The organism is Streptomyces sp. NPDC025721 (assembly GCF_055558595.1).
In genome coordinates this window covers 1-54,721 of sequence record NZ_JBVHMF010000007.1, presented here as the reverse complement: position 1 = coordinate 54,721, position 54,721 = coordinate 1, and the positions used below count along the sequence as shown (strand labels likewise).

Sequence of the window (54,721 nt, the reverse complement as noted above, 5' to 3'; positions counted from 1 at the left end):
GCGCTGCCACCTCTACCGCCTCGCCGTCCACCCGGACGCCCGGCGTCAGGGCGTAGCGACCGCGCTGCTCGACGCCGCCGAACGCCGCTTCACCGCGCTCGGCGGCAGGCGCGGCGACGCGATGGTGCTCGAACGCAACGAGCGGGCGCAGCACGCCTGGAGAGCGGCCGGGTACACCCGCGAGTCCCGCTGGCGCCGGTGGACCAAGCCGCTCACCTCATGACGGTTCACCGAGCGACGACCGGGCCGGCCCCGGACCGCCGATACCGAGCGGTCGGCCCGGTCGTGGCCGATCATGGGACCGAGGTGACCGGATGACTGAAACACTTCTGCTGTTGGTGGCCGTACTGCTCACCCTCGCCTGCGGCGTCTTCGTCGCGGCCGAATTCTCCCTGACCACGATCGAGCGCGGTGAGCTGGAGCGCGCGGCGCGGGACGGCGAGCGCGGCGCCGCGGCGGCGCTGGCGGCCGTCCGCACACTGACCGTGCAGCTCTCCGGCGCGCAGCTCGGCATCACCGTGACGGGGCTGGTCATCGGCATGCTCGCCAAGAGCTCGATCGCGGAGCTGCTGCGCGGGCCGCTGCGGGCTGCGGGGCTGCCGGACTCGGCGTCGTCCTCCGTCGCCCTGGTGCTGGGCACCGCCCTGTCCACGGTGGCGCTGATGGTGGTCGGCGAGCTGGTGCCGAAGAACTGGGCGATCTCCACTCCGCTGCCGGTCGCCAAGGCCGTGGCGGCGCCGCAGCGCGCCTTCACCGCCGCCTTCCACCCGCTGATCCACCACCTCAACAACACCGCGAACCGGGTGCTGCGCGCGATGGGCCTCGAACCCGCGGAGGAGCTGGCGTCGGCGCGCGGCCCGCAGGAGCTGGCCGCGCTGGCCCGGCACTCGGCCAAGGAGGGTGTGCTGGAGGCGGACACCGCGGAGCTGTTCGTCCGTACCCTCAACCTCGCCGAGCTCACCGCGGAGAACGTGATGACGCCGCGCGTCCAGGTCACCGCGCTCGAAGCACAGGCCACCGCCGAGGACGTGGCGAACGCGACCCGCGCGACCGGCCTGTCCCGCTTCCCCGTCTACCGCGGCAGCCTGGACTCGGTGATCGGCACCGCCCACATCAAGGACGTCCTCGCGGTCCCCGCCGACCGGCGCCCGCGCGTGCCGGTCACCGAGCTGCTGCGCGAACCGCTGCTGGTCCCGGAGACGCTGACGGTCGACCGGCTGCTCGACCGGCTGGGCGGACGGCGCTCGATGGCCGTGGTGATCGACGAGTACGGGGGCACGGCGGGCGTGGTGACCATGGAGGACATCGTGGAGGAGGTCGTGGGCGAGGTCCGCGACGAGCACGACCCGCACGAGCTTCCCGACCTGCTCTTCCTGCGGGAGGCGCCGGACGGGCGGCGGATCTACGACGCGGACGGCGCGACCCGTACCGAGGACCAGTTGGAGCGGATCGGGCTGCACGCCCCCGACGGGCCGTACGAGACGCTGGCCGGTCTCGTGGCCCAGCGCCTCGGCCGTATCCCGGCGCGCGGCGACGCCTTCGAGCTGGACGGCTGGCGGATCGAGGTCACCGACGCGAGCGGGCACCGGGCGTCGCGGGCCCGGCTGATCTCCCCCGCGCGGGCGGCCCGGCCCCCCGCCGCCGCGGACAGGGCGGCGGGCGGCACGCCCGGCGCCACGGCGGGCACCACGCCCGGCAACACCGCGGGCACGGCCGAGCGGAGACGTGACCGATGACCGTCGTCCAGTTGCTCATCGGCGCGCTCACCCTCGTGGTGAACGCGTTCTTCGTCGGCGCCGAATTCGCCATGATCTCGGTACGCCGCGGCCAGGTGGAAACCCTCGCCGAGAGCGGCGACCGCCGCGCCCGCAGCGTGGTGTGGGGTCTGGAACACCTCTCGCCGCTGCTGGCCGCGGCGCAGCTCGGCATCACCGTGTGCACGCTGGTGCTCGGTATCGTCGCCGAGCCCGCCATCGCGCACCTGCTGGAGCCGGTGTTCCACGCCGTGCACGTGCCGGAGGGCGCGATCCACGTCATCGCGTTCGTGATCGCGCTGGCCGTGGCCACGTATCTGCACATGCTGTTCGGCGAGATGGTGCCGAAGAACATCGCGCTGGCCGATCCGGTGCGGTCCGCGCTGGTCCTCGGCCCCCCGCTGGTGGGGCTGACCAGGGCGCTGCGGCCGGTGATCTTCGCGATCAACGCGTTCGCCAACACGCTGCTGCGGCTGCTGCGGGTGGAGCCGCGCTCCGAGGTGGCGGCCGTCTTCTCCGACGACGAGCTGTCCCGGATGGTGGTGGACGCCGGGGCGGCGGGGCTGCTCGACGAGCGGGCCGCCGAGCGGCTGCGGGACGCCCTGGAGCTGGGCAGGCGGCCGATCGGCGAGATCGTGGTGCCGCCCGAGCGGGTGGTACGCGCGCCGCTGGGCATCACGCCCGAGGGCCTGGAAGCGCTCGCCGCCGACTCCGGTTACTCCCGATTCCCGGTCGCCGACCCCGACGGCCGGGTCCTGGGCTACCTGCACGTCAAGGACGCGCTGGACGCCGATCCGCGGGACGCGCCCTTCCGGCGCACCGCCCTGCGGCACATCACCCGCGTCGGCGCCGCCACCCCGCTGGACGACGTCCTCACCGCGATGCGGGCGGGCAGCGCCCACCTGGCGGCGGTCGTGGACGACGCGGGGCGCGGCATCGGGCTGGTGACGATGGAGGACGTGCTCAAGGAGCTGGTCGGTCCCGGACGCCCCTGAACGGCCGGGGCGACCGGTACGGGTCCCGACCTCGTTGCCGGTGCTCCTGAGCGGTCGCATAGGATCTCCGGCGCCATGCAGAATGACGCACAGACAGACACACAGGCGGGCGCGGAGGCGGGCGCGCGGACGCCGGCCGCGTACAGCAGCTTCGTCGCGGTCGGCGACTCCTTCACCGAGGGCATGTCCGACCTGCTGCCCGACGGGTCCTACCGGGGCTGGGCGGACCTGCTCGCCGCCCGCCTCGCCGCCGCTTCCCGCACTGCGACCGGGGGCGGGGGCGGGGACGGGGACGGGGACGGGATCGTGGACCGGACCGCGACCGGGACCGGTCAGCAGCCGGAGCCGGGGGACGGTCCGGGCTTCCGGTACGCGAATCTCGCCGTGCGCGGCAAGCTGATCCGGCAGATCTCCGAGGACCAGGTCGACGTGGCCGCCGCGATGGGCGCCGACCTGATCACCCTGGTCGGCGGCCTCAACGACGTGCTGCGGCCCAAGTGCGACGTGGACGAGGTCTGCGCGGTCCTGGAGAGCTGTGTCGAACGGCTCGCGCCGGCCTGCGGCCAGCTCGTCCTGATGCGCAGCCCCGCCCGGCGCGGGCCGGTCGCCGCCCGCTTCCTGCCCCGGATGGAACAGCTCTTCGCCTTCCTCGACGACCTCGCGGCCCGCCACGGCGCACTGGTCGTCGACCTCTACGGCGCCGAGGTCCTGGGCGACCAGCGCATGTGGGCCGACGACCGGCTCCACCTCACGGCGGACGGCCACCGGCGCGTCGCCGAGGCCGTCTGGCAGACCCTCGGCCATCCCGCCGAGTCCGACTGGACGGTCGGTCTCCCCCCGGCGGTCCGCCCCGGCTGGACCGCCCGCCGCACGGCCGACCTGCGCTTCACCCGCCGGCACCTCGTCCCGTGGATCGGCCGCCGCCTCACCGGCCGCTCCTCCGGCGACGGCCGCCCCGCCAAGCGCCCCGACCTGCTGCCGTGGGCGGCCGGTCCGTCGTACGACGACTGATCCGCCGTACGACGGGTCGCCCGTCAGCCCAGCGGCAGGTCCAGGTGGGACTCCTCTCCCGGCGGGGAGCTGACGGTGGTCGTGCTGCCCTCGACGTCGGCGTCGGAGTAGAGCTTGTCCTTGCTGTTGACGACCAGGGCCAGCCGGTGGCCGACGGGCACGTCGTAGGCGGCGGCCTGGAGCTGCCAGGTGACGGTGGTGTCCTGGCCGGGCACGAGGTCGGACAGGGTGTACGGCTCGTGCGTGACGATCCGCGCCGTCCGGTCCTCGGCGATGTCGAAGAGGTACGCGACCAGGGTCGTGGACGCGGCGGAGCTGCGCACGGTCAGCCGGACCTCGGGGATGCCGCGAATCCGGCGCGCCACGTGCCGATCCGCGCCCGCGGGCAGCGGATCGGTGGCCCACAGCGCCAGGTGCTGCCGGTCGAACTTCTCCGTCTCGTAGGTCTTCGGATTGCCGTTCCACTCGGCCTTGCCGGTCGCCACGATCCCGTCCACCGCCGTGGCCTCGGTCAGGTGCCCGGCGATGAACCCGCGCGACCAGCCGGGCGCGGGCTCCTCGGTCAGTGACCCGTCCCGGCGCCCGGCCCCGGTGTTGGCCAGATACCAGCGTTCGGTGGAGACGGTGACGTCGCCCCAGGTCTGCCGGAGTTCGCGCCGCGCCGGGGTGACGACGGTGTCGTCTCCGGTGCCGGAGCCCGGCCGGGTCTCGTAGGTGAACATGATCTGGTTGTTGACCTGGGGCCAGTCGGGCACGTCGTTCGCCTCGCCCCGCAGGTGGTGGTCGAGCCAGGCGTACGCCTCGGCCATCGCGAGGTTGGGGCCGGTCGGCCCGGCCAGCGGTCCGGTCAGTCCGGGACCCTCCGGCACCGCGTGGTCACCGATCCACATGTTCAGCCGCTTGGGGACGGTGAGGCGGTTGAAGGTGGCCAGCACCTGGTTGACCGGGAACAGGCCCTCGTGCCAGGTGTTGGAGATGAAGGTCGGCACACCGCGGTCGTTGGTGGCGTCGGTGTACGCCTCCGGCGCGCGCTCCGTGCCCCACGCCACGACCGCGTCCATGTTCTGATTCGCGTGGAAGTCCGCCAGGATCTGCTGGGTGCCCTCGTCGAATTTGCGCTCCACGGGTCCGCCGGTCAGGGCGAGCAGGACGGCCACGGCCTGGAGGTGCCGGGTGTCGTGGTGGTAGAGGCTGGTGGCCAGATTGCCCCAGGTGCTCAGCGCCACGACCGCGTCCACCCGGTCGTCGTTCGCCGCGACGAGCTGGCTGATCCCGGACCCGTAGGACTCGCCCAGGAATCCGATCCTGCTCGGTGCGAAGTGCTCCTGCGCGTAGTCGATCACCGAGGACCCGTCGGCCCAGTCGTTGGGTCCGCCGACGTCGATGAAGCCGCCCGAGGTGAACGGGCCGTCCACGTACCCGTGGCCGGGGATGTTCACGGTCAGGCCGATCCCGCGCGGGGTGTACGCCAGCACGTGGTAGCCCTTGAGGGCCAGGGTCAGGTGCGCGTACTCGAACAGCGGCCAGCCGACCGGGGTCCAGCCTGCGGGGAGGATGACCAGCGGGCGCGGTTCCGCGGAGTTGTGCCTGATGGTGTGCGCCGCCAGCCGGGTCCCGTCCTGGGCCCGGATCCACGGGAAGCCGACGGTGGCGACCCGCAGCACGTCGTCGGTGACCCGGCGCAGGTCGCGCGGCAGCAGGTTCTGGGTGGTGTTGCCCTGCAACGCGGCGACCAGCGCCTCGCCCAGGTTGGCCGCGTCGGGATTGACGCTCGCGCCCGTGCCCCAGATGCCGTTGTCGGCGACCTGGGTCAGTTGGGCGGTGGTGACCGCGCGGACCTCGTCCTGCGGAGGTCCGTCCCCTGATGACGTGCTCATGAGCGTGTTCCTTCCGTCTCGGTCCCGGACAGCCGGGTGACCGGGTAGCAGAACATGTGGCAGAAATCGTGCGAATCGCCACACCTCGATCGTGGGACCTCGCCGATCACCGGGGACAGGGCGCGAACCGACGCGCGGAAGCGTCCGGGCGGCCGCGTACGCCCGGCGCAGACCTACGACAGACCCGGGTCGACTCGGCAGTGGTACGGCGCCGGGGGCACCTGCGGCGCGCGGCGGTCACGGCCCCGTTCCCGGACCGCTGACCAGGGCTCCGGCGGGTGTGACCGGCGGAATCCGGCCGCCCGGATACCCGGTAAACTCTCCGCACGTGACTGCTAAGCCGCGCATCCCCAATGTCCTCGCCGGCCGCTACGCCTCGGCGGAGCTGGCCACCTTGTGGTCTCCCGAGCAGAAGGTGGTGCTGGAGCGCAGGCTGTGGCTGGCCGTGCTGCGGGCGCAGAAGGACCTGGGGATCGAGGTGCCGGAGCAGGCCATCGCGGATTACGAGCGGGTGGTCGAGCAGGTCGACCTCGGCTCGATCGCGGAGCGCGAGAAGGTCACCCGGCACGATGTGAAGGCGCGCATCGAGGAGTTCAACGCGCTGGCCGGGCACGAGCAGGTCCACAAGGGCATGACGTCACGGGACCTGACGGAGAATGTGGAGCAGCTTCAGATCCGGCTGTCGCTGGAGCACGTCAGGGACCGTACGGTCGCGGTGCTCGCGCGGCTGGGGCAGCTCGCGGGTGAGTACGCGGAGCTGGTGATGGCGGGCCGCTCGCACAATGTGGCGGCGCAGGCGACGACGTTGGGCAAGCGCTTCGCGACGACCGCGGACGAGCTGCTGGTGGCCTTCGAGCGGGTCGAGGACCTGATCGGCCGCTATCCGCTGCGCGGCATCAAGGGTCCGGTCGGCACCGCGCAGGACATGCTGGACCTGCTGGGCGGCGACAGCGCGAAGCTGGCGGATCTGGAGCAGCGGATCGCCGACCACCTCGGCTTCTCGCGGGCCTTCACCTCGGTCGGCCAGGTGTACCCGCGGTCGCTGGACTACGACGCGGTGACGGCGCTGGTGCAGCTCGCCGCCGGTCCCTCGTCGCTGGCCAAGACGATCCGGCTGATGGCCGGGCACGAGCTGGTCACCGAGGGCTTCAAGCCGGGCCAGGTCGGCTCGTCGGCGATGCCGCACAAGATGAACACCCGTTCCTGCGAGCGCGTCAACGGCCTGATGGTGATCCTGCGCGGTTACGCGTCGATGACCGGCGAGCTGGCGGGCGACCAGTGGAACGAGGGCGATGTGTCGTGCTCGGTGGTGCGCCGGGTCGCGCTGCCCGACGCCTTCTTCGCCTTCGACGGGCTGCTGGAGACGTTCCTGACGGTGCTGGACGAATTCGGCGCCTTCCCGGCCGTCGTCGCCCGCGAACTGGACCGCTACCTGCCGTTCCTGGCCACCACGAAGGTGCTGATGGGCGCGGTGCGCGCGGGCGTCGGCCGCGAGGTCGCGCACGAGGCGATCAAGGAGAACGCGGTGGCGTCCGCGCTGGCCATGCGCGAGCAGGGCACCGAGCGCAACGAACTGCTCGACCGGCTCGCCGCCGACGCGCGGATCCCGCTGGACCGGGCGGGGCTCGACGCGCTGATGGCCGACCGGCTGTCGTTCACGGGCGCGGCGGCCGGACAGGTCGCCGAGGTCGTCCGGCGGATCGAGGACGTCACCAAGGCGCACCCGCGGGCCGCCGCGTACCGCCCCGGCGCGATCCTCTGACCACCGGGACGAGCAGGACGAGCAGGCGGCAGCCCGTATGACTCCGGAACAGCTCACGGCGGCCCGCGACCGCACCCTGGACGATGTCATCGGGGGCGGTCTGCGGGTGCTGTTCTGCGGGATCAATCCGGGGCTGATGTCCGCGCATCTCGGGCAGCACTTCGCCCGGCCGGGCAACCGCTTCTGGCCCGCGCTGCACGCCTCCGGTTTCACCCCGCGCCGGTTCGCCCCGGCCGAGCAGGAGGACATGCTCGCGCTCGGCCTCGGGATCACCAACGTGGCCGGGCGGGCGACCGCGCGGGCCGACGAGCTGACGGCGCGGGAGCTGGTCGAGGGCGGGAAGCTGCTGACCGCGAAGGTCGAGGAGTACCGGCCCGGCTGGCTCGCCGTGCTGGGCGTCACCGCCTACCGGGTGGCCTTCGCGGACAAGCACGCCCAGGTCGGCCCGCAGGAGCGGACGATCGGCGCGACCCGGATCTGGGCGCTGCCGAGCCCCAGCGGCCTCAACGCGCACTGGTCGCCGGCCGCTCTCGCGGAGGAGTTCGCCCGGCTGCGCGTCGCCGCGGGTCACGAGCCGAAGCCGTAGCCCCCCGCCCTGCCGTTCCGCCTGGGCCGGCGGGACGGCCGCGCGCGGCACCGGCACTCCACCGGTCCCGCGCACCGTCCCCGTAGGACATTTGGCGTCCCGTCAGCGCTTACGGGACGCCACGCGTCTTGGCGGGTACGGGCGACCACTCGCCGCGACGGCCCGCGCCCGGTACGATCCGCCACACACAGGTACAGGCTGGGAGGACATACGTTGGGGCGGCTCACCGGCGGGGACCCATCCCTGCTCCGGCGGATCAATTCCGCGGTCGTCCTCCATGCGCTGCGCGGGGCGCAGGCCCCGACGCTGACCGAGCTGGTGCACAGCACGGGACTGTCGCGGCCCACCGTCGAGGGCGTCATCGAGGGCCTGGCCGAGTCGGACCTGGTGGTCGAGGTGGCCCCCGAGGGCGCCGACGCGCGCAAACAGGGCCGTCCCGCCCGCAGGTTCCGTTTCCACGCCGAGGCCGGGCATCTGCTGGGCATCGAGATCGGCGCGCACCAGGTACGGGTGGTGCTGTCGGACCTCAGCGGCCAGGTGCTGGGCTCGCACGGCCGCGAGGTCGACGAGGCCGCGTCCGCCGACGACCGGCTGGAGCGGGTCCGCGGCACGGTCGCCGAGCTGCTGCGCAAGGCCGGGGTGGCCCGCAGCACCCTGTGGGCGGTCGGCGTGGGCAGCCCCGGCATCGTGGAGGCGCACGGCGAGGTCCGGCTGAGCACGGCGCTGCCCGGCTGGACGGGGCTGCCGCTGGGCGAGCGGTTGCAGCGCTCCTTCCGCTGTCCGGTGCTGGTGGAGAACGACGCGAATGTCGCGGCGGTCGCCGAGCACTGGAAGGGTGTCGCGGTCGACACCGACGACGTGGTCTTCGTCCTGGCCGGACTGAGCCCCGGCGCGGGTTCGCTGATCGGCGGGCGGCTGCACCGCGGCTTCGGCGGCGCGGCGGGCGAGATCGGCGCCCTGCACCTGCTGGGCCGCGAGGTCACGCCCGAGCACCTGCTGTCGACCACCGGCACCCCGCTGCACCCGCTCGACGAACCGGCGGTCGCGCGGGTCTTCGCGCTGGCGAAGAAGGGCGACGTACAGGCCAAGGACGCCGTCGAGCGCTTCCTTCGCCGCCTGGTGCACGACGTCGCCGCGCTGGTGCTGGCGATCGACCCGGAGCTGGTGGTCGTCGGCGGCTGGGCGGCGGGCCTCGACGGGGTCCTGGAGCCGCTCCGTTCCGAGCTGGCGCGCTACTGTCTGCGGCCCCCGAAGGTGACGCTGTCCGCGCTCGGACAGGAGGCCATCGCGACCGGCGCCCTGCGGCTGGCCCTGGACCATGTCGAGGAGCAGCTCTTCGCGGTGGAGCAGACGTCACTGGCGCGGCACTGACGTATCAGTACCGCGCCATGGTGACGTCGGGTCGGCGTACGGCCGCCGGGCTCGGCGCCTCCGGTCGTCTCGACCGGTGGGCGCTCGCCGCCGGGGCAGCCGCCCGGTTCAGGAAGCCTGGCGGCTGTCGTCCTGGTGGTGGGTGACCTCAAGAGCACCCGAGTCGCCGAAGGTCAGCCGGCAGGTGTCGGCGCGGTACGTGGCCACCGACGCGGCGGCGACCCGGCCCTCGGAGAAGTAGCGGGTGGTGACGACCAGGACGGGCGCGCCGGGCAGCCGGTCGAGCTGCTTGGCGTCCTGGGCGCCGGCCGAGCCCAGCTCGACGGAGCGGTCCTCGCCCTCCAGCTCCAGCGTGTGCAGCTCGCGCAGGACGGCGGGGCCGTGGTTGGCGGGCGTGAGCATCGTCGACAGCTCGGGCACCGAGGCCGGGGGCACGTACAGCAGCTCGGTCGCGACATGCTGGCCGCGCATCACGCGCTCGCGGCGGATGGTGTGCACCGCCTCGTCGCCGCCGGTGCCGAGGAGCGCGGCGATCGGGCCGGGCGCGGCGGCCTCGACGCAGCCCACCGTGTTCCAGGAGTCACGGCCGGAGCCGGGCCACGCCTCGGCGACCGGTCCCACGGACACGCCCATCCGCGGCGGTGCCACGGTGGTGCCGACCCCCCTGCGCCGCTGGAGGCGCCCTTCGAGTTCCAACTGTTCGAGCGCCTGCCGGAGCGTCGCGCGCGCGACACCGAAGCGGGCGGCCAGGTCCCGCTCGTTCGGCAGGATCTCACCGACCTCGAACTCCGAGTCGAGGGCGTCGTTCAGCACGGTCTTCAGGTGCCAGTACTTCGGCTCCTGCACCGATTCGAGCTGCGTGGTCCCCACCCTGTCCTCGCAATCACCGGGTCCGCGACGGGCTCTGGCTTGTCGGCCACGCCCTCGGCTTGTTCAGCCTTGTTTCCGAACCACTATTTATTAAAGGTCCTTGCACTACTACGTCTCGAAGATAGAGCCGCCTCGTGAACTTGGTCAAGACCAATCCTCGAACGCGACGGCCTGCTATGGGGCGGGCGCGCGAGACGTTCATGAGTTGTTGACGGTGTGCTGAGACGCCGTTCGTGATGTCCGTGGGAAACGACGCGGGTGTTGACCTGGGCATGACTGAAACCCGACGGTGATACGGGGTAACGCCACGGAAACCCGCCGCGGCCGACCGGGGAGCACAATCCGTGTGCCCCGCCCTCGTTCCACCGTTTGTTGAATCCAGAGGAGCACCATGTCAGGACCCGTCGTGGACGCGGAGAAGCCGTCGTCCGGACCACCACCCGCGGCCAGTCCGCTGGACCGCTACTTCCGGATATCGGAGCGCGGATCCACGCCCGGCCGGGAGATACGCGGCGGTCTCGCCACCTTCTTCACGATGGCGTACATCCTCGTGCTCAACCCGATCATCCTGGGCAGCGCCACGGACAAGTTCGGGCACCACCTCTCGGTCGCCCAACTCACCACCGCCACCGCGCTGGTGGCGGCCGTGATGACCGCGATCATGGGCGTCGGCGGCAACCTCCCGCTGGCGATCGCGGCCGGTCTCGGCCTGAACGCCGTGGTGGCCTTCCAGCTCGCCCCCAAGATGAGCTGGCCCGACGCGATGGGCCTGGTCGTCCTGGAGGGCCTGCTGATCTGCGTGCTCGTCGCGACCGGCCTGCGCGAGGCGATCATGAACGCGATCCCGCAGCCGATCAAACAGGCGATCAGCGTGGGCATCGGCCTGTTCATCGCCTTCATCGGCTTCGTGGACGCCGGATTCGCCAGCCGCATCCCCGACGCGGCGAAGACGACGGTCCCGGTGCAGCTCGGCGCGACCGGGACGCTCACCGGCTGGCCGGTGCTGGTCTTCTGCCTCGGTGTGCTGCTGACGGTCGCGCTGGTCGCGCGGCGGATCAAGGGCGCGATCCTGATCAGCATCGTGGTCATGACGATCGTGGCGATCGTCGTCAACAAGATCGCCGACCTGCCGGACTCGGCGTGGGGCCTGACGGTGCCCAAGGTGCCGCACCATGTGACGTCCACGCCCGACTTCGGGCTGATCGGTCACTTCAGCCTCTTCGGCGGCTTCCGCGAGGCGGGCATCGTCACGGCCGCGCTCTTCGTCTTCACCCTCGTGCTGTCGGACTTCTTCGACGCGATGGGCACGATCGTCGGCATCTCCAACGAGGCCGGTCTGCTGGACGAGCAGGGCCGGGTGCCGAACATCGGCCGCGTGCTGTTCATCGACGGCGCCGCCGCCGTCGCGGGCGGCGCGGCCTCCGCCTCCTCCAACACCGCCTACGTGGAATCCGCCGCGGGTGTCGGCGAGGGCGCCCGTACGGGTCTGGCCAGCGTCGTCACCGGCGCGCTCTTCGTGGTGGCGCTCTTCCTGACCCCGCTCGCCGGCGTCGTCCCGTCCCAGGCCGCCGCCCCCGCCCTGGTCGCGGTCGGCTTCCTGCTCATGGCGCAGGTCCGCACCATCGACTGGACGCAGTACGACATCGGCATCCCGGCCTTCCTCACCATCGCCGTGATGCCCTTCACGTACAGCATCACCAACGGGATCGGCGCGGGCTTCCTGTCCTTCGTCGTGATCAAGATCGTGCTGGGCAAGGCGCGCGAGGTGCATCCGCTGGTGTGGGGTGTGTCGGTGTGCTTCCTGGCGTACTTCGCGATCGATCCGCTCCAGCAGGTGCTCGGCGCCAAGTAAGCACTCACGGAGGTCTGATGACGCGCCGCACGGTCCCTCGGCGCCGCCGAGGGACCGTGCGGGATGCGCCGCGCGCGGCGGCACCGGGCGGACGACGCCCCGACCGGGACGGGGGCGCCCGGTCGGGGCTGCTGGCCGGACCGGTGTCGCGCACCGGCCCGTACTGTCACAACTCGCCCACCCCAGCGGGAGTTCCCGGCCGCGCGGAATTTTGCCATCCGGCTATGGGGCGTCCGCCGCCGGAACGGTTCGCCGATCGCGGTCGGGTACCTGCTCGGGAGGCCGGTGCTCGGGAAGCGGCTTCGTGGGAAGCGGCTTCGCGGGAGGCCGGTTCGCGAGAGGGCGGTTCGCGAGAGGGCGGTTCGCGGAAGGTTCCTTCGCGAGCGGCCGTCGGCGGGACCGCAGCGCTCCCGAGCCGACGGCGACGCCGACCGCGACCAGGACGCTGCCCGCGAGTTGACCCGCCCCGAAGGTGCCGACCGCCACCAAGGGCGCGGTCACCGCGGCGGACACCGGGATCAGCCCGGAGAAGAGGGTGGCGCGCTCGGTGCCGATCCGCTGCACGCCCGCGTACCAGCACAGGAATCCGATCACGGTGGCCACCAGCGACTGCCAGCCGAGCGCCAGCGCCTCGGATCCGGTGGGTACGCGGACCGCCGCCCGGCCCTCGGTCACCAGCCCCAGCGTCCCCGCCTCCACGGCGGCCAGCGCGCACACGCACGCCGACAGCAGCGGCGGCCCCAGCGGCCTCACCAACGGCGCCGCGAGCAGGGCGAATCCGCACTCCCCCACCAGCGCCATCACCGACCAGAACAACCCCACGCCGTCCGTGCCGCCCCAGCCCTGCACCACGAAGGCGCCGGACGCCACGAGCACGGCCCCCGCGGCGACCGTCCGCGTCGGCCTCCGCCCCGCCCCGAGCGGTACGAGCACCGCGACCACGACCGGGGCGCACCCGACCAGCACGCCCGGCACCGCCGGTTCCGCGGTGCGCTCGGCCGCGAGGATCGCGAGGTTGAAGCCGACCATGCCGATCGCCGCCACGCCCGCCGCCAGCGCCCACTGGCGTACGGTCAGCGCCCGCAGTCTCCGCACGGCGCCTTTGCGCGCGGGCCACAGGAGCAGCAGACAGGCCGAGCCGTAACGCAGCGCCTGGCCGCCCGCGTGCGGATAGTCCACGAGCGCGCCGCCCGCGGTGAAGGACGCGCCGACCAGGACACAGGCGACAGTGGCGAAGAGGAAGCCGGCGCGTGGGGATGAGTTCATACGACGACGGTATGGAGACAAGCGGTCCGGTTTAAGGTCCATTGCCATGGGAGTTAAGAGGACCAATTCGGATGGTGCCGGTGCGGACCCGGAGGGGGCGGGCGGCGCGCCGACCGCGGCGGCCGGGCCGGACGTACTCCGGCCGGCGGTCCCGGCGGGCCCGCCGGCCGACGGGCGGCACGGCGCTCAGCCCGAGGGGTGGACCGCCGCGTGGGAGCTGTTGCTGCCCTCCGCGGGGGCGTCGCCGCGGGGTCGGGGGCGGGCGCTCCAGGCGGCGCTGCGGGACGCCGTGCGCTCGGGGCGGCTCGCGCCCGGCACGCAACTGCCCGCCAGCCGCGAACTGGCCGCCGACCTCGGCGTGTCGAGGGGCCTGGTCACCGACGCGTACGCGCAGCTCACGGCCGAGGGGTATCTCAGCGGGCGGCAGGGCTCCGGCACGTGGGTGACGGGCGCGGGCGCCGTAGCCGTACCGGCCGCGACGGCCATGCCCGCCGTGGACGACCGGGGCGGTCCCGCGGACCTCAGGCCGGGTCTGCCGGACCTCTCCCTGTTCCCGAGGGCCGCGTGGTCGGCGGCCCACCGGCGGGTGATCGCCCGGCTCCCGCACCGCGCCTTCGGCTACCCGGATCCGCGCGGCCTGCCCGAACTGCGCGAGGCGCTGGCTGAGTTGCTGGCCAGGCGACGCGGGGTGGCCGCGGACCCCGACCAGGTGATGGTCTGCTCCGGCGTGGCCCAGGCGCACACCCTGCTCGGCTTCGTCCTGCGCGGGCGCGGCGAGCGCGCGACGGCCGTCGAGGACCCGGGCAGCCCCGAGCAGAGCGGACTGCTCGGCGCGACGGGGCTGACGGCGGTGCCGGTGCCCGTCGACGAGGAGGGCCTGTCGGTGACGGCGCTGGCCGCCGCCGGAGTACGGTCCGCCATCGTCACGCCCTGCCACCAGTTCCCGACCGGGGTCGCGTACTCGGCGCGGCGGCGCGCCCAACTCACCGACTGGGCCCGTACGGTCGACGGTCTCGTCATCGAGGACGACTACGACGGCGACTTCCGCTACGACCGCGCGCCGGTCGGCGCCCTCCAGGGCCTCGCCCCCGGCCATGTCGCCTACACCGGGTCGGTGAGCAAGACCCTCGCCCCGGGGCTGCGGCTCGGCTGGCTCGTCGCGCCGCCGGACATCATCGCCGACGCCGCCGCGCGCAAGCGCACGATGGACCTCGGCAACCCGGTCACCGAGCAGGCCGTCCTGGCCGACTTCCTCACCTCCGGGCAGTACGACCGCCACCTCCGCCGCTGCCAGCGCCTCTACCGCCGCCGCCGCGACACCCTCACCACCGCGCTCGCCGCGCACTTCCCCGGCGCCACGACCAGCGGCATCGCCGCCGGTCTGCACGCCATCGTCACCCTCCCACCGCGCTGCGGACCCCCGTCCCGTCTGCTGTCCGCCGCGACCTCCGCCGGAATCACCCTCCGCCCCCTGTCCGACTACGAGCACGCGCCGACGCGGGTGCCCGGCGTCCGGTTGGTCATCGGGTACGCGCACCTGTCCCCGGAGTCGATCACTCGCGCGGTCGAGCTGCTGGCCAGGGCGGAGTCGGCCGCACCGCGCTGAGACGAGCGGTCCTGAGCCCGGCCTCAGCTCTCGTCGTCCGCCCGGTCGGCGCTGGTGTAGTCGAGGATCGAGGCGGCCTCGGCGCGGCGGGCGTCGGCCGTGGGGCCCTGGGCGTCGGCGTATTCGGCGGTGACGGTACGGGCGCGGGTGGCGGCGGCGGTGGGGCGGGCGAGGTCGGCTTCCAGCCAGGCGGCCATGAGGGTGGCGGCGGTGCGGTCGTCGCGGGCGGTGGCGCCCAGCGGGGTGAGGGTGGCGATGGCGAGGTCAGCCAGTGCCAGGGCCTCCTCGTAGACGGCGTCCGTGTCGCCCGGACCGTCGTCGGAGCCGTCGGTGCCGCCCGCCGCGCGTAGGACGATCTCGGCGGTCTGGCGGTAGGTGTCGGCGAGGTCCACGCGCAGGTGGCCGGTGGCCGACCCGTCGTCGGGGTCGGCGGCTTCGAGTGCCTGACGCACGGTGTCGGCGGCGGCGGTCATGAGGGAGCGGGCCACGGTGATGCCGCCGCGGCCTTCACCGACTTCGATCCAGGCGCGGGCGCGCAGGGTGCGGATCAGGGCGTGCGGGTCGCCCACGGCGCGCCAGAGGTCCTCGGCGCGGGCGTAGGCGCGTACGGCCTCGTCGTGCAGACCGGCGCGGTTGAGCGCGTCGGCGGCGAGATTGGCGAGCATGGCGTGGTCGCAGGGGTCGTCCCAGCCCTCGGCGACCCGGGCGGCGCGCAGGAACTGCTCGGCGGCCTCGCGGGCCTCGCCGAGGTCGAGTTGGCACTCGGCGAGCCACCAGCGGGCCTGGACGATCTGGGCCTCGTTGCCGCCGCGTTCCAGGTCGGGAAGCACGGACTCCAGGACGCAGGCGCCCTCCTCGGCCCGGCCGAGCCGCCGCAGCGCGCCGCCGAACAGCAGCCGGGCGGTGGCGCCCATGTCGTCGCCGTGGCCAGCCTCGTCGGCCCAGGTCGCGGCCTCCAGCGCCTCGGCCGCGGCCTGTTCGTCGTCGCCGAGCGCGGCGCGCGCCTGGGCGATGAGCAGGTGCAGATGGGCGCGGTGCGGCGGTTCGAGTACGTCGGCGCCGTGGTCGAGCGCGGCGCGCGCGCAGTCGGCCGCGGTCTCTGGGTCGCCGCCGCGCAGTGTCAGGTCGGCGAGGGCCGCCTCGGGCTCGGCGGCGTACCAGGGCTGTTCCGCCGCGTGGTGCAACTCGGCTCCTCGGGTGAGGAGTCGGACCGCCCGCTCGCCGTCGCCGCGGCCCGCGGCGAGCCGTCCGAGCATGACGGTGGCGTCCGCGAGGCGTCCGGTCATCCCCGGCTCGGCCTGGTGCTCGTCGCTGAACTCGGCCACGTCGGCGGCCTGTTGGGCGGCCTCCGCGAGCGCGGCCCGCCCGGCCTCGTCGTCGCCTCCCGCCGCGGCGGCCAGCAGGACGCGGCAGCGCAGCAGACCCGCGCCGCTGACCTGGCGGGCGGTGGCCCGCTCCCTGCCGTGCAGGTCGCGCAGCACCGCGCACTGCTCCTCGACCGCCCGCAGCGCCTCGTCCGCCTCGCCGGTGAGCGCGAGCGCGTAGGCGGCGCGGGCCCGGCTCGCCGCGGCCTCCCCCGGCTCCCGCGCGTCCTCGAACTGCCGCGCGGCGCGCAGGAACAGCCCGCGGGACCGTACGGGTTCGCCGATCGCGGCCATCGCGGCGTTGTCGGTGATCTCCGCGCGCGCCGCGGCGTCCACTTCGGCGCCGGTCCGTTCCACGGCGGCGGCCACGTCCGCCCACGCCTGGTGGGCCCGCGGGTCGCCGCCGCCGCTGAGCCGCCGCGCCTCGGCGACCATGTCCGGCAGGTCGTCGGCGCCGGGTTCTGCCGGTACGGAGTCGGCCCGCGGCGGGGGAAGGGCCGGTCCCGCCTCCGTGACAGCCGCCTCGCCGAGCCGCGCCGCCCGAATTCCCAACGGCAGCCGTTCCAGCAGGGGTTGGCGCGCCATCCGCTCCCGTACGGCCTCGGAGACGGCCCGTGTGCCGTTGCGGGCGTCGAAGCTGTGCGCCAACTCCAGGGCGCGGGTGCGGGCATGGGTGTGCAGGTCGGCGGCGGTCCAGTCGCGTCCCGCCGGTCCCGGCACCGGTCGGCCGGCGTGGCCGAGCGCGGTGAGCCGTGCGGTGAGCAGCGCGGTGACGGCGTGGTGGTCCATGAGGCTGTCGGGGTCGCCCGCGGCGGTGAAGTGCGCGGGGTGTGCGGCCAGGATCTCCAGGCCGCGCGCCTCGTTGCCGGTGAGCGCGCAGAATTCGATGTGCTGGGCGACGGCGGACCGCATGCTCTCCATCGACCGGACCATCCGGTAGCCGCGCAGGTGGTTGGCGCGGGCCAGGTCGGCGCTGCCGGTCCTGAGCAGCGGCAGCAGCGAGGAGGCCAGGACCCCGTGCGGCTCGTGCGCACACGTCAACTCGCCCGCCAGTACCGGCTGCCAGCTCTCCAGCGCCCGCCGGTCGTCGCCGAGGCGCACCCGCCAGCCGCCCTGGGCGTGCAGTTCGCAGGCGTGGCAGTCGCTCATCACGTCGCGGTCGGCGGCCAGCCACGCGGCGAAGGCGGCCTCGGCGCGCGGCAGGTCGCCGATGTGCCGGGCGATCCTGAACTGGCCCTGCCGCACGGCGCGTTCGGAGTATCCGGCGAGCCGGTAGCGGTGTTCCATCTCGGCCTGCCACTTCTCGATGGCGGCCAGCGGGATGTGCGGCTGGTCGAGCATGCCGCTGGAGACCCACTTGAAGTACCAGTGCAGGCTCTTGGCGCTGAACTCGTCGAAGTCGCCCGGCTGTTCGTCCCACATCCGCAGCGCCTTCGCGAAGGGCACGAATCTCTTGTCGGACTCGGAGCTGTAGTTGTACGCGGTGAGCAGATTGAACAGCGCCTCGATGATCAGCGGCCGGTCACCGGTGCGGTCGGCCTCCTCGGCGATGCGCTCGGCGCGGGCGTTGCGGGCCGCGCCCTCCGGCTCCGCCGCGTTCTCCTGGATGGCCCGGCGCAGATCCGCCGCGGTCGTGGGCTCGCCGGTCATCGTGGGCTCCCCGGGACGCCGCGCCGTGGCCCGGTCGGACACGTCGTCCTCATCGGCCCTCCTCCTGCCCGGCCGGGTGGTCGGTGGCCCACTGGAGCAGGTCGAGGAAGGCCCGGTTGAGCAGCGCGGTGTCGGCGGGCCGCAACGGGCGCTGCGCCATCAACAGCGCCTGCGCGTACAGCGCTTCGACGGAGCTGGCCACCAGGTCGCGGGCGCCGAGCGCGCCGATCCTGCGCACCAGCGGGTTGAGGTGGTTCAGGACCAGCCGGGCCCTGGGCGCGGTGCCGCGCAGCGATCCGAGGATGCCCGCCCACAGGTCGTCGGCCTGTTCCTCTTCCTCCTCGCGGGCGCGCTCGTGCCGGGCCGACCGGTCGTCGAGGTGCAGCGCGGGGACGGTCAGCGGGTGGAACGTGCGCAGGACGACGTCGCACCCCAGCGGGTCGAGTGCGGCGCGGGCGACGGCGAGGAAGCCCGACAGGGCCAGTTCCTCGGCCGGGTCGACCGTGTCGAGGTGGGCGGTGACGGTGTCGGCGTCCAGTTCCGCGACCGGGGTGCCCGGCCGTACCCGCGGGAGCATCCCGACCAGGTCGGCGTCGTACGTGTAACCGCCGTTGACCACGCCCATGCCCTGGGCGGCGGCGATGGCGGCGACCTGGCGGAATTCCTCGACGGTGCGGGTGAAGTGCACGGTCGGGTGGCGGCGGGCGAATTCGTCGAGCGACTGCTGCCCGTCGGTGGTCTCGAACGGCAGCCAGGGCAGCATCACCCGCAGCAGGTCGGGGTCGTGCCGGGCGAGCGTCTTCACGCCGAGGTGGTGCACGGACAGGAAGTGTCCGAGGCGTTCCGGCTCGCCCGCGGCCAGCGTCGTCAGCCACTCCTTGATCCGCTCGCCCAGCGCGTCGCGGACGGCGGCGAGCGTCTCGTCGGCGTAGAGGTGTTCGCGGGACGCGGTCGGCCTCAGGCTGTCGGTGTCGATGACGCAGCGGACGAAGAAGGCCCAGTCCGGGAGGAGTTCGTCGGCGCGGTCGGTGAGCAGCATGCCCTTGAGGTGCACGCGGTGGCCCGCGCGCTGGGCCGGGCTGACGGCGGAGGGCAGGACGTACGCGATGCCGCGCACTCCGGCGACCGGAACGTCGAGGTCGATGGCGTCCAGCGGCAGGAAGCCGAACTGCTCCTGGCAGTGCCTGGCCAACTCCACCCGGCGGGCTCCGGCACTGGCGTGGCGGCGCTCCCAGACCGGCGGCCGGTCGGTGACGGGCGTGTCGTCCACCCGGATGTCGTACGGCAGCAGCGAGCCGAAGTCGCGGGTGACGGCGGTGACCCGCTCGGGCGCGAACCAGTCGGCGGCACCGGGCCGCGCGGTGAGGTGCACGGTGGTGCCGGGTTCGGTCCTGGCGTCGTCCGGCAGCGTGCGTACGGTGTACGAGCCGTCGTCGCGCGCGGACCATTCGACCGGCGGCGCGTCCGGGGTGCGGGCGGAGCGGCTGACCACGCGGATGGTGTCGGCGACGACGAAGCAGGCCAGCAGGCCGATGCCGAACTGGCCGAGGAATTCGGTGCGGGCGGAGGCGATGCCGTTCTCCAGCGCGTCGCGCTTGGAGCTGCGTCCGATGGTGGCCAGCAGATTGTGCACGTCGGCCTCGGTGAGGCCAATCCCGGTGTCCTCGACGCGCAGCGCGCCGGGTTCGGTGTGCAGCAGGACGCGGGCGGGCGCGTCCTGGTCCTGCGCGCGGCGGGCGGTGATCGCGTCGACGCCGTTCTGCAGAAGTTCCCGCAGGTAGACCTTCGGGCTGGAGTAGAGGTGGTGGGAGAGGAGATCCACCAGGCCACGCAGATCGACCTGGAAGGTGTGCGGTGTCTGTTCTGCAGTCATCGTCGCTGCGCCGGTGGGGGTAGCTGCTTCGGCGCGGGTAGGGCGGCTCGGGTGGTCCGCGGCGGGGTGAAGTCGGGCCATCGTAGGCGGCGCGGGGGCTCGTTGACCATGGGGCCATGGATGCCGCACTCCGGCGCGAGAGGGGCGCATTCGGCAAAAACGTTGAAAACGTAAGTTAACCGAAAAGATCCGTCCTTTACCGGCCGGTCACGGAACGTTCGTGATCACGCAACACATCTTAGGCATGGTAGACGTATGTCTCAGTCGACTCCTGCCCATCCCGGATCCCGTCAGCATCACTGGCGCCGCGAATTCGTCGAAGTGGCCGCGCTGTTCACGGCGATGGCCACCGCCGACCTGATCGCCGAGACGGTGGGGCACGGACCCGACGGCCGGGTGCTGCTGGTCATGTCGGCGGCGGCGCTGCTCGCGGTGGCGGGCTTCCACACCTGGTGGGCACGCGGGCGCGGCCACGCGCCACCGGCCGCCGCGCCGCGGACGGGCGAGGACGGACGCGCCGACGCATCCGCCGACGAGGCAGGCGCCGAGCGCGCGGGCGACCGTACCGACGGCGAGACGACGCTGTGGCGGCTGCGGACGACCGTGCGCGACGCCCCCGGCAGCCTGGGCGCGGTGTGCACGGCGCTCGCGGGCAGCCGCGTCGACATCGTCACCCTTCAGACGCACCCGCTGGCCGACGGCACGGTGGACGAGTTCCTGCTGCGGGCCCCTGCGGCGCTGCCCGCCACGGCGCTCGCCCGGACCGTCACCGCCGCGGGCGGCACCGACACATGGACGGAGCGGGCGGACGCCCACGACCTGGTGGACACCCCGACCCGCATGCTCACCCTGGCCACCCGTACGGCGCTCGACGCGGCGGAACTGCCGCTCGCGCTGCGGCAGTTGTTCGGCCGCTGCACCATCCGCTCGACGCCCGCGCCCGCCGACGCCACCGCTCACGCCGAGGACGCGCTCGACGGAACCGTGATGCGGCTGCGCGACCCGTCGGGCGGCACGATCACCGTCCAGCGCGACCATCTCCCCTTCACGCCCACCGAGTTCGCCAGGGCGCGGGCCCTGCTGGAACTCGACGCGCGGCTCGGCGCGCGCCTCGGGGCCAGGACGCCCGACGCCAAGGATGTCCTGACGCTCCCCGAGGGCAACGAGATCACGATCCGCCGCGCCGGGCCCGAGGACCGCGAAGCCGCCCTGGCCATGCACGAGCGCTGCTCCCCCGGCACTCTCGCCCTGCGCTACCACGGCCCCGTGGGCGACGCCGACCGCTACCTCGCCCACCTGCTCAGCCCCCGCTTCGGCCAGTCCCTCGCCGTCGAGACCGCCTCCGGCCGCCTGGTCGCCCTCGGCCACCTTCTCTGGGACGGCGACGAGAACGAGGTCGCCCTCCTCGTCGAGGACGGCTGGCAGCGGCGCGGCATCGGTGCGGCCATGCTGCGCAAGCTGGTCGCCATGGCCGCCGAGGCCGGGCGTGACAGCGTTTACGCTGTCACGCAGTCGACCAACACCGGCATGGTCGCCACCATGCGCGAGCTTGCGCTGCCGCTCGACTACCAGGTCGAGGACGGCACCCTCGTCATCACCGCCACACTGGCGTCTGCCGACGCCCCTTCCCCCCTCCCCCGCACCACCCAGGACCGCACCTGACACCTCGGGTCACCCCCCGAAGGGGCGGACGGGCGCGCTGCCGTCGCGCGGGGCCTGATTTCCAGGGGCACGGGGCGGGTGCGCTGCGTTGCGCGGGGCCTGCCCTTCAGGGGCGCGGGAAGGGCGCGCTGCCGTCGCGCGGGGCCTGCTCTTCAGGGGCGCGGGGGGACTTCGCCTAAAGACAAGGTCCATTCTACCGGCGAGAAGTCGCTCTGAACAGGAAAAATGAGACATTCACGCTGGTCAGTTGGGGTGCGCGCATTGCTGGGTGCGCGTGCGGGCTGGCGGTTGGGCGGGGCTTTGGGCGGGAGCTGCCATGGGGCGAGAGATCGGGGCCCGTAAGCTCGCGCGACTCGGGCAGGCTGTGGACCTGCCCGCAATAGCCCGAAGTGGGCCCCGATCTTAGAGGCTCGCCCCATGGTGGCTGCCTAAAGCCCCGATCAGCCGCCCATCAGCCGTAGCTGCTTGAACCGGTGTGCGGTCCGTCGACGGCAACATCTAGTGCTACAGGCCGAGGCGGTAGAAGACCTTCCCCGCCTTCTGTTCCACGCCCAGTGCCTCGTAGAACGCGAGGGCCGGGGGGTTGTCGGTGTCTGCCGTCCATTCGATCCGGGAGCACGCGGATTCGGCGGCGATCCTCTTCAGCTCAGCCAGCAGCGCACGACCTACGCCGCGACGCTGAGCGCTCTCGCGTACGTAAAGCTCCTTGAGGTACAGCGACGTGTCCGCGCCCGCTGCGGGCCAGAGGAACGTGTAGGACGCGAGCCCGACGACGTTGCCGTCATTCCGGGCGAGGAGAACGGTCGCGGCGGGCCTGGAGGAGAACAGGGCCCGGCGGATCTGCTCGGGATCGGCGGCGGTCGGCTCGCCGCCGTAGTAGTGCTCTATCTCTCCGAGGATCACGGAGATTTCATCCGTGTCCGCCTCGGTCGCCTCGCTGATCTGCATCGCGCCCGCCCTTTCTCACTCCGAAGGTTGCGCGAGGATCTCACGCAGCGCCTTCACCTCCAGCACTCTTCGAGCCTCCGGCACCCTATCGGCGACATCTCGGGCGCGGCACATGATCAGTGCGGTCCTGTGCTCCTCGGGCAACTCGACCACGGTGTTCATGGCCTGTTCGGCGGCCGAGGCGGGATCGCCCGCAATCGCCGTGCACATGGCCAAGTCCAGCCGGACGAGAGCCCGGTCCGTGTGATCGGAGCATGGGTAGAGATCGAGAGCGCGGGTCAACTCCGCGCTGGCACGGTCGGTGTCTTCAAGGTGCGTCCAGGCGTTCCCGGCGTGGAAGGCCATCTGCGATTCGGAGTAGCTGAACGCGGACTCCTCCCGGTCTTCGTCCGGAAGCCGGTTCAGCGCATCTTGAGCATGAGCCAGCGCCACCGCCGTGGCGTCGGGTCGGGAGAGCAAGGCGTGGGCACGTGCTTCAAGCGGCGCGGCGAGAGCAGGCCCGACGCAAGGGAGGCCACCGGCCCAATGCTGGGCCCGTACAGCCAGTTCGACCGCCCCGTAGAGGTCACCGCTGTAGTAGAGCTGGTACGCCTCCTGCGCGTAGATCCACGAGAGGGTGGCCCGGTCTTCGGCGGACGCCGCTGCGGCACGCCCCGTGCGCCACCAACTCTTCGCTCGCTCGTCTCCCATCTTGAGCAATGTCAGGGCGACGAGACCGGACATACGTGCGGCGGCGATGGTGAGCCGCTTACGTACGCGCTCCGACTGACGCCCCGTCATTAAGAGGCGGAGATCTGCGAAGTCGGTGATCAGATCTGGCAACAGCTCGGACTCCGGACGGTATCGGGTGGCTCTGCCGTGGCGTGCGACCGTCCATTCCACCTCGTCCAGGCTCACACCTGAGAGGGGACCAGCGGCGAAGGCTTCGTGCAGCCCGCGTTGCAAGGAGTCCGCTTGCTCAAGTGACGACGGACCGGACTCCGCTTCGGCCAGGACCACCAGCTCTCCGTGTGCCTCCAACGCCCGATCAAGTGCCGCCGCTGACTGTGCGGTTGGCTTGCGCCGACCGTTTTCGAGATCAGACACCTGACTCTTGCTGACACTTGCTAATCGGGCTACGTCTCGAAGCGACCGGCTTCCGCGAAGCCGCTTCAACGCCTGACCGAATGACTCGCTCATGAGTCCTCCGCTGTCCGCCGTGTCCGCAGAGGTGCGGACGAGCGCGGACACGTAACTACTGCACCGGACTTTGCCGACAAGCAACGCTACTCGGGTCAGGACGTGCAGGCCGCGCTCCTGGCGGATTCGCCGTACGACCCCCGCAACCGCGTGAACGGTCCGGGGGCGTGGCCAACCTGAGAGAGCAGGCTGACATGCGTGAGTTTAACCGGCGTTCGTTCGTGTGGGTGGGGGCAGTGCGGTGACGTTGACTGTGCCGCCCGCTGCGGAGGGGCGTTCCCTGGTCGTGAAGCGGTGGGCCCACCATCCGAGGTGTGTACCGGTGGCTCGGCATGAGCTGCGGGGACATTTGGGAGCTTGGGGGATGCCCACGCTCGCCGACCGCGCTGAGGTCGTCCTCTCGGAGTTACTGACCAATTCTCTGCGCCATGCGCGTTCCCCGCAGGGGCGGCTGATCGAGACGCGGTACGAACGCCTCGACGGCGGCGTGCAGATCGAGGTGCATGACGCCAACGAGTCCTGGCCCGTACTCCAGGAGCCGTCGGCGGACGCGGAGTGCGGCCGGGGGCTGGCGCTGGTGGACGCGATTACCGGGTCACGTTGGGGTGTGAGCGCGCGAGAAGGGGTCGGAAAGCGGGTATGGGCGGTGGTCGCGCAGGACGACGCGGACGCCGAGGGCGAGGTGCCGGGCCGGTGAGCGGAATGAAGACCGTCTCCCGTGGCCCTGCCGCCGAAACCGACGTTCCCGCACGCCCTGGCCGGACGTGGGAGATCGCCAGCACGGACAACTACACCGCCACGGGTTACCTGCCGACCTGGGCCGAGGACGATCCGAGCACGTCCGGCGTATCGCTCGCACGGCTCTTCGTCCTGCTGGGAGACATGTGCCACCAGGCTCACTTCGACGGTCAGCGGATGCGCGTCGCGCATGCCCGCGAACCGGGCGAGGAGTCGGCGGTGTTCAGCGGGACCATCGACTGCACGCCGTACGCCGAAGACACTGCGGGGCGTCTTCCGGTGGCGAACGTCTGGATCGTTGACGACTACTGGGTCAACGGGCTCGATCCGACCGGCCTGGCGACGTTCGCCGCCCAACTGCGCGCTCAGGCCGACTACCTCGACCGCGAGGTATACCCCCTGCTTGTGGCGGCGCGTGCGGAGTGGACCGCCCGGCATGCGGGCAGTGCTGTGAACGGCGGTGCGGTATGAGACAGATGCTGCTCAGGTCGTGATCGTGCTGTTCTGAACCGCACTCGTCGTGCCGCTGGCCGTCGCCAGCGACCCCTACCTGTACACGCGTCCCTAGCGGCGAACAACGCGATACGGCAACCAGTCGGCTCCGCCCGGATCAGTCCGGGCGGAGCCTTCTGCCGTTCGAGGTGAATCACATGTCAGGATAACCAGTTGCCCTCATTTGTTTGCGGGACACATGCTCGCTACTTGTCAGGACAAGTAGCGGCCTCCCGTCGCTGCTCGTCTCGGATCAGCGAGAGGAGTTCTCATGGAGAAGATCACGCGCAGTCGGCTGCGGGCCGGGCTGGTTGCGGTGCCACTGTCGGCGTCGGTAGTGCTGGGCGTCGGCGCGGGTTCGGCGTCGGCTGCCGGATCGGTGGAACTGGCCGGGGGCCGAACGCCCGCCGTCGAGACGCATGCGGCGCGGGCTCCGGCTCAGCAGTCGTACGCGCGGACGCAGAACTCCAGCGTCCGGGTCAACGGTCTGCGGTTCCGGACGCGTGCCAGCTACTACGGCGTGGTTCGGGGGCTGTTGTATCGGGGTGACCGGGTGCAGGTGCTCGGGTCCAGTGGGCCGTGGATGCATGTGCGGCTGACGCGTCGCAGCGGTGGCGGGTCGCGGGCGGGGGCTACGGGCTGGGTGGCCAAAAGCTACCTGTACGGGCCGTCGTGCTCGTCGTACAAGGCGTGGCCGTGCAGCGCGTGGCGATGACGCGATGGTGACGCACCGTTAGATGAGATCGGTCCTCTCGCTGGTGCGGGAGGGCCGGTCCTGCGTGTTTGTGGCGTGAGTGTGCCAAGTTTGCCCCTCGTCGCATCGTACGGTTGTCGTATCGTCATTCTGTGCTACGGTTCGCTTTCGCAAAGACCATTGTTTACGACGTACACCGGCACGTGTCAGGCATATGCCGGGTGGCGGGATGGGTGCATGCGTCATGCGCGACGGGGATGGGTCGGGGTCGGGCCGGTGGGACGACGGCCTCGTCGAGACGGCGTGGGTCAGCGGGGTCGAGGCCATCGCGGGGTGGGTGGAAGCGGATGAGGCGGCCAGGGAGTTCCGGGAACTGCTGACGGGCCTGGGGGTTCCTGAGGAGGTGTTCCGGGTGGCGGCGGGGACGGCTGTCGAGGGTTCGGGCAGTGTGCGGTTCAAGGGGTCACCGGAACTGGTCCGTTGGATCACGTGGGTACTGGCGCATGTGGACATGGGGACGATCCCGGATTCGCCGTACTGCCCATTGCGGGGGAAGCGATCGTTAGATGTCTGCGAGCCTGCGGTCCGCGTGGAGGCGCAGTTGACGGCGTCCTTTCCTGGGCACTCCTGAGCGGGGAGACTTGAGCGATGAGGCGGAAGACGGTCGGCGCGGCGTGGCGTACCCAGGGCGGGCGTGGCAAGGTCCGGGTCGAAGAGGATGAGCGCGGCGGCCATTGGGTGACATGTTCCGGCTGCAAGCTGGACGCGTTCGCTCCTGGAATCACTCCCGCGAAGTTCGCCGCGCGAGATCACGCGAAGACGTGCACGCGGTGACGCGTGCACATGAAATGGGCCTCCTGGCCGGCGAGGCAGAGGGGGCTTTGTGCTGTTCAGGGGGCTGCGGGCTCGTGCGGGCGGGTGCCGCTCCGGACGGGACCGGCCGTCAGGCCGCATGCCCGGCCGGAGGGCGGCAGGGCCGCCCGGCGCGCCGCAGGCGCGCCCTTGAGTAAGTAGAGAAGATCTAGACCGACCGGGCTGCGGCGGGTGCTCGGGCGGCTGTCAGGTGGTAGGCGAGACGCGCGTTCTCCGCGCTGGCGGTGAGGGTTTCGAGCAGGAGCGGGCCTTCGTCGGCGGAGTGGGTGACGCGGTGGGCGACGAGCAGCCACGGGGCGTCGGGGAGTTGGAGGGCGGCGCGGTCGTCGGGGGTGGCGGGGCGTGCGGTGACGTACTCGGTCCAGGTGAGGTTGTGGCCTGCGGCGGTGAGGAGTCCGTAGATGTCGTCAGGACCGGCGTTGGGGTCTTCGTGTAGTTGAGTGTGGCGGGCTGCCAAGTCGAAGGGGACGAGCCCCCGGTGTGTGGCGCGGGTTCCGGTGGTGGGGTCGTGCAGCAACCGGTAGACGGAGAAAGCCGCTTGGTCCTCGTGGCCGATCATCGCGGCCTCGTCGGTGGTGACGTGGGTGCGGGCGACCCGTACGGGTCCGGCCTCGGTGAACTGGGCCCCGTAGGAGGAGAAACGCTTCCCGCGTCGGGTGATCGTCTGGTCGACGGTGGCCTGTTGGGCGGCCTGGCGTACGAATGACCCCTTGCCGCGCTGGCTCTCCACCAGTCCCATCGACCGGAGTTCGGCGACGGCGGCGCGTGCGGTGGGCCGGGAGACGGCGAACGTGGCCATGAGGTCGGTCTCGCTGGGGAGCATGCTGCCGGGCGGGTACTGGCCCTGGCTGATCTGCTCGGCGAGCCTGATAGCTACGGCCTCGTAGAGGTGTACCGCTTTGGCGGTCTCGTCCGGCATGTGGGCTGGCCTCCCGTGTCTCCGTGTCGTAGTCGGGTGTCAGTGGGTCGTGCTAGGTACATGTCTACCCGTCGGTTGTCAGGATAAGTGCTTGCCTCTTGCGGTCAAGCGGCGCACACTCGCAACCTATTAGGACAAGTATCTAACCGGACAGGTGTCCGGTGCTTGTCGTGATCGACGGAGAGGGTGTGTACGCCTATGCAATCCATCCCGGTGGACGTGTCGCGGCTGGGGGCGATCTTGTGTGTGGTCCCTCCGGAACCGCGTGTGAATCCGGAGACGGGCCAGATCAGGGTGGACCGGGAAGGCAACACGGTCTATGTCGTGGGGCTGGTCATCCGGCAGGCGGAAGGACGGAAAGCGGACACCGTTGAAGTGGCCGTGCCTGGTCAGCCACGCGGGCTGGACGCGGGGATGCGCGTGGAAGTCAGGGATCTCACGGCGGTCCAGTGGCAGATGGGCGACCGGTCCGGCACCTCGTTCCGGGCGACGGCGATCACTCCTGCGCCGGGGTCGGGGCCTTCGGTGTCGGCTCCGTCCCTGTCTGCTGCGGTCAAGGCCAAGGCTGGCCCTGGGGGTGAGGGGTGATGGCGGGTACGTGGCTGGATCTGATGGACCGTCTGGCGGTGCTCGGTGAGGTCGCCGCTGCTCCGCTGGATCCGGGCACGCGTCGGCTGTCGCTGCTGCGGGTGGCGCGGGACTGCGAGGCTGCGGCTTCGGCGGCGCGCGTGCTGGCGGAGATGGAAACGGCGAACGCGGCGGTGGCGGGGGTGAGCGGTCGTGAGTGAGGTGCATGCGGAGTTGGCGCGGCTGGGCCGTGATCTGGACGCGATGACCGGGGCGGGTCTACTGCTGGAAGTGGCGGGGCATGACCGGGATTTCGTGCCGGTGATGCTGCGGCTGATCGTGCGGCATGCGACGTTCGCGGCGGGCCGTGCGCGGTTCTTGCTGGCATCGGAGTACGCCCCTGATGCCGCGCCGGGTGCGGGTGACGCGGTGGACGGGGGTGGTTCGTGATGCCGTGGGAGTTGATCGTCTGGCTGGTCACGGCGGGGCTGTGTGTGGTGCTGCTCATGCAGCCGGTGTGGGAGTACCCGCTGCCGCGCTGGCTGGACGGGATCGCGTGGGGCTGGGTTCTGGGCGGCTTTCCTCTGACGGTCGGGCGGATGGTGACGACCTGGCGGCGGCTGTGCATCGCCACGGATCTGGCGGTGACCAACCGGCCGCGCCATGCGGTGATTGCGGGTGACCTGATGGTCAGCGGGAGTCCGCTGCGTCCTTCGGTGCCGCGTCTGGGGTTGCCTCGGCTGACGCGGGCGGGTCTGCGGCTGCGTATCCGGATGCTGCCGGGTCAGACTCCGGCGCTGTATCTGGCGGCGGCCGAAGCGATGGCGCATGACTGGCGGGTCTACGGGGTGCGGGTGGTCTCGCCTCGGCGGGGCTGGGTCACGATCACGGCGACGGCGCGTGATCCGCTGGCCGAGAGCAGGACGGTTCCGGCTGGCAAGCCGTCGCGGTTGTTGTCGGCGGTCGTCGGCCGTACGGAGGACGGCGGGGCGTGGACGGTTGATCTGCGGTCGGTGCCGCACTGGTTGGTGGTCGGTGCTACGCAGTCGGGCAAGTCCACGCTTCTGGCCTCGTGGGTGGCGGAGTTGGCTCCTCAGCCGGTGGCGCTGGTCGGGATCGACTGCAAGGGCGGGTTGGAGCTGTCGTTGTTCGGCCCCCGGCTGTCGGCGCTGGCCAGCAGCCGGAAGGAAGCGGCCTCACTGCTCGGGGCGTTGGCGGTCGAGATCGGGCACCGCATGGCGAAGTGCCGGGCGGCGGGTGTGCGTTCGGTGTGGGAGTTGTCGGAGGACGTGCGGCCGGTGCCGCTGGTGGTCCTGGTCGATGAGTTGGCGGAGCTGTATTTGTCGGACGGCAGCAAGGCGAGCAAACAACAGGTGGCGGAGTGCTCCACGGCACTCCTGCGGCTGGCTCAACTCGGGGCAGCTCTGGGTCTCCACCTGATCGTTGCCGGGCAGCGGGTGGGATCCGAACTCGGTTCCGGTGTCACCGCGTTGCGTGCACAGCTCGGCGGCCGGGTCTGTCATCGCGTTCATGACGAGCAGACGGCGTTGATGGCGCTGGGAGATCTGTGGCCGGACGCGGTGGCGGTCGCGCAGTCGATCGGTGAGGACGAACGCGGGGTGGCGGTGGCCACGGTCGGCGGGAGCTGGCTGCGGGTCCGGTCCACCCACACCACCACCGAACAAGCCCGGTTGACGGCCCTGATGCACGCGAAGAGCACCCCGGCCATGCCGGGGCTGGTTCACGCGGTCGGGGGAGGTGAGTCGTCGTGACCTCGGAATCGGCGTCGCTGTCGTTGGTCGTGGTCCTCGGCATCATCACGGTGTTGTTCGTCCGGTCCCGTGAGGTGCCCTGGTGGCAGGCGGCGTTGATCGCGCTGTTCGGGTTCTACGTGGCGCTGACTCCGGCGGTCTTCATGGTCTCGGAGCTGGTGCAGTGGATCCTCGACCGCTTTCAGGGCTGAGGGGCGGTGCCCTGTGCCTGAGAGTGAGCCGCCGCGCTGCCCGATCTGCGGGCGCCAGCGGGAGTACCGGCGGCGTGGGCGTCTGGTGCGCTGCCGGTACTGCCGCCGCACCTGGCGCCGTCGTCATCCGCGTTCCCGTAAGCCGCCTCGTCGCTGAGCGTGCTGGCCGTGCTGGCCGTGCTGGCCGTGCTGGCCGGCGGGCGGATTCCGTCATCATCGCAGCTCAACCGGTACGGAAAGGAGGGCTTGTCATGCCGATCTCGGTCCTGTCCGCACGGCACGAAAGGGCTCCGCCGTCATGGCTGTGAACCTGTACGACCGTGCCGCACGGCGTTCCGCGCTCGACCTGGCGGAGCGCCTGCGGCACTTGAGCGATACCGAAAAGGATCTGGTCCGGCTCGCCAATGAGCCCGGTTACCGGCGCTGGCGTGAGCAGATCCGGGCGACAGGCGGCTGTGCCCACCCGGTGTACCTGTCCGGGCACACCACTACGGCAGACCCTTCTACGGGTCTGGTGGTGCGGCACTACGACACGGCCGGTGAGCCTGGCGGGCGGCTGGCGGTTCGATGCCGCAACCGCCGCACATCGGTCTGCGCGCCGTGTTCCCGTGAGCACTCCGGGGACACCTTCCATCTGGTGCGCGCCGGACTGCTGGGTGGCAAGGGAACTCCGGCTCGGGTGGTGGAGCATCCCCGGCTGTTCGTCACCCTCACCGCCCCGTCGTTCGGCACGGTGCACCGTGCGGGCCCGGAGCGCTGCCGACCCCGACGTGATGGCGGCGAGTGTGAGCACGGTCGGCCGGTCGCCTGCGGGAACGTCCATGCTGACGACGACCGCTTGATCGGTCAGCCACTGTGCCGTGAGTGCTACGACTACCCCGCCCACGCGTTGTGGCACGCGCACGCCGGGGAGCTGTGGAACCGTACCTGCCGGGCGATCCGGCGTCACTTGGCGACCGCTGCGGGGATCAGTCAGGCGGCGCTGAACGAGCATCTGCGGGTGTCGTTCGCGAAGGTGGTGGAGTACCAGCGGCGTGGCGCGGTCCACGTTCACGCGGTGATCCGCCTCGACGGTCCGGACGGACCGGATACGCCTCCTCCGTCGTGGGCAACTGCTTCCCTCCTGGCAGAGGTTGTCCGCAGCGCTGCCGCTGGCGTGCGCGTGGCGATGCGGCATTCGTCCGCGCTCGGCGAGTACGTGTTCCGGTGGGGCGTACAAATAGACGTACACCCGATCCGGGCGTTCGGCGACGGCTCGGCCATCACCGATGAAGCGGTCGCCGCATACGTCGCCAAGTACGTATCCAAGAGCCTTGGCGACACCGGGGGGCTGGACCGCCGGGTGGCCTCGGCTGCCGCCATCGACCTGGCGGCGGTCTCGGCTCATCTGCGGGCGCTGATGGGTACGTGCTGGCGGCTGGGCGGTCTGCCGGAACTGGCGCACTTGCGGTTGCGGGCCTGGGCTCACGCGCTGGGCTACCGGGGCCACTGCCTCACCAAATCCCGCTTGTACTCGACGACTTATGGATCTCTGCGGGCCGCTCGTTCACGTTTCCGGACGGGTGAGCCAGACGATTCCGGGGTCGGGCTGGTGACGCACTCCTCGTGGCGTTACGTCGGCTCCGGTCACACTCCCGGTGCGGCGGAGATCGCGGCCGGGATCGCGGATGACCTGGCGGTCCTGCGGGAGATCGCCCGACTGCACGCGTCGGCGTGGGGTGGTGGGCCCGATGGCTGAGGCGCTGGTCGTCGGGGAGTTCCACTCTGCGTACGTGGACGGCGGACGGGTTGAAGCGCTGCGGACGTGGCGGGTGACGACCGGCGATCCGAACGTCGCCGCGAAGGTTGCCCGGCTGCTGGGTGGCATGCCCCGTCCGGTGCCGTTGGCCGCTGGGGGCGGACTGGAAGTCGTGACAGACGCTGACTCCGTGCGGGTGGCCATCAATAGCAGGAGCGGCAACCGGCTGGGGTTCTGCTTGGAAGGCAGTACCGGCCTTGGCCGGTTCGAATTCTCTCCCGCGCCGTGGACCATCGACCAGATGACACGCACCTGCGGCCACGACGCCGCGACCGGGGCGGGTGGGCGGGACGCCGGGACGCGGTTGATCATCAAGCGGGTGGAGATCCGGACGCTGACGGGGATGTACGCCGTTCATCGGCTTCCGGTGCTGGTGCTGCCCGCCATCTGAGGGGGCGGTGACGTATTGCGGAGGGTCCCATGCGGGGTTGCTGCCTGCCGGGACCCTCCGTGTCGTGCGGGGCCGTTAGGCGGCCAGCGCCACGGCGTACATGTCCATGCCGGTGAGCGTGAGCCGTTCCTTGGCGCCCTGGGGGAACAGGACGAAACGCACGTCGTAGCTGGCCAGAAGTTCACGCCGTGCCGCGTCGTCCGGGGCTTCGGTCCATGCCTGGGCGACGGTCTTGCCGGTGGACACCATCCGCATGCCTGCGGGACGGTCCGGGAGCGCCCGCAAGTCCTTGAGCTCCTTCCCGATGCGGGTGTACTGGGTCTGGTACCACTCGGCATCGTCCTCGTCGTCGTACAGACCCGCCATCCGGTCCGCGCGCAACCGCGCCCGGTCCGCCTTAAGCTCCCCGATCCGCGACCCGTGCCCGCTGCCGGGGTCCCACACCTTCTCCGCGATCTCACCCGAACCGTACTGCGACAGGAACCACTCGGTGATCATCTCGTCCGCCATGCTGAGCTTGATCGACGGTGCGGGCGCGCAGTCCTCCGACCCCTTGACGCCCTTCGCCCGGCCGGTGCACCGATAAGACGGACCCTCCGCGCCACGGCTGCCCACGGTCACGCCGTGCCCACAGTTCCCGCACGTGCCCAGCTTCGAACCGAGCCGTGTCCCCTTCGGCGCACGCGGCTCCGTACGCGCCTGCGGCTTCAACGGCTTGCACCTCTCCACCAGCCGGTCCCTCGTGGGCCGATCCCACAGACCCTCGCACAACCGCACCGGCTGACCGGTCCGCTCGTCCAACACCGGGCGGCCCTGGTGCGTGAGGTACCCCAGAGACGCCTCATTGGTCAGCACGTAGATCAGCGACTTCGCCGACCACGGAATGCCCTCCGGCTCCCTGCCGTACATCACCGCCATATGGTCGGACGGCGACAGCACCCCTGCCCTCGTCAGTCGCGCCGCCTCCGTATACGGAGTGATCTTTCCCGTCTCATCGGTCAACAGCCGCTTCGCCACATCACGGGCCGTCTCCGCCGCCCCCGCGTGCAACTCCACATGATCGACCCTGCCCATGGGAACCAGGCGCACGTACTGAAAGCCGTACGACGGTGCGTTGTTGGGCTTCCCCAACGTCCGGGCCGTCACAGCCCCATCCCGGTTGCGCTTCTGCATGGCCCGATGCTCCATCTGGGCACCGAGAGAGTCGATGGAAAGACGTACCTCGTCGGCTGAGTCGTCCAAGTTCCACGGGCCGTCGTGCCCGTCCGTCACCAACAGCTTCTTCTGCCCGTGGATCAAGTGCGCGGTGTTCAGCACACACCGCTGGTTGCGGCCGATCCGGTCCACACTCGGCCCCACAATGCCCGAATACTGCCCCATCTCACCCCGCAGCCACGGCCCCAACCCCGGACGGGTCATCGGGTCCGTGGCCCCCGACACCTCCCAGTCGTCCGCCCAAGCGATGATGTGACCACCGACACTCGCCGCCGCCTTGAGGTCCTGAGCCTCCTGCTTCTCCGGCGACGACGTCGCGTCCTTCTTCCGGCTCAGCCTGCGCACCGCCACCAGACACTTCCCACACCCGTCATAAGCCGTCACCGGCCCCGCCGGAATCCGCGCCCTCCTACCCCGACCACGACCGCGCCCGCCCGCACGGCCCCCGCCGCCGTCATCGCCAGCAATAGTCGTCGCGTACATGCTCTCCATGGTCCGCCTACCCCTCCCGCACGTCACGTGCGTTTTGAGGAAGCCCCTCCGGGGAACTGCGCGGCCCGCCCCCACCGGGCTGTCAGCCCGAAAACACACAGCAACTGCCCCACTGGGGCCGGTTCTCAGACGTGCCACCGCGCGAGCTGAGCGCGCAGTTCCCCGCGCCCCTAAAAACCCGGCCTACCCTCCTGCGTCAGCGGAGACCGCTGTCAGACGTCGATGCGACGTACGCCGGGTGCGGCCGAGGTAGTGGAGGACGCGAGCGCGAGCGTCAGGTCGGACCAGAGGTCGTCGACGTCTTCGAGGCCGACCGAAAGGCGGAGGAGCCGTTCGCTGACGCCGGAGCGGGAGCGATCGGCCTCGGGGACGATGCGGTGGCTGATGGAGGCGGGGTGCTGGATGAGGGTGTCGACGCTGCCGAGGCTGACGGCCGGGGTGATGAGGCGGACGGCGCCGATGACGGCGTGGGGGTCGCCGAGGACTTCGAAGGCGATCATGGCGCCGCCGATCCGCGGGTAGTGGACGGCGCCCACGCGGGAATCGGCGGTGAGGCGCCGGGCCAGTTCCGCGGCGGTCGCGGAGGCCGCCCGCATGCGTACCGGAAGGGTGGAGAGCCCGCGCAGCAGGAGGTAGCCGGCGAGCGGGTGCAGGACGCCTCCGGTGGCGAACCGCACCTTGCGCAGGCGCCGCGCGAAATCCTCGTCGCAGGCCACGGCGCCGCCGAGCACGTCGCCGTGGCCGCCCAGGTACTTGGTCGCGCTGTGCAGCACGATCCGGGCGCCGGATTCGGCGGGCCGCTGGAGTACGGGCGTGGCGAAGGTGTTGTCGACCAGCAGCGGCACGGTGCCGCAGGAGTGGGCGACGGCCCGCAGGTCGACCTCCGCGAGCGTCGGGTTGGCGGGCGTCTCGACGATGACGAGACCGGTGTCGGGCCGCATCGCGTCCGCGATGCCCGCCGGGTCGGTCCAGGTCACCTCGGTACCGAGCAGTCCGCCGGTCAGCAGGTGGTCGCTGCATCCGTACAGCGGTCGGACGGCGACGACATGGCGCAGCCCGTCGGCGGCGCGCGCCAGCAGGCAGGCGGTCAGCGCGGCCATCCCGCTGGCGAAGGCCACCGCGGCCTCGGTGCCCTCCAGCCGGGCCAGCGCGGTCTCGAAACGGGCGGTGGTGGGATTGTCCAGCCGGGCGTAGACGGGCGGGCCTTCGAGCTGTTCACCGGTGGCGGCGAAGGCGTCGATCCGCCGGGCCTCGGCGCGGCTGTCGTACGACGGGTAAGTGGTGGACAGGTCGAGCGGCACGGCGTGCACGCCGAGGGCCGCGAGGTCTTCGCGCCCGGCGTGCACGGCCTCGGTGGCCAGGGTCAGGCGGGGCCGGGACGGTGTCGTTGCTGCTGTCGTCTCCATGTGCTCCAGGCTGAACGCTCGCCGGGCGTCGTGGGAGAACGCCCGTGCTACGTTCGCCCGATGTCTGATTCCGTCGCGCTGGATCCGGTGGATCTGGAGATTCTCCGGCTGCTGCAGAACGATGCCCGGACCACGTACCGCGACCTCGCGGCGGCCGTCGGTGTGGCGCCGTCGACCTGCCTCGACCGGGTGGCCCGGCTGCGGCGCGGCGGCGTGATCCTCGGGCACGAGCTGCGGCTGGACCCGGCGAAGCTGGGCCGCGGTCTGGAGGCGCTTCTTCTGGTGCAGGTACGGCCGCACCGCAGGGAGTTGATCACACCGTTCGTGGACCGCGTCCGCGCGCTGCCGGAGTCCCGCGCCCTGTTCCACCTCACCGGGCCCGACGACTATCTGGTGCATGTCGCGGTGACCGGTGCCACCGATCTCCAGCGGCTGGTGATCGACGAGTTCACCTCACGGCGGGAGGTCGCGCGGGTCGAGACGCGGCTGATCTTCCAGCAGTGGGCGTGCGGCCCGCTGCTGCCGCCCACGCCGTGACCCGGACGGTCCGATCCGTACGGGCCCGGCGGGGCTGTTCCGCGGGGCGCGAGGGCCGGGGAACACGCCCCCAGCTGCGGCGTACGCCCCAGGCGTAAGGCACCACGCACACAATGGTGGTGACGCGAGGGCCGGTCTCGTACCAGGATGGCGCCATGTCCAATATCACCAGCAGCCCTCTGCCCCGCCAGGTCGCCGACACCTACGTCGACGATCTCCTCGCTCTCGACCCGGTCCTCGGCACCTACCTCGGCACCCCCGGCAGCGCCCGCCGCCTGCCGGACTTCTCACCGGCCGGCGCCGACGCGCTGGCCGCGCTGGCCCGTGCCACGCTGGACCGGTTGACCGAGGCGGAGGCGCGGCCCGGTGGCGAGAGCGACGCCGAGCGGCGGTGCGCGCGGCTGCTGCGCGAGCGGCTGAGCGCGGAACTCGCCGTGCACGCGGCCGACGAGCACCTGCGCGCGGTGAGCAACCTCAGCTCCCCCGCGCACAGCGTCCGGGACGCGTTCACCCTCATGCCGACCGACTCCGCGGCGGACTACGCCGATCTCGCCGCCCGGCTGCGCGCCGTCCCGGCCGCGCTCGACAGTTACCGCGCCGCGCTCGCCGAGGGCCTGTCCCGCAAGCTGTACGCGGGCCCGCGCCAGGTGTCGACGGTCATCGGCCAGATCGGTGAGTGGATCGGCGACGACGGCGGGGAGAGCTGGTTCACCGCGCTCGTCGCCGAGGGGCCGCAGGAGCTGCGCGCCGAGCTGGACGCCGCCGCCGCCGAGACCACCGCCGCCTACGCGGCCCTGCGCGACTGGCTGCGCGACACGTACGCCCCCGCCGCCGAGGGCACGTCCGACACCGTGGGCCGCGAGCGCTACGCCCGCTGGTGCCGGCTGTGGAACGGCACGGACCTCGACCTGGACGAGGCGTACGCGTACGGCTGGTCCGAATACCACCGCATCCACGCCGAGATGGTCGCCGAGGCCGCGAAGATCCTGCCCGACAAGTCCCCCTGGGAGGTGCTGGCCCACCTGGACCAGCACGGCACCGCCATCGAGGGCGTGGACGAGGTACGCGACTGGCTCCAGGGCCTGATGGACGAGGCGATCCAGGCGCTGGACGGTACGCACTTCGAGCTGGCCGACCGGGTCAAGCGCGTCGAGTCCCGGATCGCGCCCCCCGGCGGCGCGGCGGCCCCGTACTACACCGGTCCTTCGGAGGACTTCAGCCGTCCCGGCCGTACGTGGCTGCCGACGATGGGCAAGACCCGTTTCCCGATCTTCGACCTGGTCTCCACCTGGTACCACGAGGGTGTGCCGGGCCATCACCTCCAGATCGCGCAGTGGGTGCACGTCGCCGAGAGCCTGTCCCGCTACCAGGCCACCGTCGGCATGGTCAGCGCCAACGCGGAGGGCTGGGCGCTGTACGCCGAGCGCCTCATGGACGAGCTGGGCTTCCTCACCGACCCCGAGCGGCGCCTGGGGTACCTGGACGCCCAGATGATGCGGGCCAACCGCGTCATCGTCGACATCGGCATGCACCTCGAACTGGACATCCCCGCCGACTCGCCCTTCCACCCGGGCGAGCGCTGGACGCCCGAGCTGGCCCGCGAGTTCTTCGGCCTCCACAGCGGCCGGCCCGCCGACTTCGTCGACAGCGAGCTCATCCGCTACCTCGGCATGCCCGGCCAGGCCATCGGCTACAAGCTCGGCGAGCGTGCCTGGCTCACCGGCCGCGAGACCGCTCGCGCGGCGCACGGCGACGCCTTCGACGCCAAGGCGTGGCACATGGCGGCCCTGTCGCTCGGGTCGCTGGGACTCGACGACCTGGTGGCGGAGATCTCGGCGCTCTGACCTCCGGTCGGGGCATTTCCCGGTGACGCGAGCCCCGCCTCGCCGCCCGGGGAGACCTGTGCCCCGAAGGCGCGCCGGGGGGAACCGCGCGCTCGGCCCCCACCGGTCCGGTGGTCGCGAAACAGCGTCTGCCCCACCGGGGCGACCCTGTGCCCGCGGCCCCGTGTGGGCCGGTCGCGCGGTTCCCCCCGCCCGCGGAAAAGCCGGGCGCGGCCCTCGGCACGGGGTCGCCGCGCGAGGCGGTTACGCTGCTGCCTTCCGGTTCGACGCCGGGACGACAGCTCGCAGAAGGCGGTACGGCTCGATGACGTTGCACGCTTCCCATGACGGTGGACGGCTGGTGCTGACGCAGGGCCGGTTGACCCTGCGTGAGCAGCTTCCGGAGGACGCGGCGCTGTTGGCGGACGGCAAGCCCGCCGGGTTGGTGTGGGTCGACGGCGTGCCGGGGGACGGCACGGTGGGCGCGGCCTCGATGACGGTGGCCGCCGCCGCGGCGGGCGTCTACCGGCCGGGCTGGGGCGTCTTCGCGATACAGCGCAGTGACGACCTGGTGGCGCTGGGCGGCGCCGGGTTCCACGGGCCGCCGGACGGCGGCGCGGTGGAGATCGGGTACGACCTGTCGGAGTCGGGGCGGGGCGCGGGCTGGGCCACGGACGCGGCGCGGGTGCTGTGCCAGTGGGCGCTCGCGCAGCCGGGTGTGCTGGTGGTGCTCGCCACCACGGAACCGGCGAACCGCCCGTCGCAGGCCGTTCTGGAGCGCGTCGGCTTCGTGCGGGTCGCGGACCGCGGCGAGCTGTGGGCGTACGAGCTGACGTCGCTGCCGGACTGAACGGCCGAACAGGCGCACGTCGGGGTCAGCAGCCGCAGTCGTCGGCGCCGACCGGCGCGGTCAGGGGGTCGGCCGCGCGCCGGGCGGGGCCGTCGGCCGTCTCGTACGCGTAGCCCTCGCGGATCCAGTACTCCATGCCGCCGAGCATTTCCTTGACCCGGTAGCCGAGGCCGGCCAGGGCGAGGGCGGCGCGGGTGGCGCCGTTGCAGGCGGGGCCCCAGCAGTGGACGACGACCGGGACGTCGCGGTCGAGGAATTCGGCGGCGAGTTCGGGGACGCGCGCGGTCGGCAGGTGGACGGCGCCGGGGATGTGGCCCTGGTCCCAGGACTCGGTGGAGCGGGAGTCGAGCACGACGAAGCCGGGGTCGCCGCCCGTGGCGCGGGCCGCCTCCAGTGACGCGGCGACATCGGAGACGTCGGTGTGGAAGGCCAGGGAGGCCGCGAAGTACGCGGCGGCGTCGGCGGGGGCTGCCGGCGGCACCCGCAGGACCGGGCCGACGGCGGTGGCAGGGGTGGCGCTGAGCTGGGATGTCCGCTGTGTCATGGCGCAGAATCTACGGTCGCGCCCGGCTTGCCGGAAGTGCGCTTCCCCCGCAAATGCCTTGATCGGCCGGGCTTTCCCCTGCTATCCCTCGTGCATGACCGCTTATTCCCTCGACCCGACCGACTGGCGGCTGCTGGAGGCCCTGCAACGCGACGGCCGGGCCAGTTACGCCGAGCTGGCCCGTACCGTCTCGATGTCGCCGAGCGCCGTCACGGAGCGGGTCAGGCGCCTGGAGGAGGCCGGGGTGATCACCGGATATTCGGCGGTGATCGACCACGACCGGATCGGGCTGCCGATCCTCGCGATGGTCCGGCTGCGCTATCCGACCGGCAATTACCGGCCGTTCCACGACATGCTGGCGACCACCCCCGAGGTGCTCGAGGCGCATCACGTGACGGGGGACGACTGCTTCGTGATGAAGGTCGCGGCGCGGTCCATGCGGCATCTGGAGGAGACCACCGGGCGGATCGCCGGGCTCGGCGCGGTCACGACCAGCATCGTCTACTCCTCACCGCTGGAGCGGCGCCCCCTCACGCTCTGACCGGCCCGCCTCCGGCGGCGGCCGGTGCCCCGGTCCGCATCCGCACGCTCGATCCGTCCCTGCCCTTGACGACCCGCAGTTGGGCCGGGATGCGGTGCCGCAGGTCGGCGACGTGGCTGACGATGCCCACCGCGCGGTCGCGTTCCCGCAGGCCGTCGAGGACGTCGAGCACTTCGTCGAGGGTCTGGTCGTCGAGGCTGCCGAAGCCCTCGTCGATGAAGAGGGTGTCGAGGCGGGCACCGCCCGCCTCGTCGGTCACGACATCGGCGAGGCCGAGCGCGAGGGCCAGCGACGCGAAGAAGGTCTCGCCGCCGGAGAGCGTCGCGGTGTCGCGTTCGGTGCCGGTCCAGGCGTCGACCACCATCAGGCCGAGCCCCGACTTGGCCCGGCCGCCGCCGCGCGCGTCGGTGTGCACGAGGGTGTAGCGGCCCGAGGACATGCGCTGGAGGCGTACGGCCGCCGCGGCGGCGACCTGTTCCAGCCGCGCCGCCAGCACGTACGTCTCCAGCTCCATCCGGTAGCGGTTCTCCGCGGTGGTGGCGGAGGCGAGGTCGGAGAGCCGGGCGATGGCGTCGAACTCCGCGCGGGCCGGGGCGAGTTCCCTGGTACGGGTGGCGGCCTGCGCGGACAGCCGGTCGAGTTCGGCGCGGCGGGTCGCGGCGGCGGACTCGGCGGCCGATGCGGCGCGCAGCCGGTCGGTCGCGGCGGCGAGTGCGGCCTGCGCGGCTGCCGGTTCCGCGGGCGGCAGTTGGGCCGCGGCGGCGGGTTCGGGCGCGGCGAGGTCCGCTTCGACGGCGGCCTCCTCCTTGGCCCACGCTTCGGCCTCGCGCTCGGCGCGCCACAGCCGTTCCGGGTCGAGTAGCGCGGCCTCGGCGTCGGCGGGGGCCGCGAAACCGGCGCGGGTCGCGGCCTCCGCGAGCGCCGTGTCGGCCTCCGCGAGCCGCTGCCGGCTGTCGCTCCGGTCGCGTACGGCGTGCGCCGCCCGGTCGAGCAGCGCGATCCGCGCCGACAGCCGGGCCCGCCGGTCCGCGACGCTCGCGTACCCGGCCCGCGCCTGGGCCAACTCGGCGCTCAACCGGCGCTGCTGCGCGTCCAGTTCCTCCCGCCGCGAGGTGCGTACGTCGGTCCTGCTCTGTGCCTCGTGCCGCTGCGCCGTGCGGCGGTCGCGCTCCTGTTCCGCGCGCTCCAGCGCCCGGCGCGCCTCGGACACGTCGGCCGCCGCGCGTGCGGTGGAGGAGTGTTCGGCCTCCAGTACGGCGCAGGCGGCGGTCAGCCGGGCCAGCGGCTCGTCCCCCGCCGTGGCGGCGGCGGCCTCCCACGCGGCCCCGATCCGGTCGGCTTCGGCACGCGCCGACTCGTGCCCGGCCGTGGCGCGTTCGTAGGCGGCGCCGGCCGCGTCCTCGTCGGCGCGGGTGACCTGCTGCGCGGCGGGCCGCGCGGGGGCGGGGTGTTCCGGCGAGCCGCACACCCGGCAGGGCTCGCCGTCCGCCAACTGCTCGGCCAATTCGGCGGCGATGCCGTCGATCCTGGCCTCCCGCAGGTCCTGCCACGTCTCCCTGGCCCGTGCCGCCGTGTCCCGCGCGTCCCGCGCCCGGTCCTGAGCCCGCGTCAACTCCTGCGCCAGCCGGTCGCGTTGGTCCGCCGCGTCCCTGCGGCGGCGCGCGGTCTCCAGCTCAGCCGCCAGGCCCGCAGCCCTGGTCGCGGCCTCGGCCGCGCCGTCCGCCCTGGTCTGCAAGGCGGTGCGCAGCGACGGCCACTCCTCCAGCCATCCGTCGGCCTCGCGTACGGCTCCCTCGTCCGCGCGCTCCTCCCGGTCGAGCGCCGCGCGCCGCTCGGCGATCTCCCGCACGCGCTGCTCGGCCTCTCCGGCCCGGGCGAGGCCGCCCAGCTCCTCCCGCAGCTCCCCCGCGCGTCCCGCCAGCGCCTCGGCGCGCCAAGACCCGTGCTCCGCCGGGCTGTTGGGCGACACGGAGGCGGATTCGGGTGCCACCTCGCCCCGGTCGGCCTTCCGTTGCTCGCCGAGCCTGACGTCCTGACGGTCCACGGACCTGACCTCGGTCGGCCTGACGGTCCGCTCTTCGCCGTACCCGATCGACGCCCGATCGGCGGGCCCACCGGCCGACCGCTGCTCGCCGGGCCCGCCGAGCGGCAACTGGCCACCGGGCCCGGTGCCTTGGCCGTCCGAGGACCGGCCGGGCTCGGCCGGGGCGGAAGCCGGTCGGGGGCCCGGCGCGTCGGCCGCCAGTGGACCGGCCGCCTGCCGGGCGGGCGTCTCCACCGGGGATCGGTGGTGCGGTACGGCGGGCGTCGGGGGCTGTTCGCCCGCGGTCGTCAGGTCCGTGAGGACGCGGTGTTCGAGGGCGACGGCTTCGCGGTGTTGGAGGGCGGCCTTGTCGCGCAGGGCGAGGGCGGGTTCGACGGTCGCGGCGCGGTGGGCGCGGGCCAGGCGGTCGCGGGCGGCGGCGCGGTGGTCGCGCTCACCGTCGAGGGCGGCGGCGCGGCGGCGGGCCTCGGCGTGCCGGGACTGGAGGGCGGAGAGGTCGCGGGCGGCGTCGAAGCCGGTGGCGGCGGCGTGGTGGGCGGCCTCGGCGTGCCGCAGGGCCTGCGCGGCGATCGTGGCGGCCTCGCGGGCGTCGCAGCGCAGGACCGCGGCCCACTCCAACAGCCCTTCGGGCGAAGGGCCTTCGTCCGGCGCTCCGTCAGCAACGGCCCCGGCCGCCAGGCCGCCCGCGGCCTGGCGCATCCGCTCGGCGAGGTGGACCAGCCCCTTGTCACCGGCGGCGAGCCGCCCGGCCGCGTCCTGCTTGCGGTCGCGCAGCCAGTGCTCGACGGCCTTGAAACGGCGCGTGTCGAAGAGCCGTCCGAGCAGTGCGGTCCTTTCGGTGGCGCTCGCGCGCAGGAAGGTGGCGAATTCGCCCTGCGGCAGCAGCACGACCTGGCAGAACTGCTCGCAGCTCATGCCGACGAGCTGCTTGATCTCCTCGCCGATCTCCTGGTGCGACTTGGACAGCGCCTGCCATCCGCCGTCCTTGTGCTCGCGCAGCAGCGTGACGGCCTTGTCCATGGTGGTGCCGGTGCCGCGCTTCTTCGCCCGCGGCTGCTCGGGCCGCCGGGTGATCTCCAACCGCCGTGTCCCGACGGTCAGTTCGAGGACGACCTCGGTGGCGGTGCCCGCCGCCGCGTGGTCGCTGCGCAGCCGCGTCACCGGCCGGGCGCCGGGCACCTGGCCGTAGAGGGCGTAACAGACGCCGTCCAGGACGGAGGTCTTACCGGAGCCGGTGGGGCCGTGCAGGAGGAAGAGCCCGGCGGCGGAGAGTTCGTCGAAGTCGACGCGCTGGGTGGCCGCGAAGGGGCCGAAGGCGGTGAGTTCGAGGCGGTGCAGTCGCATCAGGCGCGTTCCGTCCGTACGGTGTCCGCCCGTACCGCGTCGAAGGCCGCGCTCAGCGTGGCGCTCTCGTGCGCGGCGGGCGCGGAGCCGCGGACGTGGGCGACGAAGTCCTCGGCGATCTGCTGGTCGCTGCGCCCGCGCAGCCGCCTGGCGTACGAGGCGAGCGGGTCGTCGTCACCGGTCTCGGGCTCGAAGGCGAGGCTGAGGACGTGCGGGAAGCGTTTCGCGAGCGCGGCCATCGGCTCGTGCGGGCGGAAGGGGTCGGTGAGGGTGGCCTCCACCCAGGCGTCCTCGTGCCGGTCGAGCGCCGGGTCGGCGATCAGGTCGTCGAGACGTCCGCGGATCCGGGCGAGCGCGCGCGGCACGGGCGTGTCGACCCGTTCGGCGTCGATGGCGCCTTCGGGGCCGAGGCCGACCAGCCACATGCTCTTGCGGTGGTGCTCCTCGGAGAAGGAGTACGCGAGCGGCGAGCCGGAGTAGCGGATCCTCCCCTGGCCTTCGGCCAGGGGCTCGCCCGTCGCGTCGCGCTCGGTGAGGGTCTGGCAGCCGTGCAGGTGGCCGAGTGCCACGTAGTCGACGCCGTCGAAGACCTCGGCGGGTACGGCCTCGACGCCGCCCGCGGTGATGTCGCGCTCGCTGGCGCAGGGCGCGGCGCCGGTGACGAAGGCGTGCGCGAGCACGACGCTGCGCGTGCCCGCGGGGCGCTCGGCGAGGTCGGCGCGGATCCGGTCCATGGCGGCGCCGAGCACCGCCGTGTGGTCGGCCCGGTCGGCGGCGAACTCCTCGCGGGCCAGGGCCGGTTCGAGGTACGGCAGCCCGTAGACGGCGACGTCGCCGTGTTCGTCGGTGAGCACGATGGGCCGGTGGCAGCTCGCCGGGTCGGTGCGCAGGTGGATGCCGGAGCGGCCCATGACGCGGGCGCCGACGCCGAGCCGCCGGGCCGAGTCGTGGTTGCCGGAGATCATGACGGTGGGCACGTCCAGGTCGGCGAGCCGGTGCAGTACGTCGTCGAAGAGTTCGACGGCGGACAGCGGCGGGACCGCGCGGTCGTAGACGTCCCCGGCGACGAGGACGGCGTCCACGCGTTCGGCGCGGACGGTGTCCACGAGGTGGTCGAGGAAGGCGCGCTGGGCGTCGAGCAGGCTGACGCGGTGGAAGGAGCGTCCCAGGTGCCAGTCCGAGGTGTGCAGAAATCTCACGCGACCGCTCCGACCCGCACGCTCACCCTCGCCGTTCCTCGACTCCCGCGGGCGTCAGACGACTTCGACTGGCTTCCGCGGGCACCTGTGCCGCGCCGCTTCCGGCGCCCGATCCGTACCGCTGCGATCTTCTCATCCGGGCTCGCGGCCCGTGCGCCGTGGCTCACCGGCGGTGGTCATGGAGTGTAGAAGGTCGCCGCCCGGCAGGCGGTGGAGATCGCTGATCAGGTCACCGGAAAGCCAGGAAACTGGTGTAAGACCCTGTAATTCGCCAGCAACTCCCCTAAAAGGGCACACCGCTTGACCCTGACGCGCGGGTCAGGGATTAGCGTCACCGCGCCCCGGCCGACGGCACCGCACCACACCGCCGCCCTGAATCCGCGCGTCCTCAGGAGACCCGTCCATGTCCGCAACGCCACCGGTAACCCCTCAGGCAAGCCCCTCTGTCCTGCCCCGCACCAGCCGCGAAGTGCGGATCGTCGCCGTCCCCCGAGGACTGCCCTCGCCCGGGGACTTCGCCGTCGTGCAGACGCCGCTCCCGGAGCCTGGCCCCGGCCAAGTCCTCGTCCGCAACCGGCACTTCCTCGTCTTCCCCGGCCTGCGCACCCTGCTCGGCGGTGAGAGCGACGGCGTCCCGCTGCCGCCGCTGCGCCACGGCGACACGCTCTTCGGGCCCGCCGTCGGCGAGGTGGTCGCCGCGCCCGACGGCGACGGGCCGCGTCCCGGTGACACGGTGCTGCACCTGCTCGGCTGGCGCGAGTACGCGCTGGTGCCCGCCGCCCAGTGCGCCGTGCTGGACGACACGCTGCCCGACCCGGTGGCGTATCTCGCCCAGGGTTCCTCCGCGTACGGCGCGCTTACCCGGCTGGCCCAGGTGCGGGCGGGCGACACCGTCTTCGTCACGGGCGCGGCGGGGGCGGTCGGCACACTGGCCGGGCAGGTCGCCAGGCTGCTGGGCGCGGCCCGGGTGATCGGCAGTACGGGCTCGCCGTGGAAGGCCGACCGGCTGCGCTCCGAACTCGGCTACGACGCGGTCGTGTTGCGCGGCTCCGGGCCGTTCGCGCGTCAGCTCGCCGAGGCGGCGCCCGGCGGTGTGGACGTGGTGCTGGACACCGTCGGCGGCGAGCAGTTGGCCGCGGCTCTCGGCGCGGCCAACCAGGGCGCGCGCTTCGCGCTGATCGGCGCGCTGTCCGGGCAGCTCTCCGCGGACCGGGCGGGCGGCAGCGCTCCCGTCGAGATCGACTCGTACCGGCTCGTCGTCAAGGGCCTGTCCCTGCGCGGCTACAGCGGTACCGACCACCCGGAGGTCGAGGCGGAGTGGACCTCGCGCTTCGGCGGCTGGCTGCGCTCGGGCGAGATCCGCTTCCCGTACACGACGGTCACCGGCATCGATCGCGCGCCCGAGGCGCTGCCGGATCTGATCGGCGGGCGGCACTTCGGGGCTGCGATAGTGGAGCTGGAGTAGGGATGGGCTAGCGGTACGAGGACCGTCGGGGGGACGGATGCGGATCGGCGAAGCGGCGGCAGCCGCCGGAACCACCCCGCGCGCACTGCGCTTCTACGAGCAGCGCGGCCTGCTGCCGCCACCGGCCCGCACCGGCTCCGGCCAGCGCGACTACGGTCCCGCCGAGGTCGCCCGGCTGCGCGTGATCCGTGAGCTGCTCGCCCTCGGCCTGACCGTCGAGGATCTGCGCAGCCGCGCCCACCGCCTCCACCTCCTGGCGGCCGACCCGCCCGCCCCCTGCGACGGTTCCGCCGACCGGTCCGGCTCCTTCGCCGACGTCGTCGACCGCCGGCTCGCCCTCCTGGACGCCGAGATCGACCGCCTCACCCGCCTGCGCACCGACCTCGCGGAGCGCGCCCGAGGGCGCTAGGGCTTGTCCGTAAAGTCGGACATGTCCTAGGGCGTCACGGTCACATACGCGCTTCCGCCCACCGTCACCTCGGCGGCGCCCGATGTGGCGTCCGCCAGCCAGGAACGGAAGCCGGGGAGATCCGCCTGCGGTACGCCCAGGTCGATGGTCACGGCGGCGGCGTACGCGACACCGCGGATGGCGTGTCCGGCGGCGCGCAGCTCGTTCTCCAGCCGCCCGGCCCGCTGGTGGTCCACGGTGACCGTGACCAGGACGAGCCGCCGCCGCTCGACCGTGCCGATCTCGTCCAGCGCGGCGGTGACGGCGCCCCCGTACGCGCGGGCCAGTCCGCCCGCCCCGAGCTGGACACCGCCGTAGTACCGCGTCACGACGGCCGCCGTGTCCCGGACCTCGCGGCCCAGCAGCGCCTGGAGCATCGGTGTGCCCGCCGTCCCGCCCGGCTCCCCGTCGTCACTGGCCCGGTGCAGCCGCCCCTCGGGGCCGATGACGTACGCGAAGCAGTTGTGGCTGGCCCCGGCGTGCTCCTTGCGGACGCGGGCGATGAAGTCCTGCGCCGCCTCCTCGCTCGCCACGGGCGCGAGCGCGCACAGGAACCGCGAGCGCTTGATCTCGCTCTCGCAGACCCCCGCCCGCGCCACCGTCAGATACCGGTCCACCATCCGGTCAGCCTACGGGCCGCGACCGGGAATGGCGGGCGCGGGAGGCGTGTTTGACCAGGCACGACGGCAGTACGTGGACGATGTGACGGCGAGCGGCTGGAGGACGGCGTGTACGGCGACGCGGAGACGGTGCGGAAGATCCTGACCGGTACCGGGGACACCTGGGCGGTGGTGGGGCTGTCGAACAACACCTCACGGGCCGCCTACGGAGTCGCGGGCGTGCTCCAGCGGTTCGGCAAGCGGGTCGTGCCGGTGCACCCGAAGGCCGAGACCGTGCACGGCGAGCAGGGGTACGCCTCGCTGGCCGACATCCCGTTCCCGGTCGACGTGGTCGACGTGTTCGTGAACTCCTCGCTCGCGGGTGGGGTCGCGGACGACGCGGTGGCCGTGGGCGCGAAGGCGGTGTGGTTCCAGCTCGACGTGATCGACGAGGCGGCGTACGAGCGCACCCGGGCGGCCGGCCTGGAGATGGTGATGGACCGCTGCCCGGCGATCGAGATCCCGCGCCTGCCCTGACCTGTGGGTTTACGGTGGGGGTATGGGACGCAAAGCTCCGCCGCCGCCGTTCGGACTCGACGAGCGGACGTATGCGCAGCTCTGGTACTACGCGCTGCCGGTGCTGGCTTTCGTCCTCGGTCTGGTCGTGCTCGTGGCGCTGATGGGTGTGCTGTCCGGGGCGTGGAAGATCTTCGCCGTGCTGGCCGGTGTGGCGGTCGGTACGGCCGTGGTGGCGGGCGGCAGGGCCCTGCACCGCAGGCTGGAGGACCGCTCGTGACCTGCGGCTCCGCGGCCCGGTGGCCCCGCGTCGTCAGATGCCGAGTCCTTCGAGGACGACCGCTCCGGGCAGCGCGGCCAGCGCCTTGCCCGACACGATGAGCTTGCCGCGGCGCGCGCCGCTGCCGATGACCAGGTGCGGCGCCTCCACGACGGCCGCGTCGACGAGCAGCGGCCAGTCGGCGGGCAGACCGACGGGGGTGATGCCGCCGTACTCCATGCCCGTCTCGCCCACGGCGGTGTCCATCGGCGCGAACGACGCCTTGCGCGAGCCCAGGTGGCGGCGGACCGCGCCGTTGACGTCGACGCGGGTGGTGGAGAGCACCAGGCACGCGGCGAGCGTGACGTCCTGGCCGCGCTTGCCCGCGACGACCACGCAGTTCGCCGAGGCGGTCAGCAGGTCGTCGCCGTAGGTCTCGACGAAGACGGCGGTGTCGGCCTTCTCCGGGTCCGTGTCGACGTAGAGCATGTCGGGTGTCACGGCGGCGGCGACCGGCGGCGGGAGCAGGTCGCGGCGCTCGGTGGCGGGGTGGGCTTCGTCGAAGTTGCCGATCGGTGCGCGCATACGGGCAACGTAACAAATGCCCGCACGGCGGCGGAGATTCAGGGCGAGCGCCGGGGCCGGGCGCTCAGGGCCGGTCCTCCAGATCGGCCAGCGCCAGCAGTTGCTCGGGGGTGACGCCCTCGGGGACTGGCAGCGGCGGCGGGGTGCGCAGGGGCGGCTGCCAGCCGGTGTCCGGGTCCCAGCGCCGTACGATCCGGGCCGGCGCTCCGGCGACCACCGCGAAGTCGGGCACCTCGCCGCGGACCACGGCGCCCGCCGCCACGACCACATTGCGGCCGAGCCGCGCGCCGGGCAGGATCACGCACCCCGAGCCGAGCCAGCTCCCGCTGCCGATCTCGACCGGCGCGGTGCGCGGCCACTGCTTGCCGACGGGCTGGGTCGTGTCGTCGTACGAGTGGTTGTCGCTGGTGACGTAGACGTACGGGCCGCAGTAGACGTCGTTGCCGAAAACCACCGGTACGGACGCGACGACGTGGCTGCCGCGGCCGAGGACGACGCCGTTGCCGAGGCGCAGGACGGGGTCGGGCCCGAGGTCGAGGCCCGGCATCATCCCGGCGGTGAGGGTGACCTGCTCGCCGATGACGCAGTGGTCGCCGAGGTGGATCCACGGCTCGCCGAAGACGGTGCCCTGCGGGAAGGCGAGCCGGGTGCCCTCGCCGATCCGGCCGAAGCGCAGCGGTCCCGGGCGCGCGGCGGTGACCGCGCCCGCGTTCTGCACCCAGCGCCAGCCGCGGTGCACCATCCGCGATCCGACGCGGCGACGCCAGGCCGTGGCGGCGGCGGTCGCGGAGGAGAACACGTTCTCGTTCTTCGGCACGGGCCCACCGTATACGGTGCCGGGTGGAGACCACAGGACCGACGACGAGGGCGGTGGGCATGACGGACCCGGCGGTTACGCGGAGCGCGGGCGCGGCAGGCGCGGAGGGCGGGCGCACGGCGGGCGGCGGCGTCCCCGTACCGCTGATCGCGGACATTCTGGGCCGCGCACCGGAGATCGACCCGACCGCGTTCACCGCTCCCGGCTCGGTGGTGCTCGGGGACGTCACGCTGGGCGCGGGCGCGAGCGTCTGGTACCACGCGGTGCTGCGCGGCGACTGCGAGTCGATCACGGTCGGCGCGGGCTCCAACATCCAGGACAACTGCACGGTGCACGCCGACCCCGGCTTCCCCGCCGTCGTCGGCGAGGGCGTCACGGTCGGGCACAACGCCGTCCTGCACGGCTGTGTGATCGAGGACGACGTCCTGGTCGGGATGGGCGCCACGGTGCTCAACGGCGCGCACATCGGCACCGGTTCGCTGATCGCGGCGGCGGCGCTGGTCCCGCAGGGGATGCGGGTGCCGCCGGGATCACTGGTGGCGGGCGTGCCCGCGAAGGTGCGCAGGGAGCTGACCGAGGAGGAGAAGGCGACGGTACGGCTGAACGCCGAGCATTACGTGGCGCTGGCGGACGCGCACCGGGAGTCGCTGGGCTGACGGCGGACGCGCACCGCGAGTGGCGGGGCTGACGGCCGATGCGCGGACGGCGGGCCCGGAGATTTAGGGCCCGCCGTTCGCGCAGTGTCGTATGGCCTACTCGCCCTGCGCCACCGCGACACCGGGTGCCGCCGGTGCCTCCTGCTGCTCGAACTCCGCCTGCGCCTTGGCGGCGCGCCGCCTCACGAAGAGGAACGAGGCGATGCCGAAGAGCACGGCCGCGGCGAGTCCGAAGTAGCCGAACCTCTTCAGCCAGGGTTCGGCGACCACACCCACGTAATAGATGACCGCGGTGGTGCCGCCCGCCCAGACGATGCCGCCGAGCAGGTTCGCGATCAGGAATTTCCAGTACGGCATCTTGAGCACACCGGCCAGCGGCCCGGCGAAGATCCGCAGCAGGGCCACGAAGCGGCCGAAGAAGACCGCCCACATGCCCCAGCGCTGGAACGAGCGTTCCGCGGTGGCCACATGGCCGGGTGAGAAGTGTTTGGGGAATCTGCGGCCGAGCCGGTCGAGCAGCGGTTGGCCGCCGCGGTGCCCGATCGAGTAGCCGATGGAGTCGCCGCCGACCGCGCCGATGATGGCGGCGGTGCCGACCAGCCAGGGGTTGACGTGCCCTTGCGAGGACAGCAGCGCGGCGCTCATCAGGACGATCTCGCCGGGCAGCGGGATGCCCAGGCTCTCGACGCCGACGACCAGACCGACCATCAGATAGACGAGGATCGGCGGGATGCCGTCGAGCCACTCCTGGACGTGCACAGCGGGGTTCCTCCCCTGGACAACGGTGGGTTGCGCGCACGCGGCGCACACCGCCGAAGCCTAACGGACCGATCGCCGCGAAAGTCCGGTCAAGAGCGAGTCAAACAAGCCGATCGGCGGGCCGTCCGGGGCGGCGCTCCGCGACCGGCGTGAAGTGCCCGGTTCAGCGGTTCGGCCGGAGCGTCCACACCACCGTCATGTGCGCGGTCTCGGCGCCGTCCTCCCTGCTGATGGAGATCTCGACGGGGAACTCGGGGCGCTCCCCCGCGTCCAACTCGGCGACCACGTCGGCGGCGGGCCGCCCCAGTTCGGCGGTGGCCGTCACCGGGCCCATCGCCAGCTTGCTGTAGGCGATCTCGGCGCGGACGGCGAGCGGCACGGCCCGGCCGAGCTGGTCGCCGAAGGCGGCGAGCACGATCGCGCCGCTCGCGGACTCGGCGAGGGTGAACATCGCGCCCGCGTGCGGACCGCCGACGTGGTTGTGGAAGTCGGGCTGGTCGGGCAGCAGCACGACGGCGCGCTCCGCCGTGGTCTCGATGTACTCGAGGTTGAGGGTGCGGGCCATCGGCACGGTGGCCGCCATCATGTCGCCAATGGAAGGCAAGGTCTCGGACATGGCGCGATGTTACCAGCCAGTAGCGGTATCCGGCGTGGAACCGTCGGGCCCACTCCCCTAGTGTTTCCAGCCATGTGGCCAGGAGAACAGCACAACGGGGGAGAGCAGAACCCGCAGGGCGCCCCCCCGCCGAATCCGCCGGGGCCGTACGGCCGGCCGACGCCTTACGACACGCCCTCGCCGTACGCTCAGCCGGGCTACCAGCAGCAACCGAACCAGCCCGCCCAGTCCGGTCCGCCGAACTTCCAGAAGCCGCCGGAGCATCCGCCGGCCCCGCCCTACGGCCAGCCGCCCTCGGGACCTGGCCAGGCCGCGCCGCCGAACCAGTCCGCGGCGCCCACCCAGCCGTACGGGCAGCCCGGTTACGGCACCCCGTCCCCGTACAGCCAGCCCGGCTACGGGCAGCAGCCGCCCGGCGGCTACCCGACTCCGCAGAACTGGGGCCCGCCCGTGCCCGGCGGTCCCGGCGGTCCCGGCGGCCCTGGTGGCCAGCCGCCGCAGCGCGACCGCAAGGGGCTGACGGTCGGCATCGCGATCACCGCCGCTGTCGCGGTGATCGCCGCGGTCGTCGTCGGCGCGGTCTACCTCACCGGTGACGACAAGAAGAAGACGGACGCGAAGGACGGGAGTCCGACCGCGTCGGCGCCGCAGTCGCCCACGGGCACGCCGTCCACCACCGCGCCCACCTCCACCGCCACGGGCGGCAACGCCGACACGGGCGACTCGCCGCGCGGCGACCCGGCGGCGCTCGACGTCAAGCCGGTCATTCCAGGCTGGAAGGTCGTCATCCGCAGCGAGCGCAATGTCGCCTTCGACGTACCGCCGGACTGGTCGGTCGACAGCGAGGGCATGACGATCGGCTTCGAGGACAAGAACGGCGACCCGGCCGTCGCGATGAGCGCGCCCGCGTACTACAAGAAGGACTGGTGCAAGAACGGCAACAGCAGCGCCGACCGCGCCGCCGTGGGCACCAAGGGCGCCAACGGGGCGAAGAGCGTACGCAACGCCGCCGAGGTGCAGGCCGTGTCGTGGGCGTACTGGGCCTATCAGGACAACGGCAAGGGCACCTTCTCCAAGGTGCAGAACAGCAAGGCGTTCCACAACGCGCACGGCATCTCGGGCTGGCAGGCGTCGGCCACCGCCGCCAACATCCCGAAGAGCAGCAAGTGCTCGGCGGACGGTGCCGCGTACACCGTCGCCTGGAGCGACCCGACGCAGACGGACGCCGCCAAGAAGCTCGTGGTGTGGGTGCTCTACGCCGACCGCAGGGTGCCCGACCAGCTCTCGGATTCGGTGATCGACAAGATCAAGAGCACGATCCGGCCGCTGAAGAAGTAGCAAGGAGCGGCGGGGAGCGAGCGAGGAGCGGCGGGGAGCGAGCGAGGAGCGGCGGGCGGCGGGTGCCCGCCGCTCCCGGACCGGCCGGAATCCGTTTGCGAGAGGAAACGGACTGCGGGCATAGTCCCCCGGGTGACCTCGAACGACACGGCCCGCAGCGGCGGCCCCTCCGACGCCCGCCCGCCCGGTCCGCGTTCTCGGGACCCCAGGAGCCGCCTCCCGTCCTGGGCCGGACGGAATTTCCAACTGCTGGTCACCGCCTCGTTCATCACCAACCTCGGCAACTCCGGCGCGCTCATCGCCGCCGCCTACGCCGTCATCGAGTCCGGCGGCAGCGCCACCGGCGTCGGTCTGGTGGCCGCCGCCAGGACCCTGGCCATGGTGGTCTTCCTGCTGATCGGCGGCGCGGTCGCGGACCGTATCCCGCGTCAGCGGGTGATGGTGACGGCCAACCTCGTCAACGCGCTCTCGCAGGCCGCCTTCGCGGTGCTCGTCCTGGCCGGGCACGCCGCGCTGTGGCAGATGGCGCTGCTGACCGCGGTCGGCGGCGGCGCGCACGCCTTCTTCTCCCCCGCCTCCGAGGGCATGGTGCTCTCCACGGTCGAGTCCGCGCACGCGGGCAAGGCCTTCGCCGTCTTCCGGATGTCGATGAACGGCGCGACCATCGGCGGCGCGGCCGTCGGCGGCGCGCTCGTCGCCGCGTTCGGGCCCGGCTGGGTGCTGGCGATCGACGCGCTGGGTTTCGCCGCCGCTGCCGCGATGCGCTCCCGGCTGCACGTCGCCGCGGGCGACCGCCCGGCGCGGGCGTCCGGCATCGTCGGCGATCTGCGCGAGGGCTGGCGGGAGTTCGTCTCCCGTTCCTGGCTGTGGGGCATCGTCGTGCAGTTCGCCGTGGTCAACGCGGTGGTCGGCGCGGCCGAAGCGGTGTACGGGCCGCTGGTCGCCCGCGACCATCTCGGCGGCGCGGGACCCTGGGGCCTGGCCATGGCCGCCTTCGGTGTCGGCACGGTCGGCGGCGGCCTGCTGATGATGCGCTGGAAACCGCGCCGCATGCTGCTCGCGGGCGCCCTCGGCGTCTTCCCCCTGGCCCTGCCGAGCGCCACGCTCGCCCTCGCCTCCCCGCTGTGGATCCTGGCGCTCGCCATGTTCATCACGGGCGTGGCCATCGAGGTCTTCGCGGTCGGCTGGATGCTCGCGCTGCACCAGGAGATCGCCGAGGACAAGATGTCACGCGTGTCGGCGTACGACTGGTTCGGCTCGGTGGCCGTGACACCGATCGCCCTGGCCCTCGCCGGTCCCGCCGCCAGCCTCTTCGGCCGTACGCAGGCACTGTGGGGCTGCTCCGCGGTGGTCGTGCTGCTGACGGGCGCCGTGCTGACGCTGCCGGACGTACGACGGCTGGAACGGCGTACGGGCGGCGGGCACGGGGTGGTGGCGGGCAGCACCGTGGCGCACCCGGACGCCGTTCCCGCTCAGCCGACGGTGAAGGCGCCGTCCGGCGGGGTCGGCGAGGGCGCGGCCGACGTGTCGTAGACCGGGCGGGCGCGGCCGGTGAAACGGTCGAGCGCGGCGCCGTGCACCACGCGGGCGGGGAAGGCGTCGGCGGCGCACAGCCGGGCGAGCGCGTCCACCGGGAGCGGCGCGGCGCTGGCCACGAGCACCGCGTTGCCGAAGCGACGGCCGCGCAGCACGCCCGGCTCGGCGAGCAGGCAGATCTCGGCGGGGGCGGGGAACACGGCGCGGACCGTGGCCAGTTGGGACCGCAGGAAGGCGAAGGGGGCCGCGTCGGCGACGTTCGCGACGTAGACGCCGCCGGGGCGCAGGACGCGGCGCGCGGCGCGTACGAACTCCACCGGCGTCAGGTGCGCGGGCACGCGCGCGCCGCCGAAGACGTCCGCCACGACCGCGTCCGCGCTCGCCTCGGCCGCCGTGGCCAGCCACGCGCGCGCGTCCGCCGTGTGCACCGTCACCGACGCGGGGTCGGCCAGCGGCAGATGCTCGGCGACCAGCGCGGCCAGCCGCCGGTCGGCCTCGACGACGTCCTGCCGCGACCCCGGCCGCGCCCACGTCAGCCACCGCGGCACCGTCATCCCGCCGCCCCCGAGATGCACGGCCGCCACCGGCCCCCCCGGCGCGCTCCCGGCCTCCAGCGCGTACGCGATCCGCCGCACGTACTCGAACTCCAGGCACTCCGGATCGTCCAGGTCCACATACGACTGCGGTGCCCCGTCCACCGTCAACAGCCAGCCCCGTGGCCGGTCCACGTCCGGCATCAGCCGGGCTTCCCCGAAGTCCACGGGGCGGATCACGGGGACCGCTTCGGGGGCGGGGGCCTCTTCTGGGGCGGTTGGCGGGTCCTCCGGGGTGTGGCTCACGGGGTCATTGTCCCAGGCGGGCGGTTTCCGTACGGGGGTGCGGGTTCCGTGCGGGCCAGGGGCCCTGTCGTGGGATCGGGGCTGCCGAGCGGGCGGGGGTCGGGCGTGATCCGTACCGGCGCGGGGGGGGGGGGGGGGGGGGGGGGAGGGGGGGAGGGGGGGGGGAGGGGGGGGGGGGGGGGGGGGGGGGGGGGGGTGGGGGGGGGGGGGTGGGGGGGGGGGGAGGGGGGGC

The 54,721-nt window shown here is 72.7% G+C and carries 51 protein-coding genes (1 of these 51 cut by a window edge); 32 read left to right on the top strand and 19 right to left on the bottom strand.

What is annotated here, in order from left to right:
* The 4 genes from ACZ4EF_RS12630 to ACZ4EF_RS12615 form a co-directional block, all read left to right on the top strand.
* A protein-coding gene (locus ACZ4EF_RS12630) for a GNAT family N-acetyltransferase (protein ID WP_355341214.1) crosses the window boundary here: on the top strand, positions 1 to 223 show its 3' portion. Its footprint begins 203 nt before the window's first position; 223 of the gene's 426 nt are visible here — the last part of the coding sequence; its start codon lies off the left edge, out of view; it ends in the stop codon at positions 221 to 223.
* A 91-nt stretch (positions 224 to 314) separates the two neighbouring features.
* On the top strand, positions 315 to 1,736 hold the full coding sequence (locus tag ACZ4EF_RS12625) for a hemolysin family protein (protein ID WP_467504238.1): 1,422 nt from the start codon (positions 315 to 317) through the stop codon (positions 1,734 to 1,736).
* Positions 1,733 to 2,749 (top strand): hemolysin family protein, encoded by a 1,017-nt coding sequence (locus tag ACZ4EF_RS12620; protein ID WP_355341220.1) that lies wholly within the window; start codon positions 1,733 to 1,735, stop codon positions 2,747 to 2,749. The genes ACZ4EF_RS12625 and ACZ4EF_RS12620 overlap by 4 nt, the downstream gene beginning before the upstream one ends.
* Positions 2,750 to 2,824: 75 nt before the next feature.
* Positions 2,825 to 3,760, top strand: coding sequence for an SGNH/GDSL hydrolase family protein (locus tag ACZ4EF_RS12615; RefSeq protein ID WP_467504236.1), 936 nt, complete (start codon positions 2,825 to 2,827; stop codon positions 3,758 to 3,760).
* A gap of 23 nt (positions 3,761 to 3,783) precedes the next feature.
* On the opposite strand, the gene ACZ4EF_RS12610 is transcribed toward ACZ4EF_RS12615, so the two are convergent.
* Positions 3,784 to 5,637 carry a CocE/NonD family hydrolase C-terminal non-catalytic domain-containing protein gene (locus ACZ4EF_RS12610; RefSeq protein ID WP_467504234.1) on the bottom strand — a complete coding sequence of 618 codons (1,854 nt, stop codon included), beginning with the start codon at positions 5,635 to 5,637 and terminating at the stop codon, positions 3,784 to 3,786.
* Between the two features lie 328 nt (positions 5,638 to 5,965).
* Here ACZ4EF_RS12610 and purB point away from each other — a divergent pair, with 328 nt between their 5' ends.
* The 3 genes from purB to ACZ4EF_RS12595 all read left to right on the top strand — a co-directional run bounded on the left by purB (position 5,966) and on the right by ACZ4EF_RS12595 (position 9,356).
* Positions 5,966 to 7,399, top strand: a complete 1,434-nt coding sequence (purB, locus tag ACZ4EF_RS12605; RefSeq protein WP_355341229.1) for an adenylosuccinate lyase — start codon at positions 5,966 to 5,968, stop codon at positions 7,397 to 7,399.
* 37 nt (positions 7,400 to 7,436) lie between these two features.
* Positions 7,437 to 7,985, top strand: coding sequence for a G/U mismatch-specific DNA glycosylase (gene mug, locus ACZ4EF_RS12600; RefSeq protein ID WP_391117926.1), 549 nt, complete (start codon positions 7,437 to 7,439; stop codon positions 7,983 to 7,985).
* A 213-nt stretch (positions 7,986 to 8,198) separates the two neighbouring features.
* Positions 8,199 to 9,356 (top strand): ROK family protein, encoded by a 1,158-nt coding sequence (locus ACZ4EF_RS12595; protein ID WP_355341235.1) that lies wholly within the window; start codon positions 8,199 to 8,201, stop codon positions 9,354 to 9,356.
* A gap of 108 nt (positions 9,357 to 9,464) precedes the next feature.
* Here ACZ4EF_RS12595 and ACZ4EF_RS12590 read toward each other — a convergent pair whose 3' ends face one another.
* Positions 9,465 to 10,226, bottom strand: coding sequence for a GntR family transcriptional regulator (locus ACZ4EF_RS12590; RefSeq protein ID WP_467504232.1), 762 nt, complete (start codon positions 10,224 to 10,226; stop codon positions 9,465 to 9,467).
* 391 nt (positions 10,227 to 10,617) lie between these two features.
* Here ACZ4EF_RS12590 and ACZ4EF_RS12585 point away from each other — a divergent pair, with 391 nt between their 5' ends.
* Positions 10,618 to 12,078 (top strand): NCS2 family permease, encoded by a 1,461-nt coding sequence (locus ACZ4EF_RS12585; RefSeq protein ID WP_391045172.1) that lies wholly within the window; start codon positions 10,618 to 10,620, stop codon positions 12,076 to 12,078.
* Positions 12,079 to 12,300: 222 nt separating this feature from the next.
* On the opposite strand, the gene ACZ4EF_RS12580 is transcribed toward ACZ4EF_RS12585, so the two are convergent.
* Positions 12,301 to 13,344, bottom strand: a complete 1,044-nt coding sequence (locus ACZ4EF_RS12580; protein WP_467504230.1) for a DMT family transporter — start codon at positions 13,342 to 13,344, stop codon at positions 12,301 to 12,303.
* 46 nt (positions 13,345 to 13,390) lie between these two features.
* Between ACZ4EF_RS12580 and pdxR the strand changes: the two genes are divergently transcribed.
* The gene (gene pdxR, locus ACZ4EF_RS12575; RefSeq protein ID WP_467504228.1) at positions 13,391 to 14,950 is read left to right on the top strand and encodes a MocR-like pyridoxine biosynthesis transcription factor PdxR; all 1,560 of its coding nucleotides are present in this window, start codon (positions 13,391 to 13,393) and stop codon (positions 14,948 to 14,950) included.
* Positions 14,951 to 14,973: 23 nt separating this feature from the next.
* Here the strand turns inward: pdxR and ACZ4EF_RS12570 are convergent, their stop codons facing one another.
* Positions 14,974 to 17,964 (bottom strand): tetratricopeptide repeat protein, encoded by a 2,991-nt coding sequence (locus ACZ4EF_RS12570; protein WP_467504226.1) that lies wholly within the window; start codon positions 17,962 to 17,964, stop codon positions 14,974 to 14,976.
* Between the two features lie 49 nt (positions 17,965 to 18,013).
* Positions 18,014 to 19,837, bottom strand: a complete 1,824-nt coding sequence (locus ACZ4EF_RS12565; protein ID WP_467504224.1) for an HSP90 family protein — start codon at positions 19,835 to 19,837, stop codon at positions 18,014 to 18,016.
* Positions 19,838 to 20,092: 255 nt separating this feature from the next.
* On the opposite strand from ACZ4EF_RS12565, the gene ACZ4EF_RS12560 reads away from it, so the two are divergent.
* Positions 20,093 to 21,499, top strand: a complete 1,407-nt coding sequence (locus tag ACZ4EF_RS12560) for a GNAT family N-acetyltransferase (RefSeq protein WP_467504222.1) — start codon at positions 20,093 to 20,095, stop codon at positions 21,497 to 21,499.
* A gap of 504 nt (positions 21,500 to 22,003) precedes the next feature.
* Here the strand turns inward: ACZ4EF_RS12560 and ACZ4EF_RS12555 are convergent.
* Both ACZ4EF_RS12555 and ACZ4EF_RS12550 read right to left on the bottom strand, forming a co-directional pair.
* The gene (locus ACZ4EF_RS12555) at positions 22,004 to 22,447 is read right to left on the bottom strand and encodes a GNAT family N-acetyltransferase (RefSeq protein WP_401309303.1); all 444 of its coding nucleotides are present in this window, start codon (positions 22,445 to 22,447) and stop codon (positions 22,004 to 22,006) included.
* Positions 22,448 to 22,462: 15 nt separating this feature from the next.
* Positions 22,463 to 23,626 (bottom strand): helix-turn-helix domain-containing protein, encoded by a 1,164-nt coding sequence (locus tag ACZ4EF_RS12550; RefSeq protein ID WP_355336809.1) that lies wholly within the window; start codon positions 23,624 to 23,626, stop codon positions 22,463 to 22,465.
* A 223-nt stretch (positions 23,627 to 23,849) separates the two neighbouring features.
* On the opposite strand from ACZ4EF_RS12550, the gene ACZ4EF_RS12545 reads away from it, so the two are divergent.
* The 4 genes from ACZ4EF_RS12545 (at position 23,850) to ACZ4EF_RS12530 (ending at position 26,181) form a co-directional block, all read left to right on the top strand.
* Positions 23,850 to 24,323: an ATP-binding protein gene (locus ACZ4EF_RS12545; protein ID WP_401855599.1), complete on the top strand. Its 474-nt coding sequence runs from the start codon at positions 23,850 to 23,852 to the stop codon at positions 24,321 to 24,323.
* 5 nt (positions 24,324 to 24,328) lie between these two features.
* Positions 24,329 to 24,835 (top strand): DUF6907 domain-containing protein, encoded by a 507-nt coding sequence (locus ACZ4EF_RS12540; RefSeq protein WP_467504447.1) that lies wholly within the window; start codon positions 24,329 to 24,331, stop codon positions 24,833 to 24,835.
* A 292-nt stretch (positions 24,836 to 25,127) separates the two neighbouring features.
* A complete protein-coding gene (locus tag ACZ4EF_RS12535; RefSeq protein WP_467504219.1) occupies positions 25,128 to 25,571 on the top strand; it encodes an SH3 domain-containing protein in 444 nt (147 codons plus the stop codon).
* A 223-nt stretch (positions 25,572 to 25,794) separates the two neighbouring features.
* Positions 25,795 to 26,181, top strand: a complete 387-nt coding sequence (locus tag ACZ4EF_RS12530) for a hypothetical protein (protein WP_467504217.1) — start codon at positions 25,795 to 25,797, stop codon at positions 26,179 to 26,181.
* Positions 26,182 to 26,571: 390 nt separating this feature from the next.
* Here the strand turns inward: ACZ4EF_RS12530 and ACZ4EF_RS12525 are convergent, their stop codons facing one another.
* The gene (locus ACZ4EF_RS12525; RefSeq protein ID WP_467504215.1) at positions 26,572 to 27,342 is read right to left on the bottom strand and encodes a GntR family transcriptional regulator; all 771 of its coding nucleotides are present in this window, start codon (positions 27,340 to 27,342) and stop codon (positions 26,572 to 26,574) included.
* A 198-nt stretch (positions 27,343 to 27,540) separates the two neighbouring features.
* On the opposite strand from ACZ4EF_RS12525, the gene ACZ4EF_RS12520 reads away from it, so the two are divergent.
* From ACZ4EF_RS12520 to ACZ4EF_RS12490, 7 genes are all read left to right on the top strand, one after another.
* On the top strand, positions 27,541 to 27,930 hold the full coding sequence (locus ACZ4EF_RS12520; RefSeq protein ID WP_467504213.1) for an SCO3933 family regulatory protein: 390 nt from the start codon (positions 27,541 to 27,543) through the stop codon (positions 27,928 to 27,930).
* Positions 27,930 to 28,130 (top strand): hypothetical protein, encoded by a 201-nt coding sequence (locus tag ACZ4EF_RS12515; protein WP_467504212.1) that lies wholly within the window; start codon positions 27,930 to 27,932, stop codon positions 28,128 to 28,130. Before ACZ4EF_RS12520 ends, ACZ4EF_RS12515 begins: the two co-directional genes overlap by 1 nt.
* Positions 28,123 to 28,359 carry a hypothetical protein gene (locus ACZ4EF_RS12510; RefSeq protein ID WP_467504210.1) on the top strand — a complete coding sequence of 79 codons (237 nt, stop codon included), beginning with the start codon at positions 28,123 to 28,125 and terminating at the stop codon, positions 28,357 to 28,359. The genes ACZ4EF_RS12515 and ACZ4EF_RS12510 overlap by 8 nt, the downstream gene beginning before the upstream one ends.
* Before the next feature lie 11 nt (positions 28,360 to 28,370).
* Complete coding sequence (locus ACZ4EF_RS12505) at positions 28,371 to 29,681, top strand: FtsK/SpoIIIE domain-containing protein (RefSeq protein ID WP_467504208.1); 1,311 nt, start codon at positions 28,371 to 28,373, stop codon at positions 29,679 to 29,681.
* Entirely contained in the window at positions 29,678 to 29,872 is a 195-nt protein-coding gene (locus ACZ4EF_RS12500; RefSeq protein WP_467504206.1) for a hypothetical protein, read from the top strand. Before ACZ4EF_RS12505 ends, ACZ4EF_RS12500 begins: the two co-directional genes overlap by 4 nt.
* A 298-nt stretch (positions 29,873 to 30,170) precedes the next feature.
* Entirely contained in the window at positions 30,171 to 31,610 is a 1,440-nt protein-coding gene (locus tag ACZ4EF_RS12495) for a replication initiator (RefSeq protein WP_467504204.1), read from the top strand.
* Entirely contained in the window at positions 31,603 to 32,061 is a 459-nt protein-coding gene (locus tag ACZ4EF_RS12490; RefSeq protein WP_467504202.1) for a hypothetical protein, read from the top strand. The genes ACZ4EF_RS12495 and ACZ4EF_RS12490 overlap by 8 nt, the downstream gene beginning before the upstream one ends.
* 75 nt (positions 32,062 to 32,136) lie before the next feature.
* Here the strand turns inward: ACZ4EF_RS12490 and ACZ4EF_RS12485 are convergent, their stop codons facing one another.
* Both ACZ4EF_RS12485 and ACZ4EF_RS12480 read right to left on the bottom strand, forming a co-directional pair.
* Positions 32,137 to 33,627 (bottom strand): recombinase family protein, encoded by a 1,491-nt coding sequence (locus tag ACZ4EF_RS12485; protein ID WP_467504200.1) that lies wholly within the window; start codon positions 33,625 to 33,627, stop codon positions 32,137 to 32,139.
* Between the two features lie 353 nt (positions 33,628 to 33,980).
* Complete coding sequence (locus tag ACZ4EF_RS12480) at positions 33,981 to 35,174, bottom strand: trans-sulfuration enzyme family protein (protein ID WP_467504198.1); 1,194 nt, start codon at positions 35,172 to 35,174, stop codon at positions 33,981 to 33,983.
* Between the two features lie 60 nt (positions 35,175 to 35,234).
* Between ACZ4EF_RS12480 and ACZ4EF_RS12475 the strand changes: the two genes are divergently transcribed.
* The 3 genes from ACZ4EF_RS12475 to ACZ4EF_RS12465 all read left to right on the top strand — a co-directional run bounded on the left by ACZ4EF_RS12475 (position 35,235) and on the right by ACZ4EF_RS12465 (position 38,384).
* Positions 35,235 to 35,711, top strand: a complete 477-nt coding sequence (locus ACZ4EF_RS12475; RefSeq protein WP_355341262.1) for an Lrp/AsnC family transcriptional regulator — start codon at positions 35,235 to 35,237, stop codon at positions 35,709 to 35,711.
* 155 nt (positions 35,712 to 35,866) lie between these two features.
* Positions 35,867 to 37,555, top strand: coding sequence for a DUF885 domain-containing protein (locus ACZ4EF_RS12470; protein ID WP_467504196.1), 1,689 nt, complete (start codon positions 35,867 to 35,869; stop codon positions 37,553 to 37,555).
* Between the two features lie 304 nt (positions 37,556 to 37,859).
* The gene (locus ACZ4EF_RS12465) at positions 37,860 to 38,384 is read left to right on the top strand and encodes a GNAT family N-acetyltransferase (protein WP_355341268.1); all 525 of its coding nucleotides are present in this window, start codon (positions 37,860 to 37,862) and stop codon (positions 38,382 to 38,384) included.
* A gap of 25 nt (positions 38,385 to 38,409) precedes the next feature.
* Here the strand turns inward: ACZ4EF_RS12465 and ACZ4EF_RS12460 are convergent, their stop codons facing one another.
* Positions 38,410 to 38,928 carry a rhodanese-like domain-containing protein gene (locus ACZ4EF_RS12460; protein WP_391045195.1) on the bottom strand — a complete coding sequence of 173 codons (519 nt, stop codon included), beginning with the start codon at positions 38,926 to 38,928 and terminating at the stop codon, positions 38,410 to 38,412.
* Between the two features lie 94 nt (positions 38,929 to 39,022).
* On the opposite strand from ACZ4EF_RS12460, the gene ACZ4EF_RS12455 reads away from it, so the two are divergent.
* A complete protein-coding gene (locus ACZ4EF_RS12455) occupies positions 39,023 to 39,469 on the top strand; it encodes an Lrp/AsnC family transcriptional regulator (RefSeq protein ID WP_355341274.1) in 447 nt (148 codons plus the stop codon).
* On the opposite strand, the gene ACZ4EF_RS12450 is transcribed toward ACZ4EF_RS12455, so the two are convergent.
* Both ACZ4EF_RS12450 and ACZ4EF_RS12445 read right to left on the bottom strand, forming a co-directional pair.
* Positions 39,459 to 42,857 carry an AAA family ATPase gene (locus ACZ4EF_RS12450; RefSeq protein ID WP_467504194.1) on the bottom strand — a complete coding sequence of 1,133 codons (3,399 nt, stop codon included), beginning with the start codon at positions 42,855 to 42,857 and terminating at the stop codon, positions 39,459 to 39,461. The two genes, ACZ4EF_RS12455 and ACZ4EF_RS12450, sit on opposite strands and share 11 nt — an antisense overlap.
* Positions 42,857 to 44,056, bottom strand: a complete 1,200-nt coding sequence (locus tag ACZ4EF_RS12445) for an exonuclease SbcCD subunit D (protein WP_467504192.1) — start codon at positions 44,054 to 44,056, stop codon at positions 42,857 to 42,859. The genes ACZ4EF_RS12450 and ACZ4EF_RS12445 overlap by 1 nt, the downstream gene beginning before the upstream one ends.
* A gap of 403 nt (positions 44,057 to 44,459) precedes the next feature.
* On the opposite strand from ACZ4EF_RS12445, the gene ACZ4EF_RS12440 reads away from it, so the two are divergent.
* Positions 44,460 to 45,521, top strand: coding sequence for an MDR family NADP-dependent oxidoreductase (locus ACZ4EF_RS12440; protein WP_467504190.1), 1,062 nt, complete (start codon positions 44,460 to 44,462; stop codon positions 45,519 to 45,521).
* A gap of 37 nt (positions 45,522 to 45,558) precedes the next feature.
* Complete coding sequence (locus ACZ4EF_RS12435; protein ID WP_467504188.1) at positions 45,559 to 45,930, top strand: MerR family transcriptional regulator; 372 nt, start codon at positions 45,559 to 45,561, stop codon at positions 45,928 to 45,930.
* Positions 45,931 to 45,956: 26 nt separating this feature from the next.
* On the opposite strand, the gene ACZ4EF_RS12430 is transcribed toward ACZ4EF_RS12435, so the two are convergent.
* Positions 45,957 to 46,589 carry a YigZ family protein gene (locus ACZ4EF_RS12430; RefSeq protein ID WP_391045207.1) on the bottom strand — a complete coding sequence of 211 codons (633 nt, stop codon included), beginning with the start codon at positions 46,587 to 46,589 and terminating at the stop codon, positions 45,957 to 45,959.
* 108 nt (positions 46,590 to 46,697) lie between these two features.
* Here ACZ4EF_RS12430 and ACZ4EF_RS12425 point away from each other — a divergent pair, with 108 nt between their 5' ends.
* Complete coding sequence (locus ACZ4EF_RS12425; RefSeq protein WP_355341292.1) at positions 46,698 to 47,105, top strand: CoA-binding protein; 408 nt, start codon at positions 46,698 to 46,700, stop codon at positions 47,103 to 47,105.
* Positions 47,106 to 47,127: 22 nt separating this feature from the next.
* On the top strand, positions 47,128 to 47,364 hold the full coding sequence (locus tag ACZ4EF_RS12420; protein ID WP_355341295.1) for a hypothetical protein: 237 nt from the start codon (positions 47,128 to 47,130) through the stop codon (positions 47,362 to 47,364).
* A 33-nt stretch (positions 47,365 to 47,397) separates the two neighbouring features.
* Here the strand turns inward: ACZ4EF_RS12420 and ACZ4EF_RS12415 are convergent, their stop codons facing one another.
* Positions 47,398 to 47,928, bottom strand: coding sequence for a YbaK/EbsC family protein (locus ACZ4EF_RS12415; RefSeq protein ID WP_355341298.1), 531 nt, complete (start codon positions 47,926 to 47,928; stop codon positions 47,398 to 47,400).
* Between the two features lie 64 nt (positions 47,929 to 47,992).
* Positions 47,993 to 48,745 (bottom strand): acyltransferase, encoded by a 753-nt coding sequence (locus tag ACZ4EF_RS12410; protein WP_355341301.1) that lies wholly within the window; start codon positions 48,743 to 48,745, stop codon positions 47,993 to 47,995.
* Between the two features lie 143 nt (positions 48,746 to 48,888).
* Between ACZ4EF_RS12410 and ACZ4EF_RS12405 the strand changes: the two genes are divergently transcribed.
* On the top strand, positions 48,889 to 49,401 hold the full coding sequence (locus ACZ4EF_RS12405; RefSeq protein WP_355341366.1) for a gamma carbonic anhydrase family protein: 513 nt from the start codon (positions 48,889 to 48,891) through the stop codon (positions 49,399 to 49,401).
* Between the two features lie 96 nt (positions 49,402 to 49,497).
* Here the strand turns inward: ACZ4EF_RS12405 and ACZ4EF_RS12400 are convergent, their stop codons facing one another.
* A complete protein-coding gene (locus ACZ4EF_RS12400) occupies positions 49,498 to 50,160 on the bottom strand; it encodes a DedA family protein (protein WP_355341304.1) in 663 nt (220 codons plus the stop codon).
* A 163-nt stretch (positions 50,161 to 50,323) separates the two neighbouring features.
* Entirely contained in the window at positions 50,324 to 50,776 is a 453-nt protein-coding gene (locus tag ACZ4EF_RS12395) for a DUF4442 domain-containing protein (RefSeq protein ID WP_355341307.1), read from the bottom strand.
* Positions 50,777 to 50,848: 72 nt separating this feature from the next.
* On the opposite strand from ACZ4EF_RS12395, the gene ACZ4EF_RS12390 reads away from it, so the two are divergent.
* Both ACZ4EF_RS12390 and ACZ4EF_RS12385 read left to right on the top strand, forming a co-directional pair.
* Positions 50,849 to 52,114, top strand: coding sequence for a DUF8017 domain-containing protein (locus tag ACZ4EF_RS12390; protein WP_467504185.1), 1,266 nt, complete (start codon positions 50,849 to 50,851; stop codon positions 52,112 to 52,114).
* Positions 52,115 to 52,246: 132 nt separating this feature from the next.
* Entirely contained in the window at positions 52,247 to 53,647 is a 1,401-nt protein-coding gene (locus ACZ4EF_RS12385) for an MFS transporter (protein ID WP_467504183.1), read from the top strand.
* Here the strand turns inward: ACZ4EF_RS12385 and ACZ4EF_RS12380 are convergent.
* Positions 53,587 to 54,387, bottom strand: a complete 801-nt coding sequence (locus tag ACZ4EF_RS12380) for a spermidine synthase (protein ID WP_467504445.1) — start codon at positions 54,385 to 54,387, stop codon at positions 53,587 to 53,589. The two genes, ACZ4EF_RS12385 and ACZ4EF_RS12380, sit on opposite strands and share 61 nt — an antisense overlap.
* Positions 54,388 to 54,721: the final 334 nt, after the last annotated feature.

What these genes read in the sequence shown, in the direction of transcription:
- ACZ4EF_RS12625 (WP_467504238.1), top strand. Translation starts at nt 315, where the DNA reads ATGACTGAAACACTTCTGCTGTTGGTGGCCGTACTGCTCACCCTCGCC.
- ACZ4EF_RS12620 (WP_355341220.1), top strand. Translation starts at nt 1,733, where the DNA reads ATGACCGTCGTCCAGTTGCTCATCGGCGCGCTCACCCTCGTGGTGAAC.
- ACZ4EF_RS12615 (WP_467504236.1), top strand. Translation starts at nt 2,825, where the DNA reads ATGCAGAATGACGCACAGACAGACACACAGGCGGGCGCGGAGGCGGGC.
- ACZ4EF_RS12610 (WP_467504234.1), bottom strand. Translation starts at nt 5,637, where the DNA reads ATGAGCACGTCATCAGGGGACGGACCTCCGCAGGACGAGGTCCGCGCG.
- mug (WP_391117926.1), top strand. Translation starts at nt 7,437, where the DNA reads ATGACTCCGGAACAGCTCACGGCGGCCCGCGACCGCACCCTGGACGAT.
- ACZ4EF_RS12585 (WP_391045172.1), top strand. Translation starts at nt 10,618, where the DNA reads ATGTCAGGACCCGTCGTGGACGCGGAGAAGCCGTCGTCCGGACCACCA.
- ACZ4EF_RS12580 (WP_467504230.1), bottom strand. Translation starts at nt 13,344, where the DNA reads ATGAACTCATCCCCACGCGCCGGCTTCCTCTTCGCCACTGTCGCCTGT.
- pdxR (WP_467504228.1), top strand. Translation starts at nt 13,391, where the DNA reads ATGGGAGTTAAGAGGACCAATTCGGATGGTGCCGGTGCGGACCCGGAG.
- ACZ4EF_RS12570 (WP_467504226.1), bottom strand. Translation starts at nt 17,964, where the DNA reads ATGACCGGCGAGCCCACGACCGCGGCGGATCTGCGCCGGGCCATCCAG.
- ACZ4EF_RS12565 (WP_467504224.1), bottom strand. Translation starts at nt 19,837, where the DNA reads ATGACTGCAGAACAGACACCGCACACCTTCCAGGTCGATCTGCGTGGC.
- ACZ4EF_RS12560 (WP_467504222.1), top strand. Translation starts at nt 20,093, where the DNA reads ATGTCTCAGTCGACTCCTGCCCATCCCGGATCCCGTCAGCATCACTGG.
- ACZ4EF_RS12555 (WP_401309303.1), bottom strand. Translation starts at nt 22,447, where the DNA reads ATGCAGATCAGCGAGGCGACCGAGGCGGACACGGATGAAATCTCCGTG.
- ACZ4EF_RS12550 (WP_355336809.1), bottom strand. Translation starts at nt 23,626, where the DNA reads ATGAGCGAGTCATTCGGTCAGGCGTTGAAGCGGCTTCGCGGAAGCCGG.
- ACZ4EF_RS12540 (WP_467504447.1), top strand. Translation starts at nt 24,329, where the DNA reads ATGAAGACCGTCTCCCGTGGCCCTGCCGCCGAAACCGACGTTCCCGCA.
- ACZ4EF_RS12535 (WP_467504219.1), top strand. Translation starts at nt 25,128, where the DNA reads ATGGAGAAGATCACGCGCAGTCGGCTGCGGGCCGGGCTGGTTGCGGTG.
- ACZ4EF_RS12530 (WP_467504217.1), top strand. Translation starts at nt 25,795, where the DNA reads ATGCGCGACGGGGATGGGTCGGGGTCGGGCCGGTGGGACGACGGCCTC.
- ACZ4EF_RS12525 (WP_467504215.1), bottom strand. Translation starts at nt 27,342, where the DNA reads ATGCCGGACGAGACCGCCAAAGCGGTACACCTCTACGAGGCCGTAGCT.
- ACZ4EF_RS12520 (WP_467504213.1), top strand. Translation starts at nt 27,541, where the DNA reads ATGCAATCCATCCCGGTGGACGTGTCGCGGCTGGGGGCGATCTTGTGT.
- ACZ4EF_RS12515 (WP_467504212.1), top strand. Translation starts at nt 27,930, where the DNA reads ATGGCGGGTACGTGGCTGGATCTGATGGACCGTCTGGCGGTGCTCGGT.
- ACZ4EF_RS12495 (WP_467504204.1), top strand. Translation starts at nt 30,171, where the DNA reads ATGGCTGTGAACCTGTACGACCGTGCCGCACGGCGTTCCGCGCTCGAC.
- ACZ4EF_RS12490 (WP_467504202.1), top strand. Translation starts at nt 31,603, where the DNA reads ATGGCTGAGGCGCTGGTCGTCGGGGAGTTCCACTCTGCGTACGTGGAC.
- ACZ4EF_RS12480 (WP_467504198.1), bottom strand. Translation starts at nt 35,174, where the DNA reads ATGGAGACGACAGCAGCAACGACACCGTCCCGGCCCCGCCTGACCCTG.
- ACZ4EF_RS12475 (WP_355341262.1), top strand. Translation starts at nt 35,235, where the DNA reads ATGTCTGATTCCGTCGCGCTGGATCCGGTGGATCTGGAGATTCTCCGG.
- ACZ4EF_RS12470 (WP_467504196.1), top strand. Translation starts at nt 35,867, where the DNA reads ATGTCCAATATCACCAGCAGCCCTCTGCCCCGCCAGGTCGCCGACACC.
- ACZ4EF_RS12465 (WP_355341268.1), top strand. Translation starts at nt 37,860, where the DNA reads ATGACGTTGCACGCTTCCCATGACGGTGGACGGCTGGTGCTGACGCAG.
- ACZ4EF_RS12460 (WP_391045195.1), bottom strand. Translation starts at nt 38,928, where the DNA reads ATGACACAGCGGACATCCCAGCTCAGCGCCACCCCTGCCACCGCCGTC.
- ACZ4EF_RS12455 (WP_355341274.1), top strand. Translation starts at nt 39,023, where the DNA reads ATGACCGCTTATTCCCTCGACCCGACCGACTGGCGGCTGCTGGAGGCC.
- ACZ4EF_RS12450 (WP_467504194.1), bottom strand. Translation starts at nt 42,857, where the DNA reads ATGCGACTGCACCGCCTCGAACTCACCGCCTTCGGCCCCTTCGCGGCC.
- ACZ4EF_RS12440 (WP_467504190.1), top strand. Translation starts at nt 44,460, where the DNA reads ATGTCCGCAACGCCACCGGTAACCCCTCAGGCAAGCCCCTCTGTCCTG.
- ACZ4EF_RS12435 (WP_467504188.1), top strand. Translation starts at nt 45,559, where the DNA reads ATGCGGATCGGCGAAGCGGCGGCAGCCGCCGGAACCACCCCGCGCGCA.
- ACZ4EF_RS12430 (WP_391045207.1), bottom strand. Translation starts at nt 46,589, where the DNA reads ATGGTGGACCGGTATCTGACGGTGGCGCGGGCGGGGGTCTGCGAGAGC.
- ACZ4EF_RS12420 (WP_355341295.1), top strand. Translation starts at nt 47,128, where the DNA reads ATGGGACGCAAAGCTCCGCCGCCGCCGTTCGGACTCGACGAGCGGACG.
- ACZ4EF_RS12415 (WP_355341298.1), bottom strand. Translation starts at nt 47,928, where the DNA reads ATGCGCGCACCGATCGGCAACTTCGACGAAGCCCACCCCGCCACCGAG.
- ACZ4EF_RS12395 (WP_355341307.1), bottom strand. Translation starts at nt 50,776, where the DNA reads ATGTCCGAGACCTTGCCTTCCATTGGCGACATGATGGCGGCCACCGTG.
- ACZ4EF_RS12390 (WP_467504185.1), top strand. Translation starts at nt 50,849, where the DNA reads ATGTGGCCAGGAGAACAGCACAACGGGGGAGAGCAGAACCCGCAGGGC.
- ACZ4EF_RS12380 (WP_467504445.1), bottom strand. Translation starts at nt 54,387, where the DNA reads ATGCCGGACGTGGACCGGCCACGGGGCTGGCTGTTGACGGTGGACGGG.